Source organism: Candidatus Kuenenia sp. (assembly GCF_027493735.1).
Classification (GTDB): Bacteria; Planctomycetota; Brocadiia; order Brocadiales; family Brocadiaceae; genus Kuenenia; species Kuenenia stuttgartiensis_A.
In genome coordinates, this window is record NZ_JAOSKF010000008.1 from 1 (window position 1) to 54,604 (window position 54,604).

Below are 54,604 nucleotides of genomic sequence, written 5' to 3' on the forward strand. Positions count from 1 at the left end.
GGCTATAATGCCAGTGAAATCAAGGATATGCGGGTGTTGCGTATTGCGGTGCGCGCCGGTTGGTTTGATAAAGGTATTGAGCACACTCTTCAAAAGGGCTTTTATCCTGGCCTGCCTATCAATACCATCCACATAAGCAAGCGTGATATCATTCCGGCCAACCTTATAAAGGTCTACATTCACTACTACTGCGTATTGACCGGAAGATGCGGGACGGTGAAAGATATTCTGCCCAAGATTTTCTCCTGCACCGGAGCCTTTTCCACGTCCTTCAGGCACATATTTGGCGTGGAAGTATGATTCTGTCCGTGTATTATCAGGACATCCCACAACCCAGCCAAACTCAATGGCTGATTTGCGGGAAAGTGATTTTGTCCCGGCCCATCCTGTAAGCATTATCCCTTCGCAATCATCAATGATACATTTAAAGAGTATTTTATCTAAGATAAAAGGATCCTTTTTATTCTGTCTTTCAGCTTCCGTATATTCATTTAAAGACATGACATCTTTCTCGTACTCTGCATCAAATTTAATTCTATTTGCGTTGAAAATATCGCAGCCCTTGCATAAGGGAAGGTTATTTGATTTTGCCTCCATAAACAAATGTTCTGCCTGAATATGCTTGAACATGTCACCGGAAACGGCATTGACCGTATGATTCTTGCCTGTTGCATCCACAATTTCAACCATCCGCGTCATCATGGTGTTTCCTTCGCTGCCTTCATTGTTAAGGGCGTGCATGTTCATCGTTACAATGCCTGAAATACTTAAAGAGTGCAGTTTCATAATTATTTACCCTCCTTGTTTGTTATCGTTGGATTATCGGTTTCAATCTTTGGCGCTCTTGCGTAGCCATAGGCCAAAAGAAGCATACCGACTAGTTCACTCTGGTCTTTCCCGTTATTTTCAATAAGAGATATTACCTGATCAAGGTCTTCTTTTGAAACGGTATGATATTTACCTTCAAGCCTGTTTGTAACTTCCCAGTTATAATCCTGAACAAACTCGGCCAACACCGGGACGAATTCTTTTGCCCCACCTTTAATTTTTTGCTTCCATTTTTGGGCTAGACCGAAACGTACATCCCATTTCTTGTTGTTTTGTTGCTGTAACCACAGGGCTGTTATAGTAGCATTTCTAATAGCCCAGGCAACACTTAAGAATCCCGTATTTTCTACAATCTCTTTCATTCCATATCCCCTTTCAAAAAGTATCGTTAGATTTTCAGTAGAAAATTCTTTTACCCCTTCTTTTTTACCTCGTTTTTCCATAGTATGGACTGCAAATTTCGCCAAAAAATCAAGCAGGTCTGACACGCTACCAGTTGTAAGCCATTTTCTGTATTGCTGGAGAATGGGAACATCGCCGGAATGGGTTTCATTCAGAGAGCCAAGACATCCAGGTTTTTTCTGAGCATAGTCTCCGATATGCTCCCTAATTATTTCGATAAACGCAATTGCATCATCTTTATTTTCAATGCGAAACCAGTTTGGAATAGGCAAAAATGCATCATTCATCAAGGCTGCCGCTGTTCCCATGCTTTTGAAATATGCTTGCCGCAATCCTCTTATAACCTCAGCAGGTCTACGTCCGCGCAAACTGATCTTTCCCATAGTATCTTGTACAACATCCGAATGTATTATCAGTTCTTCAGCCAGACGCAATGTGGCCTCTATGTCAAGCCTTATTCCACCCCACAGCCTCAGATCGAGAAGTTTTCCCCTGAGCATAGACAGCGCCTTCGGCCCTATTTCGGCAGGCTCAATGACAAAGAGTTTAAAATCGTCGCCATTACGGTAAGGGAGCATTGCAGCAGAAGCCCCTCTAAATTTCATCCACTCGGCGAAAGGTTCTACGACTTCACTATTGATAGCGCTAGGTGATTTGTAAATGGTCTTGGTTGCATGCAAACCTTTTCCTGATGAAGGATTAAAAAACTGGCTGTTGCTTACTTTAGGTATTTCAACCTGTTCAAGGCGATCCAACCGATTGAGGCGTTCAAGCCATACTAGTTCAGATTGAACCCATTTAAGGACTTTTTCAGGATTTTGAATCACCCATAGATAGACGTCTTTATCGGAACTCCAGCCTTTTCGCATTGACTCAAGGATTGCCGAAGGACCGTATTCGCGATTAACGCTTTCAACTGGAGATAAGCCTTGCTCTTCAAGTGCTTTGTTTAATGCTTCTTTTTTCTTTTTACTACCCTTTTCCTTTGCTTTTACCCGGCCTTGTTCCTCCTCATAATCCAGCACCATAGTACCCTGTGGTTTTTCCTTTTCCTTGCTTTTTCGCCAAATGTAGTAAAACCCGGGAGACGGTGGTCTCCATTGTACATCAGGCACATCCGATGAATACTCAATTTTAAAATGAGTTCCCCTATCTTGGATAATTGTTCCAACCCCGGCTACTTCTTCAAGTAGGCCTGCGGTGCCTATGGCTCTTAAGGAATCGGCATAAGTCCCCGTTCCTTTTGGAATTTCCACAACCTTCATCCCTCTCCTCCTTTCTGGCTTCTTTGGTCTGCCAGCCTGAGCCTTCTTACGAGAAATACATAAAGAGGCCACAACCCGGTATCTTCGCTGTTTGGACCACTAAAAATTAAAAGATCGTCTTGAAAACTACGTTGGGTTAGTTTATCGGGGTTGTCAGTCAATGCAATGCCCTCAATAGAGGATGGCAATGTTTCACTGACCCATTTCTTTGTGTCGTTAATAAGCCTAAAGTCTTCCAGCGATGCCGTAAATGCCCCATGATGTCTTGCTATAGCTGTCCAGGTTACAACTGCATTAACACCAAAATTATCTCTCAACCACCCTGCCACTGAATATGCGCCTTCAGAAGCATGAGGCGGCTGTTTAGGAAACTTTTTCTTATTTTCAAAATCCATGTCTGGCGCGTAATCTGAATGAGCAAGGGGCTCGCCAGTCAACATCTGAGGGTTCTTGTGCTGCTGCCACTTTCTTACAGCCTCCTGCCACTTCATGGAGAGCTTTCCCACATCGTGTAGGGCGCAACAGACATCAGCCAGTGTTTCCAATTGGTTGGCTGACATTTTATATCGTTCGGCCAGTCGTGTTGCTGCATAGCTATAAAAAGGCTTCATTGCCCGGCACGCTGCAACTACTCTTTGAACATGCTCCCGGTAAGTTTCATAACTGATTTTGTACCGGGGAATAAGCGGCCTATCGAAGTATCTGATCTCTTCGTGACACCCCTTTACACCGATTTTCAAGCCAACGTCAGGGGAATAAGAAGCAAACTCCGGATTTATAACGACAAGCCATGAAGCGTTTCTGATCTGGTCTTTTGAAGTAATTCGTTCCCATCCGAAGGATGTCTCGGTTTCGTCTATAATATTGGCATTTTCAATAGGATACCACGCAACCGTTTCCCCAAAGTCACGGCATTCTTCAAAAAACGGAGAAAGCTTATAAAGGCTCGAACGGGGAACTGACAGCATCCTCGGCCATTTGTTTTTATCAAATCTCAAAACTGAAGGGTCGTTACAGATAACCACATTTATGGAAGCCACGTCCCGCACCAATTCTCTGACGGCAACTTCGTTGCGTCCGTCCATAGCCTCGTGAATCTTGGTTTTTAAAGAGTATTGATTTTGCCGGTAGGATTCCAGATGCCTTTCCTCAATGTTCGAATGCACCTTATCAAGTCTTTCAAGCTCTGAGTTAAAATCAAGGATTGCGCCATCCGACGGCAGCCGTTCCAGAACCTCTCTGGTACCTGAAATCAAGGCCTTATGGTCGTTCTCTCGATAGGGACCAAAATCAGGCAGGCCTTTTTCATTTGTTAGTAATTCATAAATCCAGACAGTTCCAATGCCACGCACACCTTCATATCTTGCACAACGCCCGGCACGCTGTATAATGCTGTTCAGAGGGGCAATTTCTGTATGCAGGTTGTCCGCAGAAATATCTATACCTGCCTCAACAACCTGCGTGGTTACCAGGATTACATTCGTTTTAGTGGCTTCTTTTCCAAACCAACCCTTGAGTTTATCTTCTACCTTTTTTCGATCTTCTGAGTAAAACCTGCTATGAAGCAAGAAAACAGTGGTGTTGCTACCTTCCAGGCGTTTCGCCATTTCTTCGTAAATATTCTGCGCCCTCGTAACGGAGTTGAGGATAATGATAGAACGGTTACCATTATGATGATCAAGGATATCGTTAATCGTGAGTGGTCTGTTTATCCAGCGGTACGCACGTTTTTTTTCTTTGTGAGATGGCAAACTCATTACTTCATCAGGAGTTAGACTGACAAACTGTCCTCCCAGTATCTCTTTTAATAAATCCAGACTCTTCGTCGTAAGTGTAGCCGTCATGATGACAAACTGGGAAAATGGTTTAAGCCTGTCCAGCATTTCTACGGCCGTTCTCATTGCTTTATCGGACTCCAAAAGGTGGAATTCATCAAATACAATCAAACTCCCAAGCAATGCTCCGGCATTGATATTCCCAACTCTCTGCGGAAGAGAGACAGGACAATTAAGGTAAGAGGAAAGGCACTGGTCAACGGTTGTAAATATTACATCGCCTTCAAAAAAGGGATCGTCCTTTTGTTCACCGGTTTGTATTGTGATTACAAGTTCGCCTTTTTCACCCCTACGGGCATTTGGATCACACACTACCCTGAAACCACTTTTGCAACACGCTACCGTTTCAGCGTAAAGGGTAGTAGCTAATGTTCGAAGCGGCAAGACATAAATTAATCTATCAACAAACGTCGTGCCTTGTTTTTTTGCCCAAAGATACGGCAAAATAGCAGCCCATGTTTTCCCGCTGCCAGTAGGAGCGCGGAGAAAAATATTTCTGCCATCAAGAAGACGTTGTGCAACTTCTTCCTGATAAGGATAGGGGGCAAGTCCTTTATTGCTCATTAATTGATCGAAAAGTATTCTCAAGAAAAAATCTTTCCCAAAGTGTTTTTTAATTCATCTAAAACCCGGTCACTATCTGGTAACTCTCTCAAATGGCTACCTAAAGATGGTTTCCAATTTTCTTTTACTTGTTCCACCCCATGAAAAAAAGAATCAATTCTCTTGAATTCAATTTCTTTGAGTTTGCATTTCTTTTCAAAAAGTAATGCAATTTCCTTAAATCTTAAACTCTCTGAACAAAAAATGGACAAATACCACAGGTCGTAATAATCGCGGGGCCATCCCCGCTGCAAAATGGTACGAAGCTTTTCCGCATATATCTCTTCGATACTATAACTTTGAATTTTTGCCGTGATATCTTTTGAATCAGAGTATAAATGGAAAATATTCTTTGAAACTGGAGGGGACAATATTGGTTCTCTTAGTGAAATATCGATCTTAATAGATGTCCTCCATCTTTCAGGAGGAACTATCTTGTCCCTATGTTTAGCTCCCCAAAAAGGGATTTTGAATTCATATCCCATTAACCGATCATTAGATTGCATATTTTTAATCTGAATAGGCCCAAATAAAATTCCTGCATTTTGGTAAATTATGTCATGTATTATCTCAAGTTCTTTTTTTATTTTTTCTCGCTCAACCTCTATTAGGCCAGAAAAATCAAGGTCTTCAGAAAATCGGAAATGTTTGAAATAAAGCTTGCGCAGGCAAGTTCCACCTTTAAAACGAAAGCACTCTTTAAAAAGACTGCGATTGTATAGCCCATTAAGATAGTGCCCAAGCACCCAGTCTTTATCTACTGTTTCTATAGGAACTCCCCATTCTACTGATTTTTTACTTAACTCCCTAAAAGGAATCATTATAAAGCAGTCCTTGCCATAGCATATATCTCTGATTCTGTATGATTAACGATCAATCGCCACTTTTTCAGATGTTTACCCTCAGCCGAAGACAGAGGGTCGAGTAACGTATACTTAGGCAATAGAACCTGCGCAGCATTTGCCCGAAAATCTTCGAACCCTTTTAATTCTAATATTTCTGATAAATAGCCTAACCGCTTGATAAGTGTATTGTTCTCCATTTTTAACGCATGGTGCCATAATTTTCCCTTATCTAATCTTTCGTGCGATATAAAGAGACCTTTGACAGCCTCTGTAAAACCCCCAGCATATTCTGGTAAATCGAAACAATCAACAATGGTCTTTTCCATATCAGTGATAAAATAAAAATCCCGACCAACCCATTCTTTTCTAATTCCAAAAAATTTATGCGGGCTTATAGTTATGAATTGGTACCGAACATTGAGTATTTCCTTATTCTGCTTTCTCTTGCTCGTTTGAATATGAACAATGTTAGAAATTTGTTCTGTTAGCCCATAATAATTCAACGCTGAAGAATATGCTATCGCCGATGGTTCTATTAGTCTTGTCCCGATTAAGAACGAATCTACATCCCTATTGGAAAGGATATACTTTCCACGCTCTACCTGAGTAATCAATCCCTTTCGTTTAAGGTTCATTAACAGAGTTGTGCAATTCTTAAATAACCTAAAGGCTTTTATTTCTTTTGTTGAGAAAATAATGTTTCCTTTTTCAGAAAGGAAATTAAACAAATTTTTTTCTTCTACTGATATCCCTTGGGTATAAACACGTCTCATAAGTTACCTTTTATGTAAACATTCCATTGACAAAAACATAATTTAAATTACACAAAAGGGTATATTTTGTCAAACCGCCCTCTTTCTTGTCAACTCTTTTTTTGCGCCATCCACCCACGGATTTCCTGTCCAATTGAATAATGGAACGATTATCTCCAATAAAAATAAACGTTCAAACAGATAAAACCGTTTAAGCAGTTCAAGCCGATTAAGCCGTTCAAGCAGAAAAAGCAGTTCAAACTGTTTAAACCGAGGAAACCGTTCAAGCCGAGTAAACCGTTCAAGCCGTTCAAGCTGAAAAAGCGGTTTAAGCCGTTTGAACGGTTTAAACTGATTAAGCGAATTAAACTGCTGAATCCTTTTTTGTATTCATTTTATTCATGATTTCATCCAGTGTCTCTTTCACACTCTTTCTCTTCGGCATCTTGTACTTGGATCCTTTGTACCTGCTGCCTTTCAGGTGATTCATGAAGTTGTTAATCATTATTGAGATACGCTTGCATTGTTCAATGAGGGGTTTTAATTCATTCTGGTCAATATAGTTCTGATCTCCTGCTAAATACAACTGGCATCGTACCTCACCACAAGAACCTTTAGCAATTGATAAAAACTGTATGAATTCCTGGTTGCCGCCCCTTTCATAGCCTTCGGCTATGTTAGACATGATGGAGACAGATGCACGCCGGATCTGGTCTCTGAGGCCGTAGTCTTTTGAGAAGGTACCGTCTTTTGTAATCCCGTAAATCTTGTTTGTTAGTTCTCTTGCTGACTTCCAAACTTCAAGGTCTTCGAAGTACATGTCTGCCTCCTTTTAGAAAATTAAGCCGGTTAAAAATGGATTAAGCAGTTTAAGCAGTTTAAACCGCTTAAACCGCTTAGACCGTTCAATCTGATTAAACAGTTTGAGTGGTTCAAGCTGTTTGAATGGTTTCCACAGTTTGAACCACTTCCACATACCCACACCCCATGCTATTATTTTGCCCAAAGCCGCATTCCAGACCGATCCTGATTAATTCTTTTGGGCCGGTTACGGTAAAGGGCTGTAATGTCCCTTTTATATGGATGGGATTCACACTGCCGTCCAATCCCTTCTTGAAGACGGTAAACTGTTTCACAGACTTCCCTTTTGTTTCAAGAAAACAAAATTTCAGAGTTTCTCCCTGATACGGTTTACCAAAGAGGGTCTCGTACTTATGCATAAGGTTTTGATTCAAGAGTTCTTCGTATCCGTTATCACCCGGGAACAAATAAATATCCTGCTGACCCGGAGGCATGGGTTTTTTAATGAAGAGGGGAGATTCTAAGGGTTTTAATGATAAACCGTTTAAGCTGTTTAAGCTGTTTAAGCTGTTTAAGCTGTTTAAACCGTTTAAACCGTTTAAGCCGTTTAAGCCGTTTAAGCGGTTTAAACGGTTTAAGCGGTTTAAGCCGTTTAAGCCGTTTGAACTGTTTCCGCTGTTTGAACCCGTTGTTGTCTCCAACGGATCCGTCAGGGTTTCTACCCGACATACGCTGAATGTTTGTTTGCCAAGCCGCACCTCCTGGCCTTCTCCGAATATACCCTCTATCAAGTGTTGAATGAATTTATCTACGGGTGATGCAATCTGAAAGGAAAGGGTGAAGGGGGAAAGATGAGAGGATTTAAAGGAGAAACCGTTTAAGCCGTTCAAGCCGAGAAAACGGTTTAAACCGTTTAAACCGTTTAAGCGGTTTGAACGGATGATTTTGATAGGACAGTAGAATGATATACCTGAAAAGACAAAGAGCTTAAACCGCTTGTCTTTTTTATAGGCGAAGCCCTGCTGATGAAGCCATTGGGCATAGTCAGGGTTTGACATGGACAGGAAACTATAGATGATGGCCTGTATCTGGTGTTGATAGTTGAAGTCGATGATGCCGGATTTATCTGCCGTGAAGGTTATTTTTATCCTCATAATTAATGACACCAAAACTTGCTCTTGGCTTGTATAGAGATTACAGGAAATAGACAGGAAAATCATTTTTCAAGGGTAGCTGGCTAAGTATAATAGCACTTTACAGGAACAAATCAATACAAAATCATGTAAACGAAAACACCTCTATATCTATTCTTAAAGGTCTTGCTATAAGGCATAATCTATCTCTTCCACAACCTTGTAGTAAGACAAAAGATCAGCCTCTATAGGTGCACTACCGATTTTTTGTAACTCTTTACACCAGACTGTCGGCAGACTGGTACTGTATTACAAGTATCCTGCTTGTGATATTTTTAGCTCAAGCTGGAAGTTTGAGTTACTATTCCCCCCTACTTGCTTTTTTACAAAAAACCGGGAATGCATCCGTTTTAACTATTGGGAACTTACGACCCCTGATTGCTCAGACCACGCTCCCTTGAACTGCCGGGATGAACAGATAATTCCCAGGACGGGACTTTTACCCGTATGAATAAACAAATGTTACTACGTACGGACACTTCCCATATTAATTTTTGAAATAAGGGAAGTGTCCTTCTATTCTCAAAAAGAGGGAAAATATTGTTGGCAACGGCTACAAGATGGTATTATGATGACGTATAGAGGGAACTTATGAATCGTCCATTTGAAATATTGACAGACAATACACCGTCGTTGCCATTATTACGTTTATAGACATCTTAAACAACATACATGAGGGTTTGTTATGGGAAAAGTTATCTCTTTTATTAATTACAAAGGCGGCGTAGGCAAAACTACCACCACCTACCATATCGGATGCGCCCTTGCAATGTACCACAACAAAAAAGTGTTGCTTATCGATGTAGATCCTCAAACCAACCTGACCTTTTTATGTGCTACGCCTGAAAGATGGGAGGTATTTAAAAACAATAAAGGAACCATCGCAAAACTCTTTGAATCGTATCTGAAGGATAGTTTTGATATCTGTCAAACTGAACATATTATATGGAAATCACCTGTTGAATTATCTGCAAAGGGCAAAATCGAAAAGGATGTGGTGAGAAATCTTGACCTGATTCCCTCTGATATTGATTTACTGGGAATCGATATTGAATTGGCCTCAAAAACATGGCGGAAGATAGAGTCTGGTTTTTATCAGGAACAACTTCAAATCTTCAGGCGAACAATCAAGGGTTTAAAAGACTTGTTTCGCATAGATACTTCTGGTGATATACGAGATGCACTTTTTTATATAGAACAGCGCCATGTACTGGAAAATGCCCTTCACAGGATAAAAAACAACTATGATTATATCCTCATTGATTGCCCCCCAAACCTCTATCTGGCAACTCAAAATGCACTTGCCGCAAGCGATTTCTATATCATTGCAACAATACCGGACCATATGTCAACCATAGGGATAAATATGCTCCTCCAGAAAATCGGGGAATTACATACTACACTGAACCGTAAATGTCTTTTGACGAACACGGAATCACATGATATAAAGCATAAAGGGGTCGTATTCACCATGGTACGTACCGCCGGACAGGGTATTGTAAGCACCCATAAGGATAAAATAAACGACTTGCGTACAACTTATGGCTCATTATGTTTTGAAAACTATGTTTCATGGGGTACCGGCTATACCGAATCCTCTGCGCTGGCGGTTCCTGTGTTTTTAATGGATGAGGAAAATGCAAGGCGAGTGGCATCACAATATAAAGGGGTTACAAAGGAATTTCTGGAGAAAGTGAGCGGCGATTAACATGGCAAAGAAGACAAAGAAAACCGATCTGGCAGATACTTTAACAAAGGTAAAAGAATGTCTGTCCTTACTCCCGGACAAGGATGAATGGCAAAGAATATTGCAAATCATCCAGGAGATAATACAAGAACTTGAGGTATTGCGGGAAAGCATTGGGCGTTTTCCCGATAAATCGGAATCTCTCCATGTGTCCAACTCCATCCATTCATTGGTATCATTTTTTGACACACTGAAAGAAAACCCCCTCCTTGCCGAAATGATCTTTCCCAGGAAGGCCAAATCCAGGAAAACCAAAAGCAGTCCCATTGATATTAACGCTTTACAACAGCATTTAGAAGGTATTCCCACGGAAAAAATCCTTGAGGAACTAACAAAATATAAAAAGGACATCCTAATTGAGTTATCAGCAAAGATGAACATAACAGCAAATAAGAAATTGACAAAAGATGCCCTAGCAGACAGGCTCTTTAAACTTGGATTTGCAAATAAGAGAGGCTATGAATTGCTGCGCAAAGCTTAAAACTAAAATGTTACGATTTGTTTGACTATAATAATTTTTACAAAGATGGATATTAATTATGCCGAGCAAGGAAATTATCCGAAGCATTCTTTCGCATGCCAGGGATGCACAGGGTTATATCGTAAAGATGAGAAGGGATTTTCACAAGTACCCTGAATTGAGTTTTAACGAAGTCCGCACTTCTGAAGTCATTGCCGCGGAATTGAGACAATTGGGGTTCAATGTACAAACAGGTATTGGAAAAACAGGCATTGTCGCTTATTTACCAGTTGATAACGCCACACGAACAGTAGCCTTTCGTGCGGATATGGATGCCCTTCCCATTGAAGAAGAAAATGATCTGGACTATAAGTCTTCGCATGAAGGAATTTTTCATGCCTGTGGGCACGATGCCAACATGGCAATGCTATTAGGGGCGGCAAGGATTATCGTATCTTTGAAAGACCTATTAAAACGACATGTAAGGTTTCTCTTTCAACCCGGTGAGGAACAGCCGCCAGGGGGGGCAATTTATTTAATCGAACAAGGCGCTTTACACGGCGTGGATGAAATTTACGGGCTGCATATTGATCCTACCCTCCCCTCTTCAGTTTTTGGATTACGTTCAGGCGCTACAATGGCGTCAACAGACCGTATTATTATAACGATTCATGGTAAAGGCGGGCATTCGGCAACCCCGCATTTGTGTGTAGACCCCATTGTTATCGCTGCAGAAATAATATTAGCGATACAGACCATTGTATCAAGAAAATTAAACCCCTTATCCCCGTGTGTTATTTCCTTATGTCAGATTTCAGGAGGTACGGCATTTAATGTTATTCCGGGTCGTGTAAAAATTCTTGGCACGGCAAGAACCCTTGATGATAACGTGAGGAATGCACTACCATCACTTTTAGAAGATACCATTAAAGGTATTACTTCGTACAATAATGCTTCCTATGAATTTGAATATCTTGGGGGGTATCCTGTTTTGTATAACCATGAGGAACAGGTCGATTTTGTGCGCGGAAGAATTAAAGAATTGTTTGGTGATGATGCGGTAAAAAATATAGATCCGATACTCGGAGGAGAGGATTTTTCTTACTATTTGGAAAAAACAAACGGCGCTTTTGTTTTTCTTGGTTCGGGGAACAGGGAGAAGGGAGCAAACCAGCCGTTGCACAGTCCTCAATTTCTGATTGATGAAGATATTCTTTACAAAGGCTCTGCCTTGCTGGCTTCCATTGCATGCAGTTCGTAATAAAAAATGGGTTAGCTAATTTATGGGGAAATGGAACAAAAAGTGTAACTTCTCAACTTATTGAAAAGTTATAAAAAAACACCATTTGTCGGCTATATGCGTTTTACAATAGTGGGTTTACTGGAAAAACGAAAGTGCCTTCCCTGGGCTTAAGTTGGCTTGGGAAAAAACCGCCGCAGATGACTGTTGTTGCTGTTAATGTAGAGACGCATTGCATGCGTCTCTTTGTTGTGTCAACATTTTCTTTACGCATAGCAGTTTCCAGACGCATGCAATGCGTCTCTATAAAAATATTGAAATTCTTAAACATAAATTTAAGCGGACGTTATTTTCCGGGAATACATTTTTTTATTATATAGGCGATAAAAAATATTGCGCCTAATAATGCCACATCTATAGGGCCAATGGGCAAATCAAAACAATAGGAAATATAAAAACCGGTAAAGGCGGCAAAAACACCAATGATTGAGGAAACAATACAAAAGGGGAAAATTCCGCGGGTAATCATCCTTGCGGTTATTGCGGGCAATAGCAAAAACCCAAAAATAACCATTGGGCCTACCGCCATAACACCAAAAGATATAACGATACCGATGATTAAAAAAAGCAAAATGTCCCATAAAATAACTTTTTTCCCCATGACAACTGCCATATCGCTATCGAATGAAATTAACATAAAGTTACGGTGATATCCGGTGAGAAAAATAAAAATAATTCCATAAATTGCGAATGTTGCCCATAGATATGCATCCGGAATTGCAACAATTTCTCCCTTTAGCAAAGAAATTAACTCCGAATGTCCGTGTGGATTCCATGAAACAAATAAAACAGATGCAGCCCCTGCAACGGCATACGTAAATCCAATGCGATTTTCTGTAAAACCCTTCCCTTTCCTTTCTAAAATGGCTAATAGAAAGATGGCAAGGATGGTAAAAAAAATGGAACCTGTAAGTGCCATAGCCTTTTCAGATTCAACATGAGGAAAAAAATGCCATCCCAAAGTATGCATAAAGAATGCAAAGGTAATCCCTGCATTTGATACCTGGGGAAGCGCAATGCCCATCAATATCATGCGACGCAATACAAAGAAAATCCCTACCTGTGGACAAACAAAGCCTATCACCAGTCCTACATAGAAAGAATTTCTCAGGAGAAAGTTCGGGTTGAGTATTTCAAAAAGGTATTCCATACATTTTGTGTATAAAAAGTAATTTCTTTAAAAATGTTTCTTCTTCTCATTTTGCATTTTCTACCACCGCCGCATTATTTTTGATGTGGATTTTTTTGTTTACCCATGCCGGTATACTGAAAGATTCATGCGTTATCATCATGACAGTAAGATGATGTTTCTCATGCAACATTGTGATAAGTTCCATAATCATTTTCACTGCATCGACGTCAATTCCTGCGACAGGTTCATCCAGTAGTAATATATTCGGATTTGTTGCCAGTGCGCGGGCAATGAGCACCCTTTGTTTTTGACCGCCGGACAATTCCGAAAACAATTTTCTTTTAGATTCCAGCATTCCAACATCCATTAAACATTGTTTTGCTAAAATACGACTTTTTGCAGGAGTGAATGAAAAGGGTTTTATTTGCCCAAATGTACCCATCAATACTATATCTAGTGCCGTAAACGGATAGATTTCGTCCAGGGACTGGCTTTGCGGTACATAACCAAACCTTTGCGGTGTATTGTTCTGGTAAATAATATTACCATGTAAAGGCGGAATAATGCGGAGGATGGTCTTGAAAAGCGTTGTCTTGCCGGAACCATTTTGTCCAAATAAAACAATAGCATCCCCTCTGTTTATGGAAAAATTTATGCCCTCCAGTATCGGCGTCCCGCGATACCCAATGGACACATTTGCCAGATTAATACAACTATTCTCATCCATATTTACCATTTTATCAATCTGATGTTAGTTCACTAATAATATTTTCCGGCTTATAAATAACCGGGCATATTACTTCGTTATCACAAAGTCTGCGCAAATACATAATCAAAAGGAAACTTATCTCCGGGACATTCTGTGGTTTTACAGTCTTTATGCATAAGAATATTTTCCGCAGGGATATTGTATTGCTTTTGCAGATATTGTACCAAAACAACAAGTGACGCCATTTGCGCCCTTGAAGGATATGATTCGTTAAAATTTCCGACCATACATATCCCTATACCATAACGGTTATATTTATTTATTCCAACGTGCGCCCCGCTTAGTTGTTTTACCCATCTGTTCCCAATTTCAATCTCGCCTTTTCCGGAGCCATTTCCATTACCCACCACAAAATGATATCCTAACCCATTTTTCCAATGTCTTGTTTCTCTGTGATATTTATCAAATTCAGCGGCATTTCCTGACTTTGTGGCGCTATGATGAATGACAATATATTTCCATTCACGTACTTTGTAGTGTTCAATTTGTCTGTTTATACCGGCCAAGCCTGCTTTAAGATGTTCTTCGGCAATAGTTGGTCTGTGTACCGGCAGTATGAGATAAACAAACAAACAGGCAATTGCAGGGAAAAACAGGTAAATATACCGGTAACGTTTACATTGAACACGCATGATGCTGTTATAAAGAAGACGATTACCGTTTTTCATAAAAACCATACGCATGTCCCTAAGCTGGCATAGCCAGAACCAAACAAGCAAGAAATAAAAAATACGAAATACGAAACAAATCCAAAACATACTTATCTGCGTGCGACCACGCACAGGCAGGCAACGATATGAAACGCGAGATACGAAAGGTGCACTTGTTTATAATTTCAAATCATTTTGTCATTAGAATTTGCTTCGGATTTCACAATTATCGGATTTCAACATTAAATATTTTGCCAAAAAGTACGCACTTACGAATGGAAGTGTGCAAAGAAATTACTGCATAAGGTACTAACTAACCGAAGAAAGATCATTTATTATTACTTTTTCAACGATGATACAATTTTATCAACATTATAATCAAAAAGAGAGAGATAGTCCTCTGTTTCTTTTTGCCCACCCGGCATAATTGGCAGTGCGATAATGGTTGCTCCTGTTTTATCCGCTACAAATTCAGACATCCTGCGTTCCCGAAATGGTTCAACAATAATAAGTTTCACTCCCTCTCTTTTCATCATGGGAATAAGTTCATTAATATGTGTGGGAGAAGGAGGAATGCCAGGTTTAGGCTCAAGTGTCCCCACCACATCAAGATTGAAACGTTTTGCAAAGTAAGGATATGTTTTATGATAAGTGATTACTTTTGTCCCCTTAAAAGGCGCTAATTTTTTTTCCCATTCAGCCAGTTTTATTTTCAGTTTTTCAATAAACGCATTATAATTGCCTTCGTAATACGAACAATTTGCCGGGTCAATATCGCATAATCGTTCACTTATTTGTCTTGCAATCGTCATTCCGTTTAAAGGATCGAGGGTAAAATGAGGATTCCCCATAGAATGAACATCCCCCATCGAACGGTCGGACATCAAAGGATCCGGTATTTCCAGAGGATTGATTCCTTTTGAGGCAAGGATATATCCGGAATGTCCCGGAAGTATATTTTTATTTCTTGCCCCTATTATGAGATTCCGCAGCCAGCCAATCTCTAATTCCATCCCCACTTCAATGAATAAATCCGCTTTGTTCAGCTTTACGATAAAGCTTGGCTTCGCATCAACAAAATGCGGATCTTCCGTGGGTTTTGCAATGCTTGTTGTTGTAACATAGTCCCCGCCGATTTCTTTCGCCAAAGATTCCAGGTCAGCGGTTGACGTTACAATCTTTATTTTATCTGCGTAAGAAAATGTTTGCAGAGACACGAGAAATAATAACCATAACCACAGATAGGGTAGAATTTTTGCTTTCATAGATTTACCTCTTTTTATCGTTGATTTTTCAATAAAATGCTAAAAAACATCTTTAACGTGGGGGTTCAGGTTGCAACCCGCCTGTGGGAAGATACGTTTTTCTTGTTTAGTAATTTAGAATTTATGCGCTCCATGCGACCCTAACAGAAATTCAAACTGGAGAATTACGGAATGTTCGGTACTGTCATTTCCCAGTATATTATCATAGTTATATTGAAGCCTTATCTTTGAAAATTCGGATGGGTAAAATGTGAGATTGGGGGAGAGTCGCCCGCGCTCAAAACCTAATGGGTCTGATGCTTCTTTTTCTCCATCCACATAATCACCGCGAAGTCCGACAACCCATCTTCTTTTAAATCCCCAGCATACCTGAGAATAGGCGCCCCAGTTATTCATTATTTCATTAGACATTCCTGCATTTACATCTTCACCCGCCTCGAAACGTCTGCCCATAATCTCCGTTTGCCACGTTACAAAGGGGAATCCCCCAGCGGCATATTTAGATTTCCACTTCCAGAACATATCAAGACCGTAAATGATTGTATCTTTATCCCTTCCTGTAGAATTTGGGCCAAATGTCGCCGAGGCGCCTAATAAAACAGTCGTTTCATCCGTTACTTCGAAAGAAGTTGTAATACGTGGCGTATACAGCATGTCTTCCATGCCGCGTACGCGGGTTTCAACTGCCTCACGCCCAAACAGTGCTTCTTCATTCCTGAAACTGTGTGCCGTTTCTCCCTGACTGTTCTGCACTGTAAAAAATAATTCCGTATAGTTGCTTGTGGGCGCCAGCCATGAAAGTCTTGCCCCTGGCCCTCTCATCCCATCAGGTCCCAGAAATCTGCCATTGACTAATGGTTGGTCTGCAAAGTCCCATGCGTGGGGATGGAATGGATTCAGCCTCCCAAATTCGGTAAAGAAGGTGCCTGCTTTTGCCTGCAGGTTAAGCGGAAGCGACATGGATGTCAAGAAAGCCTCTTCCACCTCAAGAAATGATTCACCATCATTGTCGATCTGAAATACAATGTTTGCTTGTCCCTTAAAGTACGGATCTACTGCCCCATCAAATGTAGTTTCTAAATTTTGAACCGTAAACCCACGCTGATTAGCATCGTGTCCGCCCATGTTAAGGTTTTCCAAATCTTTAGCAGTCGAGCCTGCTGCGGCAAATAGACCATCAAATGAAATATTCATATAACTCTTTCCCATGCTCCACAAATTAATCGGTTGTGCCGTAGACCATTTTCCCGGAGCCTGATCAGGAGTAAGTTGCGCAGTAGCCGTGTAATCCAGTTCCTCTTTCTCAATAGCATCATATTTTAATTCCATGTCTTTAAGCTGTTTTTCTTTATCCTGAAGTTGTTTTACAACGTCTTCAAATTCTTCTTTTTTTACGTAAACGCCTTCAAGGCCGGCAAGCTTTGCGTCAACTTCCGCAGGCAGCGATTCTTTTTCAGTTAATTGCGCCTTTTCTTTTTCTAAAGTAGCAATTTTTTCCTGCATTTTATCTAAACGGCTGTTGTAATCCCGTTTCATTTCTTCAATAAGCATCTTCATATCCTGAAATTGATTCATCATCGCATCGAAATCCTCTTTTTTCATATGAACACCATCTTCGGCAAGATTTAATTTTTCAGCTATGTGTTCCGAAGACGATTGATTTCCAAATTTTGAAAAATCTTCAGAAAATACCATGGACACACAATTCACTGCGAAAAACACAAAGAAAAAAATTAAAAATGGCATGTATTTCATAACAATCCTCTCCTGTATTCCGGGTTTATTACTCAGTAACGTATAATTTGATTGCGTTTTTTTGAGCGTATGTGGAAATATCCAGACAGGCAGTTTGCGAAAAATATGCCTCGTTATGAGGCAGCGCTGCTGCATATACATATTATTTTGCGGAGGATAAACCATCAGAAACGCGAAGGCAGTGAACGCCTTTTGTACGTATATCAGTGGTATATTTTTTCAGGTTTTTACCCGCAAATGCCTGTCTTTATGATAAAAGAAATACAGGGATATTGGGTGGAGGACGTATTGTGAGTTTATGAATGGTGGTTGAAGTGAGAACAGAATGTGTTGGGGCGGAAATGATAGAGGTGATGCCGGCAAATGTTTCGAACGTAAGAAATTGGCACGTTAGGGAGGATGTTTTTAACCATTGGCATATTTGGCATGTTTCAGGGTTGTGCTGCCCGGCATCTTCCTGATGTTTAATTTGTGCGTCTGTTGTTTCTTCTACAACATGAGCTTGGGTATGGTCACACTCGCTTACCCCAAAACTACTATTATGAAAGCCGCCTACGGTAAGCGTCAGTAAAAGATAAGGAATAAGGAACGTCAGAACTGAGGTATTGATAAATTTTTTATTTTGCAGACTATGTTGAAGAAACATGGCATGAATTCAGTGTAAAAAAAGATTTTTATTAAACACGATAGTTATGCTAGATACTTTTCTACATCAAGTCAAGCTTAAAATATGGTGTTGTTACATTATAAAATAATTGTGACAGCAAGGGGAAATCCATAGTTCCCGCCAATAAAAACATCTTTTTCTTGTAAGTTTTTGAAAGGCATGTGTTTTTAATTGATTATATGGGGCTTGCAATCCAAAATTGTATGTGATAAAGTCGGAACCTTTGTCATGCTATACCTTACTGGTTCACCAATTGTGATTTCTTAAAAGTTGCTGTTGTAGAGCAAAGAGACTCTTCGCTCTACATTTCGTGATTTGCGAACCTGTAAGATATACTTTCTTAATTTTACAAAAAAGGACTTTTGTGCATAAAGGCGAATAAATGACACTAGATTTTAAAATGTGGTATACATTATCATTGCTTATCATCATGAGCATTCTGCTTATCTTTGATATCATAGAGCTGGAAGTATTGTTTTTTTCTATATTACTGCTTTTGCTTATGGGAAAAATAATCACATTAGAGGAGGCGTTCGCGGGATTTTCAAACGTCGGCATGCTCACCATTGCCCTTTTGTTTGTCATTGCAGGCGCATTAAGCAACACCGGTATGTTAAAGCAAATTAGCCCAATTATATTGGGAAAAGAAAATACCCGTATTAGTCATACATTATTAAGACTTTTATTCCCCGTATCAATCATCTCTGCATTTATAAATAATACCCCTGTTGTGGCGATGTTTATCCCAACGATACGTGCGTGGACGGAAAAACATCATTACGCTCCCTCTAAATACCTGATTCCGCTTTCTTATGGCGCGATATTGGGTGGGATGTGTACGCTTATCGGCACAAGTACAAATCTGATAATTCATGGGTTAATGATTGATTATGGCATGGAAGGATTGGGATTTTTTGAGATTTCAAAGATAGGCATACCTGTCACCATTTTAGGTATTTTATTTATGAGTTTTTTAGGCCATCGCTTGCTTCCTAACAGAAAAGAGCCATTGATTGAATTAGGTGAACACACCAGGGAATTTGTCATAGAACTGAAAGTTACACAGGAATATGAAAACATAGGAAAGACCATAGAAAACGCCGGACTGAGAAGGTTGAAGGGACTCTTCCTTTTTCAAATTGAGAGAAATGGGCGGAGAATCGCTCCTGCAAAACCGGATGAAAAAATACTATTAGACGACAGATTGTTTTTTACCGGGATTCCAAAGACTATTTTGGAATTGCAGAAGATTCCAGGATTGCAGTTGACGAAGGATTCACACTTTAATCTCAAACAATATGATTCAGCGGAAATAAGGACATTTGAGTGCGTTGTTTCCCGAGGTTCTCCCTTAGTAGGGAAAACGGTTCGTGATAGCGATTTTCGTTCTAAGTATGAGGCGGTTATTATTGCAATACACCGGCATGGGGAACGTATTGCAAAAAAAATTGGCGATATTGGTTTGCGTCCGGGTGATACCCTGTTGCTGCTGGCAGGAAAGAATTTTTATAAAAGGTGGTACCATTCAAAGGATTTTTATCTCATTGCGGTTGCAGAGACATTGCCTTCTAAACCTCAGTGGAGGGGATATGTTTCTTTGGGCGTATTTTTTATGATGATTATTTTGACAGTGGCAAATATTCTTCCCCTCTTGTCTGCCGCAGGTTTAGGGGTTATTATTCTGGTTTTAACCAGAACGGCAAATGCCGGTGAAGCCAGAAGGACGATTGATTGGCGGGTGCTTATAATCATTGCAATGTCCCTGGGAATTGCAAATGCCGTAAAACAATCCGGCCTTGCGGATGTTTTGGCGCATATAATCGTCAGGATTGGAGATCATTTTGGCGTGCTTGGGGTATTGGCAAGCATTTATTTTTTCACAAGCATTTATACATTAGTCATTACGAATAATGCGGCGGCTGCAATGTTGTTTCCGATAGCTGTTTCTGCCGCTTCCGCTATCAATGTAGACCAGCGCGGATTTGCCATCGCCATCATGATCGCCGCCTCTGCCAGCTTTGCAACTCCCATTAGTTATCAGACAAATTTGATGGTATATAGTCCTGGTGGTTACAGATTCAGGGATTATCTGATGATAGGGGCGCCTTTGCAGCTTGGGATTGGGGCAATAGCGATAGCCTTGATCTATTGTTTTTATTTTTAAATGAACCCGCGATACTGTTCGATGGCCAATTGTTTTTTTGCCGGCATGCCAAAAACAATTTTATTACATCATTACTTTGTTAAAATAATATGCAAAACAACCTTAATTCCCTCTATTTAAAAGGATTTATGCTTTGAAAAATCCTTGATTAATACCATACAATAAGTAGGATGCCGAACGCAAAGGCATACAAAATATATCACTTTATGAACGGTTTCAGTGGTTTTTAACAAAGTAATGTTACATTATCAATATTTTTTTGTTTTTTTGGCAAAATATTTAATTATGAACTCCGATAATTGTAAAACACGAAACAAATTCTAATGACAAAATGATTTGAAATTCGAAAGGAATCTGTGTGTATAAGTTGCCAAATGCCTGTTTGTTTTTTCCTATTGTATTTTAACTACCATAAATTATAATGAAACCGCTGTGGCTTGCTAGTCACAAAACTAGCGTGGAATCTGTACTAGTATCCATCAACTTCTTGTTTTTAATGCTAGTTTTTCAAAATGCATAATCGTAAGACATTGATTAGATGAGGTTTCCGTAAAGTTTGTAGCGTTGGTTTTTTTGTCATTTGAATTTGTTTCGTATTTCGTGATTGTTTGGTTCTGGTTATGCCAGCTTAGCTTGTAATGCCCGGCAAAGCAGGGAATTTTCAGTGTCACTCTTCTGCCGGAACAACAATTACAGTTGATAACCTACGGGATTGCCTCTTTTTTTCTATCATTTATCGTATGTCTTTTCCTGTCTTGAAAGATACCATTAAAAATATTCTCTCCGTTTTTATAGTTATTTGCCTGACAACATTTTTTTCCGCTATAGAACTGTATGCGGAGTTGCCTTCATTTCTCATTCCTCCAAAAGAGTTTTCAGCCTTTGACACACCAAACGACGCCGGAGAGACGGTGTCACTCACATGGGAAGCTTCTCCCAGCGACTGTGCAGATGTTTTTTATGTAATTTATGCGGATAAAGAAAAAAATGGTTCCTTTGAAAGGGAAGCGTTGCATATTCAATCAAATACTTGTTATCGAAAAGGTGTACCTGAAATTTATGGCTACAAGGAAGACAACGGGAATTATCACTATGTGCAGATAAATCCGCGAAAGGTTTTTAACGAGGAGACCTTGGGAAAAAGGCAGCATTTTTATTTTAAACTTGCTGTAATTTCAGGGGAGGAAAAGGTTTTTTCAGAAAGCATTGCTTTCGCCACGCCACGCGGAAACTGGCTGGACATGAAAAAGATCAATAATTTTGCTATTATGATTGTTTTTTCCGCCATTGTCCTCTATTTCATCCTGCATGCCAGACGGAATCCCGACATGTTTTTGAGGAAGATAGGAGGGCTTGATGCGGTTGATGAAGCCCTGGGACGCGCCACGGAAATGGGTAAACCGGTGCTTTTTGTGCATGGCTTGACGCCAATGGGTACAATATCAACGATTGCGTCCACCAATATTCTGGGCAGGATTGCCCGCAAAATTGCTGACTACGATGCTACCCTCAAAGTGGTGAATAGTGACCCGATCGTCATGTCCGTTAGTCAGGAAGTGGTAAAGGAATCTTATCTTGAAGCAGGAAGGCCTGATGCTTACAATCAGGATAACGTATTCCTCGTTGCCGCTGAACAATTTCCTTATGTGGCAGCAGTGAGCGGTATCATGACGCGCGAAAGGCCTGCAGCCAATTTTTTTATGGGATACTTCTACGCAGAGGCTTTGCTTTTAGCCGAAACAGGCGCATCCACAGGGGCAATACAAATTGCCGGCACTGACGCATATACGCAGTTGCCGTTTTTTATCACTACGTGTGACTATACATTGATAGGAGAAGAACTTTACGCTGCAAGCGCTTATTTATCAAGGGAACCAATGCTTATGGGTACGCTCAGGGCGCAGGATGTAGGGAAAGGGCTTCTCATTATTATATTACTCATAGGTACTGCGCTTGCCAGTTTCGGGCTTACGTTTATTACGCATTTGTTTGAGGCTTTTTGATCAGGATTGCTTGATCAAAAACAATTATATAAATTTTAGTAACACTTTAGTCTTTTGAAAAATTCCCGTTATAGAAAAAATACCATGTAGCCCCGTCAGGGGCGGTCTGTTTGTAGCGCAATAAAATTCAATAAGGTAAATAGCTCCGTAGGAGCGGCCTGTCCGTATTCAGGCAGACCTGTTTAATATGGATTTACAAGAGACAGGTCGCTCCTAATTGCAGAGACAGGTTTCAAAACCTGTCTCTACGATCTTTTATAATATTCTATTTTGCTACAAACAGGCTGCTCCTACGGAGCTTATATGTAATACATTTTTCAAAAAACTAAAGTGCTACAAATTTCATAATATTTTGGTTTTTTGAAAAATTCCAATAATAGCAGTGTTTGCCGCATAGTGTGTAGAGATGAAGCATTTGCATGTTTGAGCATAAACGCATGTATGCACGTTCTCGCAAATGCTTCGCCCCTACGGTTTCATAGAACTAAAGTATTGTAACACTTTCGTTCTATGAAAAAAAACGCTCGTTCCCAAGCTCCGGCTTGGAAACGGGATTGTTTTGAGAAGCTCCAGCTTCGAATGGAAAAGATAATGGGCCCATGTCAGCTTGTACTTTTCAGTATGTTATCAAGATATTTGGAGTCCTATTTTGAGCCGAATAATTCTTGCTAAATGGAAGCGAGAGCTTCCAATACCATTGCGTTCCCAAGCCGGAGCTTGGGAACGAGCATTTTTGTTTACGTTTTTTTTCATTGGGATTTTGTATTTTGGAATTTGTTTCGTATTTCGTGCTTCGTGCTTTGTATTTTGTATTTTTTATCTCGTGCTTGTTTGGTTTTGGCTATGCCAGTCTGGGTTTTATAAAGGATGTTTTATTATGATTACCGACACTGAAATACGGATAAAGGGAATAAAGGCACTTACAGAATCTCTTGGTGATGTTGAAGCGGATCGTTTTATTTCTCTTATTCAAAGAAAACTATTTGATTATACAAAATGGCGTCAAGGCATGGATGAAGAATCATCAATAGAGGAAATCAGCAAAAGGGCAATGGCTGTTAGTAATAAAAATACCAGGCAATAGAACCTATTTGTTACAAATAAACGTAATTTTTTAGAACGGCTTTTGTTTTAGCAGGCAATTATTTATGAATCTTTTAAAACGAACAATTCCACTTATCATTGCCTTTGTTATGGGCGTACTTATGGCAATACAATATTACGTCCCCCACAAACTCTCGCAAAATCTGCTTGAAGTTGTAACACGATGGGACAGGATTATCGCCGGTTTTGCCGTGTTTATTGGCGCATACAGCTTATTCCATCTGCATTGGGCAAGGATCAGGAGAAAAGTCGAAGGGTGGGGATACAGTGTCTTTGTCTTTTTTGGGGCAGCAATTACTATTACATTCGGACTCCTGAATGGAGGAAAATTTTTCTGGCATAATAAACAGGATGGGACGATGCTGGATTGGATATACTATTATGTGCAGGTGCCTGCCGGGGCGACAATTTTTTCCATTCTGGCATTTTTTATTGCTTCTGCTGCATACAGAACCTTTCGTGCGCGTACAAGAGAGTCTGCTGTGCTGCTCATTGCAGCAATTGTTGTTATGCTGGGGCGTGTTCCCATCGGAAATTATATTTCTCATTACATACCGGCAGTCGCCGATTGGATCATGGCAGTTCCAAACCTTGCCGCAAAAAGAGGTATTCTGCTGGGGGTAAGCTTTGGGGCTATTGCTACTTCAATAAAGATAATTTTTGGCATCGAGCGGTCTTATCTTGGCGGAGGGGATTAGTGGAAAGATTATTGCATATCGACCGCCGTATCATTTTTGCAATTATTACGGTTGCAGTCATTGTCTCTCTTATTTTACGATTTGAACTGCCAATACCCGCCTCAATACCGGTTCAGGGAGTATACAACAAGGTGGAATCCCTTCCTGAAGGGTCGCATGTTCTTATATCATTTGATTATGACCCTTCTTCAAAGGAAGAACTGCAACCAATGGCAATTGCCTTTCTCCATCACTGTTTTCAAAGGAATTTAAAGGTTATAGGGATGACACATTATCCTGGGTCTCCGGGTCTGGCAGAGCGGGCAATTGTATCCGTAGCGGAGCAGTATCAGAAAGTAAACGGTAAAGATTATGTATTTCTCGGCTTTAAACCCGGTTCTGCATCACTTATTATAAATATGGGAGAGAATTTATATTCCGCCTTTCCAAAGGACTATTATGGGAATGATACTTCTACTTTACCGATATTGCAGGAAGTTGAGTCGTTGAGGGATATTGAATTATTGTTTGACCTTGCTGCCGGCACAACAATAGAACTTTGGATTGTTTACGGAAAGGAAAAATATAAATTTGAACTCGGCGCCGGCTGTACGGCCGTAATGGGACCTGATATGTATCCTTTTCTCCAGTCAAAGCAGTTGGTAGGATTGCTCGGGGGGTTAAAAGGTGCGGCAGAATATGAAGCGTTGGTAGGAAAAGAGGCAAACGCGGTGAGCGGAATGAGGCCGCAAAGTGTTGTGCACGTAATAATCATTTTATTTGTCATATTTGGAAATGTTATTTATTTTGCCTCCGGAAAGGCACGGCATGCGTAAAGATTCTAATTATTATATCCTTGTAGGCTCTATTATCCTGTTTATCATTGTAAATATTGTATTAATGACATCGGGAAAGCTGCCTTTCTCTTCAGATGGATTTGGTATTATTTTAGGGGCGGGGATAACCCTGGCAATATACAGCTTCCTTTATCGGGACAATCCTGCGTTTAAGATTACCGAAAATCTTTATGTTGGCGTCTCATTGGGTTATACCATAATCATAACGTGGTATAATTTTTTAAAACCCGATTTATATGACCCGCTTATTGTGCCGTTGTTTTCTGCCGCAGCGGAAAAGGCTCCGCAGTATTCATTAATCATTCCATCTATGCTGGGAGTCTTTATGCTCCTGAGATTTTCAAGGCGATTATCATGGTTAAGCCGTTGGACATTTGCATTTGTGGTTGGACTCGGTGCGGGCGTAAGTATCCCAAGGGTGATTTCCGCCTTCATCCTTGAACAAATAAAACCTTCCCTACACCCGGTATTTTCCGGAGGAGAAACCGTATTCTCCAGCATTAACACATTACTCATCCTGCTTGGGGTTATTTCTGTTCTTATTTATTTTATCTTTTCAGTAGAACATAAGGGTTCGATTGGGACAATCTCCAAAATAGGGATATGGTTTCTTATGATTTCTTTCGGCGCATCTTTTGGATACACTGTTATGGGGAGGTTATCGCTGCTTATCGGAAGGATTCAATTTTTACTAAAAGACTGGCTTGGCGTTTTGCAGTAAAAAATATGCGGCACTGGCGCGTAACAATGCCCCGTACTTGTAGTAGCGCATTTTATAACAGGGGAAAACTATGGGGTTCAAATCATTGCTGGGTATCAAGAAACACCAGTGGAAAAAAACAGTTAATAAATATATTGTTAAAACAAAAACAGCGTTTCCCCGGTATCCCTGGGATGACTTTTACCGGATAACGGAATATTTCTAGGGACTGGGACTGTCTTCACTGCCCGAACGCACCTTCTTGTTTCGTCTGTGGCACTATCTCCAGGCAAATGCAAAAATTGTTGAGATTGGCAGTTGGATTGGTGAGTCGTCCTGTCTCCTGGCGTCGGGGCTAAAAGGTGAGGATGCAAAATTATATGCCATTGACAACTTCAAAGGGCAGGCAAGCGACCCTGCAGCCAGAATGAGGTATCAAGAGAGAATGTCCCGGTTGAAAATAAACAACACGAAGGAAATATTTGACAAAAATATTGCCCATTTTAAGCTATTATCGAAGGTCGAATCGATTGCTGCCGATTCTCTGGAGGCTGTAAAGTCGTTTCGGGAACCACTCCATTCAATAGACCTTTTGTTTATTGACGGCGACCATTCGGAAGATGCAACAAGAAAAGACATTACGACGTGGATGCCGTTTCTGAAACATGGAGGAACTGTTGTTTTTCATGATTTTTCTTCTAACCACGGCGTTCCGCAGGCCATCTGGTGGGCGATACAACAATCATATTTTTCCGGACTCGTGGGCATCTACGGGACGATGATCGCCTTTAGATCCAGCGAAAGCCTTGAGAAATGAGTCTGAGAACCAGCCCTCTCGTGAGGCAAAAGCTTCGGGACTGATAAGAAGAGATTGAAACGATGGATTTCACAGGTGCTTGCTTTTGTTGAGTATACTGCATCGAGCTTGAGTTGTTTAAGTTTTGTGAACGGAAAAAAATTATACTACTTAGCGGCAATTCTTTTTAATCCCTACCTCAAACCATTTGGGCTAATTTTGGAGACACCATACTTAATTCTGCAGATTCTCTCGTTCCCATGCTCCAGATTGGGAATGTGCCTGTGCCATGTGGTAAATGCATGGACACATCCCTTATTTTCTCACCAAATCAAGCAAGTAATATGGGGTGTGTCCCTAATTCTCTCTAATTCTCTGAGGCAATGTTGGATTTCCATTTTGACGGACCGTTCCCTTTGTTAAATGATACAATTAAAACTACTATACAAATATGTTTTGTTTATACATTATTTGTAATAGTATATTTCGGTTGCAATAAAGCATATGCAATGGAACATAGACCTAATATTCTGCTTTTTACCATTGACGCCTGCCGGCCTGATCATCTTGGATGTTACGGATATTCTAAAAACCTGACTCCGAATATTGATTCCCTTGCAAAAGAAGGGGCGCTGTTTATCAATGCATTTAGCCAGTCGGCATGGACTACGCCCGGGATGATTTCGATATTCACTTCCTTATATCCGTTTACCCATAAGGTGGAAGCCCGGGGAGATTCGCTGGATACAAAGGTAGTGACATTGCCTGAAATTCTCAGGGAAAACGGATATGCCGTGCCCGTGCTGCCAAGGTTTGTTGATATCCCCAATTACCGGAACCTGGGTTTTGATGCGGTGGAAAAAGGGCAATTCGAGGGAAAAGAAGTCGGGGATTTGTTGAAATTATTACATGCCTACAAAGATCAACCGTTTTTTATATGGTATCATTATCACGGACTGCATTTGCCCTATAATCCCCCGGATTCTTATCGCAAGGAAATTGCTGAAGCTAATGGTATGAAACCTGAGCACGAATCCGAAGGGGTTTCACTGATAAAAACGAAGTCGGTTATCAAGCATGATGCCGTTGTTTTTACCGATGAGGAGAAAAGCCTTGCGGTTGCTTTGTATGATAGCCAGTTACCGCCATTGGACGATTCTATAGGGATACTGGCCGCGAAACTGAAGGAATGGGAATTGTACGAAAATACAATAATTATCATCACTTCCGACCATGGGGAAGAGTTGTTTGAACATGGGTTTGTTGGCCATGCATCGACTTCGTTAAACGCAAAGCTGTACGATGAAATAATACGAATACCGCTCATCATTTTGTGGCCGAAAAAAATAACATACAAACGCATCGGCGCAAACGTGCAACAGATTGATATTATGCCCACAATTCTTGATATGCTTGGTATTGCAAGCACAAATGCATCAGAGGGACGTTCACTGTTGCCGTTAATGGAAAAGGATCAAGGCGGGGAATCATCGATAGTCTATTGTGAAACCATTATGGGCGGATATCAAAGCACCGAAGTATTGCGAAATATCAGATTGCGCTGCATAAGGACGGAGAGATGGAAGTTGATTGCCAAAAATGGCAATAATGTGGATACATATGAGCTGTATGACCTGAAAAACGACCCTGGAGAAAAAAATAACGTTGCCAAAAAATACCCGGATATTGCACTTGATTTGAAAGAAAAACTCTTTTCAAAAACCGGCAATAACAAATAGTAACGGCGATGCATTTGTATGTTTTGGCGTGAACGCATGTATAGTCAAAGAAATCCGATTTGGGAAATTCCTGGTAACCCGGCCGCTTAAAACACACCCCGCCTGCCTGTGCGTTACACGCAGATAGGTCAGCTACGCTGCCATCCCTCTTTTTAGAGGGAAAAATGAGAAGTCCCATCTATCAAGAGGGGATTTAGAGGTGTGTTTATTATTATAAAACCAGTCATCATGTTTCATTTGCAACACCCAGAAACGATGAAAATGGTTTTATAACCATATCGTGTTGTAGTATCTGTACTTAAGTACCTGCCCATAAATAACTCCTACAAGTTTTGATTGCAAAGTAATTTGCCGTGCGCTATTTTCCAGTGCATTCGGATAAGAAGAATCCACAGTTATATGATTTATTTATGGACAATTCCTAAGCTATTTTTTGTAGTCTTACTTTCGAGTTGGAAACATCTGGCATTTCTGTTTCTGTACCGGTTCAAATGTATAGGGCCATCCAAAAGGTATCAGCTTGTCATTGCTAGGGTATCGGCTTGTCATTGCGAGGGTCTCCACTTGTCATTGCGAGGGTCTTTTCCGAAGCAATCAGTATACTACGAGATATTTCGTGACGTAAGAAACGCCATATCACGGGAGAAGCAAATTAAGGGTGGCTCAAGGGCTAAAAAAATAGCATTAATTAATGGAATGAATGCAGGATGGAAGGATCTCTATGACGGTCTATGAGATTGCTTCGGAAAAAGCCCTCGCAATGACAAGCTGATACCCTTGTAATGACAAGCATGTGGTTTTGGTATGATGGATAGAGCCTCGGATTTCTAATCCGCTTCCGCTTGTAATGACAAAATAAGTCATCAGTCATCATGTTTCATTTGCAACACCCAGAAACGATGAAAATGGTTTTATAGCCATATCATATTGCGGTACCTGTGCTTAAACTATCTTTTGTAGTCTTATTTTCGAGCCAAACGCCTTTGATTATACAAAAAAGAAAATAATTATTGCAGGCATGAAAAAACATCATATCAGGTACGACGGGAGGAAACTCCAGCCACCACGAATAAAGCATTCCTTACGGTTATTAGCAGTGTATTGCGGTTTCTTTCTGCTTATTTTAGCCCTTAATGGCGTTGCCTCTGTACAAACCAACTGGGCAGATAATTATCATCGCCCTGAAAATATTTTTGAAAAAGGGTGTAACGAGACACCTGCGCTGTTTACCGGGATAAATAAGTACCTATTGGCTAACAATGCACCTCACGATTTAGTCGCTATGCAATGGTTCTTAGACGGCAACGTCATGGCAAAACAGGCGGACATATTTACCGTTGAAGCGGCGAGTTTTGCAGAAGTGGAAGATGCAAAACAACATACCATGCGTGTTTCACGCATGGTACCCTTTCCTGTGTGGTTAGAACAGCGGGATCATATCTACGTTATTTGCGCAGGGTACTCCACCAGACAGGATGATTTATTGCCCTATGTGGAGTCGATTAAAAAAAACGGCTACCCAAAGGCGTCTTTGGGCATTGTCTCCTTAAAGGACAGAAAGGTTATTCTGGAGGCATCTCCTTCGCTTGAAATAAAGAGGAAGGGTGATGAACAATCTTTGGAGATTATGAGGAAGAAGCAGGTTGGTACGGGAAGGGTGGATCTTTCTGATGTGGAAGAGAAATTGCTCGAAAGCGATGAAGCATCTGAGGAATTCTTTCAGACGTACGAAGGAGACTATTATATTGGCAAGGCATGGAGAAGTTACCACGCGGGCAATTTTGACATGGCAATTGAATTTTTCCAATTTGCCGCTTCATTTACTGAAACCGCCAACGAAGCATATCTTGGCACTGCATATTGCTATATCGAACAGGACAGGAAAGACGAGGCGCTCTCTATTTTTGATAAATTAGTGGCAGAAAGATTTAAGTTAAAAGAGATTGCAGGCGTTCTGGCAAAAATAGAATATTTTGACAAAGCCCTCGAAGTGTGCAATAAGGTGCTGTACACCGACCCGTTTAATGCTGATTTCCTGATGTTGAAACTAAATATTCTTCTGCAAAGAAAGAATTATGACGAGATGAGGACCATTCTGGCTGGAGTGCCAAATGATAAAAATACCCTCGAATTATTATTGCTCGGTGCAGATATAGAGGCGTGGTCGAAAAACTATGAGAAGGCAATAGAAAAATATCAGCAATTAACAGAACAGTTTCCGGAAGAAGGCAAGGCCTGGCTGGGATACCTGAAGACGGTAACATGGTCAAAAAACTGGTTATTATTGTCGGACATTTTACCGCAAGGTATCGAAAAGATTGAAATGACGGATGATGACCGCCCCTTTTTTGTGGATGCCTTTCTTGCATTGGGGAATATTGAAAAAGCGCTGGCGGTGTGGGATGAAATGGATGCAAATGCAAAGGACTGGAGCAAGTCTTTGTCAGCAATAGTTGATAAATATATGTCATTGGGGAAACTGGAGGAAGCGACACATTTACTGGAAAAAGTATTGGCGACCAGGAAGAAAGATATTCACCTGGCGGAACAGTTGGCGTTAAACTATTTTTACTCGGAAATGCCGGAAAAGGGGTTTGAAGTAATCGGACAGTTTCAAACCGATCCGGAGGCGCAACTAAATATTGAACTCACAAGGGCGGAAATCTTCGCCCTGTTAAAAAATTATGAAGCGTCTTTGTCCATCCTGCAAACAATTGACGTATCAAAAGAAGAAGGAAATCGGGCAGAAACGGTGGAATTAGAGAGTTATTACGGATTGGAAAAAGATGAACAGCTTTTGGAAAAAGCGGCGCTCTATTTAGAAAAACCGCCGGAAGAGGACATAATTGACAGGGCAAAAATACTGACCCTTTCTATTCTCTCCCGGATAAGAATCGGGCAGTACAAAGATGCGGAAAAAGAGATTGAACTATTATCCACTATGCTGCCGGAAGATTACGGCGCGGCGATTCTCAGGGTCTTGCTCAAAAATGCAAGTAAACAGTTAACTGATCGCGATGAATCGATACTGGCACTGGGCAAACAACTATCAGAGTATTCAAAAGACGTCGCTATGGTACGACCACAGCTCCTCGGTGATGAAACGCTGTATGACCAGACAAAGATTTTGTCAATGCATATTCTTGAAGCATGGAGAATCGCCGGTGAATTGTCAAACTATAAAAACAAAGACGTCCTGCAGCAATTGGCAAGGGCGGAATATAAAGCGGGCAATTACCAGCAATCTTTCGACATTTATACAGGACTCTATGAAGAAGAGAACAATGAGCGGTATAAAATGGGGATGGTGGAATGTATGCTGGACTATGGCAATATAAAAAAGGCAACCGAATTATTTGATGAAATTCAAATGCTGCGTTTGCCGCCGAAAGACGTCCCCCGTTATTTCGAGAGTATGATTCGATTGCAAAAGGATGAAGTATTATTTTTTAATACAAAGCTGTCGCAGCTCCCTGAAGATAGCGCCGCTACGGTCACAATGAAAACATTGGTTATTATTGAGCGATTAATGAATGGCGATGAAGTTTTTGCTGATAATGAAATAAAGCGCTATCTTACAGAACGTCAGGAGGAGGTTTCCATCTTCCGCCTGACTTTGTCAAGAATGGGATATTTTGAAAAAGGGTTAATGGGGAAGTGTTATGCATTTGTAAAGAATCAGTACCTTAAAGCAATAGAACAGTATCCTGAGGATACGGGCATTCGCTATGAATATGCAAAACATCTTGCTTCGCATCGTGAATACGCACCGGCAATAGAACAGCATTTGGCGCTGTATGAGCTTGACCCAAACGATTACCGGACGGTGAAATGGCTGGCGCGATTGTATAGCTGGACGAAGCAGTTTGTAGAAGGATTGCAGTGGTATGAAAAATATGGAGAAATACGTCAGGGAGACCTTGCGGTGCGTCATGAGATTGCGAGGGTTTACGGCTGGGCGCTGATGCTTGAAGAGGCAAACGAGGCATATGAAAAACTCTGCGAAGATTTTCCCGATAATCATGAACTCTATTGGGAATGGCAGGCAAAGAAAAATAACTGGTTAAGGCGAAAGCGAACGGCGGTTTCTTATTATGAAAAATTAGTGGAGCGTCACCCGGAAGATGCGGAGCTGGTATTTGATCTGGGGCAATTATATTCGCAGCTCAATTTGAGCCGGAAATCGGAAGATACGTACAGAAAACTGCTTGTTTATGAACCGGGACATAACCGGGCGCTATTTGCAGCGGATTCAGAGAAATGGCGCAGAAAACAATCAGCCGGATTAAAAATTACGTACATCCATCAGGATGGAACAGGCGATACGTTCGGGAATTTTGAAATAACACGGTTCAGAACAGATGCGAATTACAAGCCGGCACGGATAATGGAGGCAACAGACGTTTCGTTGGGTCTTGGACATACCACATTCAATTTTTTGGACCATACCGGATCTACGGCAGATCATCTTTGGCTTAAGGGGAACAAAGATTTCCGGAATGGCGTTATGATATATTTAAACGGTGAATTGTCCACCTATACGGAAAACAATAAAGAAACGGTTCAATTTGAAACAGGCATACATTATCAAATAGCCGAATTGTTTGATGCTACCGTGTTTACAGGGAGAGAGGATGTCCTTGAGAATTTTATCACATTAAGCAATCACAGGGCACGCTACTATACCGGCGGGCGGATTATGTGGGATATTGATAAACGTGTTGACGTATATGCGCAGGGGAAACAGTACTGGTATAATGACTGGAACGATGGCTTTGAGTATGACGTGTCTGTTGGGTATAAATTTTTTGTATATCCGAGGATTTTAAAATTATCCGTGGGAATATTTGGCTTTGATGTGGATGACCACGTAAGCGAGTACTGGTCGCCAAACGCATATAAAAAGTATTCTGCGGCCCTAAGCTGGCGCCATTATCTGGGAAAAGAACACTACACCGGCGCTCCGGAGTTTTTTTATGAAATGGTAATGAAGCAAGGCATTGACAGCGACAGTGTTGATTTTGCAGAGCCGTCACTTGCTTTCGGATGGGACAATAAACGGCGTATGAATGCCGGGCTTGAAATAAAGCCCATGAGATCGGTTGTTTATGATGAAGAACGGATATTTTTCTATTTTAATGTACGTCTTTAAGTTCAAACGGAAGCATTCCCGGTTTTTTGTAACCGTTTATGTGGTCGGGGTAAAACAACCCTGACAGGGTTGGCACTAATGTACGTTTCATTAAAGCATGGCAAAATTCACAAAAAACCGGGAATGCATCAGGATCAAACCCACAAGGGCATGAAAGCTGCAAGAGACATGGCAAGCCTGTCCCCCGCTGGCGGGGGATTAAGGGGGTGGAAATTGTCTGTGTAGGAAATCCTGGAGGCTTATAACATGAATAGCCATAAATTTTTTTTCTTATTCCTACGTTCCCGGTGGAAATGCCTGTTACGAAATAGGATTAAATTGTCCATTTAACCCAGTCTGTGGAGTTTGGGAACGAGATCGATAAAACACTTTATTGGAGGTGAAATAATTATTTTTTTAAAACAAGGGGAGTGCCGTTCGTGAAATACGTAAAGGATGATTCCGTCGTAGTCGTTCTTTCCGCTATCTGTGGAAATTTACTTCTTACCATCGCCAAATTTTCGGGATGGCTCATTAGCAGAAGCCCTTCAATGCTGGCGGAGGCGATTCACTCATTCGCCGACACGGCAAATCAGATATTGCTCTATGTAGGCATACAACATAGCCGTAGCGGTCCGAGCCGTGAATTTCCATGGGGACAAGGTTCTTCACGCTACCTATGGAACTTAATTTCAGCAGTAGGTATATTTTTTGTAGGATTTGGCGTAACCACCTATCACGGCATCAGTTCGCTTTTCAAACCTCATGAGGCTTTTCGCTCAGAATTATATTGGTTGTCCATTACAATCCTTGCGCTGTCCTTTTTTGTTGAAGGATATGTATTGACTATTGCATATAAAAAATTGAAAAAGAAACAGGACAGACGTTCACTGAGGAATATTGTTTTGTCCGGAGATGACTCCACTATCACCGCTGTCTTGCTCGAAGATTCCATTGCCGTACTTGGCGTTGTTACTGCCCTTACAGGACTATGGCTGTCTCATATATATCAGAGTCACCTGCCTGACGCCGTTGCCTCTATTATAATTGGTATATTTCTTGGAATCATGGCGGTATTACTTGCTTTTGTGAATGGACGTTTACTCATTGGCATGGCAGTAAGTGAGAAAAAGGAGAAGGATATACGGCAATTTATCGGGATATACCCATCGGTGGAAAAGGTAATCAGCCTCAAAACCCAAATCCTTGGCCCAAACATGGTAAAACTTACTGCAGAAATAGAATTTCATGGAGGAATCATGTTTGACAGAAAACAAGTCGAGGCCGATGCGGAACTCATCCGGCAAGGAGAAGAACCTTTGCCCATACTTGTTGACACCATAGAGAGAACCGTAAGGGTCGTCGGCAATGAAATCAATAAACTGGAAAGGGCCATCCGTGAACGATTCCCTGAAATATCCTCTATCTCACTTGAGGTGTATTAATAAAAAAGGCTGTCGGCAATCGGCAAACTGTAATATGCCACTACTTAACCCAACTTCGACAAGCAGAAATCGTATCTCTTTTATTGCCAATGTGATACGACTTTAGTCCTTCATTTTTCGGCACTACATCTTTGAGTTTTCATGGGTGATTTTATATTTTTTCTGCCTAATGGTGTATGTTTAATTTGTACCTAAATCCTGCAAACAAGGCAAAGCCTTGTTGCAGGAATAGGATTGAAATGGTAGGATTTCCAAGGTATTCGGCGGTATATTGATAACAAAAAACACCTGAAAGGAGATTCACCATTTCGATGAAGAATATAGCAAAAAAATACAGCAAAAGACAACCGAAAATCAAGGCAGAGATGAGCGGGAAAGGCTTAACGGTACATGCAGGGCTTTTACCGGTATTGAATTTTATGGGTAAGCTGATGTTCCGGGAGAGAGTCCATGAAGCGGTCCATAAGGATCGTGGAGCAAATGCCCGGTATCAGTTTGTCGATGCGGTACAAATGGTAGTGATAGGGTTGATAGCAGGGGCGACATCGATGGTAGAGGTGATGAAGGTGTGTACAGATGAGGTATTGAAGAAGATGTCCGGGTGGAAAGAGGTACCTGTAGATACTACGATAGGACGTATTATGAAGCTGGCGAGTCAGGGAGATATAGTGGAACTGACGGGGGTGATCCACCGGTTTAGGGGAAAGATATGGAAGCGTGCGGTGAGATCAGGCCATAAACTCAGGAGTGCTCTTTGCGAAGTATGGATAGATGTTGATTCTACCGTAGATGGTGTATATGGGAAACAGGAGGGTGCAGAGGTAGGATATAATCCGCACAAGAAGGGGCAGAAGGCGTATCATCCCTTAATGGCATTTATTGCAGAAACAAAGGAGGTATTACATAGTTGGTTCCGCTGTGGAAGCGCCTACACGAGTAACGGAGTAGTAGAGTTCATGAAGGAATGTATGGCGTACATGAATAAGGGGGTAAGGGTGGTATTTCGGGGAGACAGCGGTTTTTTTACCGGAGAATTACTTGAATACCTTGAGTCAATATTGGCGGGATATCTGATTAAGGTAAAGCTGAAGAATCTGGAAGGATTGCTTGAAGGGCAGAAATGGAATGAGGTGAAAGGGGAGCCAGGATGGGAACAGGCTGAATTTTGGTATCGATGTGCAGGGTGGGATCGTGCGAGACGTTTTGTGGCAGTGCGGCAATTGGTCAAAAGAGAAAAGAAATTAGTAGAAGTGTCCGTGTATGAGTATTTTTGTTACGTTACAACGGAGCGGTTAAGTCCGATGGAAGCGCATCGTTGTTATGGAAAGAGGGCTACCTGCGAGACTTTGATAGAAGAGAGTAAAGGACAGATGAATGCGGGGCACATACGTACGGGTGAATTTTTGGCCAATGCTGCGCTATTTCAGTGTGCGGTGTTAGCGTATAATCTTTTGAAGTGGATGGGATTGCTCAGTGGTGGAGTGATACAAAAGTGGGAAGTAAAGACGATGAGACTGTGGTTAATCCGTGTGGCAGGGAAACTGGTGGAGAGAAGCCGGCAGATGACATTAAAATTGCCGGAGAAATTTCTCCATCAGGAGGAATGGGAAAAGTGGGAACGCATGTCACTGGATGTAGTTTTTCAGTAGAAAACCGACGTTGTATTTCGTTTTTTTAGTCTTTTGAGAGTGGTAAGTATACCGCAGATGGAGACAGTACATCCCTATCTTGATTTTCATTGCATCAGAGAGCACGTTTCCGACAATTTCCCATGTCTTTTTGTTTAAAGTAGTACAATAGCGCTACCACAATTGCTAAAAAACGGATATCTGTTATCGCTTTTTGCCAATCTTGGTAGTGGAAAATACTGATTTTCGCATTGCGAAAATCGTTTGCAGGATTTAGGTTGTAGTTTATTGTAAATCGTGTGCTGCTTTTCCGTGGGCGCTGTGCAGGTTCTGACGTCAATAACGCAGCCGTCCTTTGTGTTCATGGTCGTTGTTACCCTTATATGGGTGGCAAGGATATTACGAATCGTATTCCAATTATAATGAACCCCTGCGGTTCTTAGCTTTTTTAATATCCCGGCAAGTATGTGATAGGCCAATACAGTGACATGCACGTGGGCAATGGTTGGGGTATCTGTGTGGTGAAAGTTTGGCCGTAAACCAAGGTTGCCTTTCATTGTTTTAAAACTTTCCTCAACAGTACTCAACGACCTATGGAGCTTTGATATCTCTTCCCCGCTAAGATCAAGTCGGTTTGTCCGTAATACATACGTGCCTATGGCTTCTTCCTTTGCTTGCGCCTGAGCATTTTTCTTAAATTTGATATCGGTCGCTTTGCCATCCGTCTGTTCCACTTTGATCGTATATAAATTGCCCACCTTGTAGCGTTCTTTTAACCGGCCTATCCTCTCTATGATCGTATCATATTTTTTTCTGTCTTTTTGGCTTCTCTAATCCTTCTTTTATTGCCGAGAGCGCCTCTTCAAACCTTTGTTCTTTCAGGGAAAGGATGGACTTCTCTTTTGTCTCTTTTGCCTCTTTTGCCTCGCTGTGGCATAAAAGGAATGCCTCTTCTTCAGTACGGACTAATTTCATGCCCAACGTTGTTTTCCCGTCTGATAACATAATCTTCTCTTCGTCCGTTTCAGGCCAAAAAGTATCTTCAAAAGATTTCTTGCGCGAGACGACCACATATTTATAGCCGTTCTTCCTGATAAGCGCAATGTTCTCTTCCGTTGCTATCCCCGCGTCCATAACAATCGTTCTATCATTTGAAAACATACCGTCTTCTTTTTTTAATCCATCCAAAATATCTTTTAGGGTACCAGGCTCCGACACATTGCCCTCAAAAACCTTGCTCTGCTTGGGAAATCCCTCTTCATCAACGGTAAGGGATAGCGTAATTAACGGACAATCATTACGGCTCTCTTTTGATTTGTAGCGCCGGGCCACCTTACTCCCTCTTTTGCTACCCTCAAAATAGGTATTTGTTAAATCATATAAAATCACCGTCTCTTTAAGGGAAAATATCTCTCGCGCCCGCTTTGACAACTCTTGCTCTATGGCGGCATGATTCTCCCAAAGCAAGACTGCCGCGCGATGCAGCGCTTTATCATACAGTTTAACCCCGGAGTCCAACAGCTCTCCCGCCCCGCTTGTTTCAGAAAGCCATCGCACGGTATCACGCTCGCTGCCGGGATGAACCATTCTCCCCACAATGAGCATCTTGGAATAGGCAATCTGGTCATCTGTAAAATCAAGCCCTTGCAATATCTTATCAAACCCGTATTCATTCATTTGGCTTATGGCCACGTGTTCGGCGCCTACGGTCTTTGCATCATTTGTTATCAGGGAATTAATATTCACGTGCTCGTATTGAGCAGGTTCTTCCCCTGCTGATTCACCGCCGGTAATACGTTCTTGCGCCCTGTCCAACCGCTCCTGTCTTATCTGGCTGGCATAATGCCTTGCTTTCGCCTCTATTTCAGGATCTTGAGGAAACAACGTTTTTTGATTTGCTAAAAATCCTTCAATGCAATTGGCAAGGGTCTTCCACTTCTCCTCGGGCAGACTAAGCTGCCCAAGGTTTAAGACTATTTGCTGTCTTGGCCCTGAAGGGGTGCGAATGGATTCGATGAGTTGGTGTTGTATGTAGCTCTTCCCGCCATTCACTTTTTTGATCTTTTCACGGATAAACACACCGGTATTTTACCATGTAAGCAATGGCGCCGCAAGCATAAACAATAATATTCAGGCACTACATTAAACGCCGAAAGCAACATTCAACCATACCAATAGGTTACGACTATTATACGCTCAATTTCTTGCCTTTTTCAGGGTAAATTTGTCGAAGTTGGGTTAACAATTCGAAGTTCCTTGTTCGATATTCGTAATTCATTCGGAGGTCGGAAGTTTACTAAAAACACGGACTTCTGACCTCCGACCTCACCTTACACGGTTAAATTAATCCGTAATTAACTTAGCGCTTATGCGGACGTGACCCCTGCTTCATACCATATTTCCCCCCCATGCAATTATTGCACTTAAAAAACCGGTTAATAAGCCGCATTTTGTTCATCTTCCCGCTTTATTTTGAAAAATACTCTTTATGTTGCAATATGTTAAGACACTTCCTCCCTTTTTTGCAATTCTTGCGCAGACACTATGACGAAAGACACAGTTTCAGGCATTGCCCACCAATTTAAAAAAAAATTTCCCCTGTAAAATATAACTATTAAAACAACCTATATCCTTTTATTCATCATAAACAACATTTGGCATAATAATTGTTAATTGTATAGTTGTCATTCGTACACGTTTGGTTGTTTGAAAAATAATAGTTACAAATTGTTACGTTTATTGCCTGATTTTGTTTGCTAAGAGCGGTAGTGTTTTTAAAAGTATCTCTACTTACAGGGTAATCTCATAAACCTTTTAAATCTGAATAAGCCTATGGAAACAAAAAAAGTAAAACAAATTGATTTAACAAGCGGCATGGTAATGAATATATTTTCTTCTGTCACAGAGGCATCAAAACTTACAGGGGTAAGCAAGGCAACTATAAGTTATTGTATAAACAGAAAAAAGGACTCTGGCAGGGGCTTTATATGGGAATCATTGCAAGACGAAGAAGGTATAACGAATCGCTCGTTAATTATTATGAATGAAGAATGGGAAAATAAGCTGCTTAGCAGAAAATATCATAGAATCAAAAATATGTATAAGAACGCGAAGATTCGCCACTGCCTTCTCTGCAACGCAAAATTTATTAGTATTGATACCTATAACCGAAGATGTGATAAATGCAACAGTAATGTTGAACATTCAAAAGATTCACACTTTGTTTACAAACATGAACCTCTGATTTCTTAAGCATATACCCGATTCCTCAAAATACCATTATAGTCTTGCAGGCATCTCCAGGGGAGGATTCAGGTTTGCAAACCTGAACCCGCCTGAAGTCAAACAAATCGTAACACTTTAGTTTTTTGAAAAATTCCCAGGATAGAAAAAATACCATGTAGCCCTGTTAGGGGCGGTCTGTTTGTAGCGCAATAAAATTCAATAAGGTAAATAGCTCCGTAGGAGCGGCCTGTCCGTATTCAGGTAGACCTGTTTATATGGATTTACAAGAGACAGGTCGCTCCTAATTGCAGAGACAGGTTTCAAACCTGTCTCTACGATCTGTTATAATATCCTATTTTGCTACAAACAGGCCGCTCCTACGGAGCTTATAGGTAGTACATTTTTCAAAAAACTAAAGTGTTACAACAAATCTGATTTTAGAAAATTAGGTTAGGTTTTTAAAAGACAAACGCCCAACGGCACTCATTTTTACCCACCACCTACCCCTCCCAAAAGGGGAATTTGATAAGTCCCCTCTTGGGAGGGGATTGAGGGGTGGGTTATTCATTGCTTAACTAAAAAGATTGAAATGTCTAAACATAGATTTATTTGGACTATATCATTATTCATCTTCCAACGGGAGTGTTATTCTAAAGGCAGTTCCTTTCCCAACTATGCTTTCCACCTCAATTGTACCGTTATGCATCTGTACTATTTTATTCGCCAGGCTCAGTCCCGTACCTGGCCCGCTTTTATTTTTAAATTTGCTGAAAAAAGGATCAAATATCTTTGGGAGAAAGTCTTTCTCAATACCTGACCCTGAATCTTTTATAAGAATTTCCACCACCTTTTTTTCTTCAAGAAAACCGGTTTCTATCGTAATTGTCCCCGCCCTTTGAAGTTCCGGAGTGGCGGACATCCCGTGTAATTCTTCTATAGCCATGAACGCATTGTTAATTATGTTTGTTATTACTAATTCAATTTGTTTCGCGTCAATTAGCATAGTGGGAACGGCAGGATTCCCGGCATAGAATATATCGATTTTCTTCTTGTTTGCCTGATACTCGTAAAGATCTATTACCCCTTTTATCAGATCATTCATTTTGTGTCTTGTTTTTACCGGTTCTCTCTGACTTACGAAAGCTACCAGGCTTTTAATGAGGTTCTTACACTGCATGGACACATTCGTTGTGTCTTCCAGATATTCCACTATACTCATTCCTTTTTTGCTTACGTCATCAATCGTTTTCCGTAATTCTTCAAAGCTGGCGCACAATTCGGCGATAGTACCATTCAGCCTGTCATTTATTCTTTTATCACCGGAAAGGCAATTCTCATTTATCATTTGTCGCAGTCTTTGCAATGTGTCACTCATAGCAGAAAACTTTGCTTCGGTAACAATGCTTATTCTTAAAAATTGAGGGAAAAGCCTTTTCACTTCCTTTACACAAATAAAAACAACCCCAAATGAGTTGTTAATTTTATGGACAAAATTTACGAGCGTCTTTTTTAAATAATTTACAGTATACACAGTTTTTTTTGTTGTTTCGTTAATAGCATCAAATATCACAAGGCTACCGGTAATTTTTTCATTCTGATATATTAGATACGCCGTGTATTCAAAGGCAATGTGGCTGCCATCCGCACGCAAAAATAAATCATTCGCTCCATGTATCTCCCGTCCTTGTTTTTGCGCCTGATATATCCGGCATTTTTCAACAGGAATATCGTTGCCCTCTTCATCGGTGAAATGAATTAAGTCATACATCTTCTTTCCCAACATTTGTCCATTCTCTTCATAACAAAGGGCTTTGAGACAGGCAGCATTCACAAAATCACAAACACCCTCATTGTTTACGCTAAACATTGGTTTGCCAATGGCATTAACCATTGCAAAAAAACGATTCTCCTCTTCTTTCGCCTGCCTCGTATTTTGCACTGCATCGGGTTCTTTTTTCAAAGGTAGCACTCCGTTCTTTATTTCTTCTCCTGATCTTTTTTAGTACTATTTCAGATGGACGCTTAATTTTAGTTACACCATATTATCAATGCAATACATTTATAGCTAAAAACATTTATTTTTCGTAAAATTGTAAGACTTTAGTTCTATGAAAACAAATGCTAGTTCCCAAGCCGGAGCCTGACAACAAGCGTTAATGCTTCACCCCTGTTTAATAACTTCACAACTTCATAATCCGGAATTCCTTGTTCAACATTCGTTATTCATTCTGATGTCGGATGTCCTGGGAAAACAGGAACTTCTGACATTGCACAATCAAATTAATCCGTAATTTTAACTTAGCGTTTATGTGCTCTATACACCCTTTAGTATCAGTCCATTTTGGGGTATTTACACAGAGGCAAATATTATTGTATATTATTAAGAGTGAATATTATTTCATAACCACCTCTTAATCATATCCTTCGTAAGAAGGAGAAAAGAGAGTAAATTCAATCACAACCGTTTAACGAACTACTTAAAAAGGAGAAACGTTTAAGGGAAATGGGGCTTTTATTATAAAAGAACATTACCTGTTATAAAATTCCTTTACAATAAGGAAAGGAATCCTACTATAGAAAGGAATATAGCATGAGACTAAAACGAAGCGATATCGAAACATCACAAAACAAGTTTGCGCATATCATAAATAAAAACCCAAACCCTGTTTTACAAATAACAAAAGAGGGTGTCATAACCTATGCCAATAAAGCAGGATTATGGTTTTTAAATTTCTGGAACAGACAGATAAATGAATATGTTCCTGCGCAATTTAACAAGGTGATTATGGATGTTTTCAATACCAATTCATACAAAGTAATAGAATCAGAATATGGCACAAACGTATTCTCATTGACTTTTGTGCCAATCACAAAGGAAGGACTCATAAACATATATATAACAAACATTAACGCGCAGAAACAACTGCAGGAAAAAACAACACAGTTGGAAAAACTAAATATTTTAAGCATGATGTCCTCAGAAATAGCGCATGAAATCAACACGCCAATAGGCGCATTCAGCCTATGCGCCCAGGAAAGCATGAAATATTTTGATAAGATTGCTATTACACTAAATCATTTGGAAATGCAGATTGATTCCATTTCCAGGACTATGAATGAATTACGAACGTTTACAGTCTCAAATAGCGGAGATATGACGCATAGTCAGATGCATGACAAATTTACACAAAGTATGAATAATTTGGAAGGCTGCGAAAAAGAATTTAAAAGAGAACTGCAAGCTATGAAAAGCAGTGAATCTCATTTGCGCGAATACCTAGAAAATTCTATAAAAGAGTCTCTTCATTGCAAAGAAGCGGTTAATAATTTACTTAATTTTGCGAATCAGGTAGCGCTGTACAAAAAAAAATACTGTATAAATGCTTTAATAACGGACGTAACAGTCTCTCTCTACCGAATGTTTAATGAAAGTAAAATCGATATCGTTTTTAATCTCTCAGATAATCTTCCTAATGTCTTAATAGATATCTGCAAAATGGAGTTGGTTTTCGCTAATATTTTTTACAATGCCATTTATGCTATAAAAGCGTTAACGGAAGAACCTGTGCACATTAGTAATCATGTTAAAGGCACAATAACCATAGAAACACGTATGAGTACAAATAAAGACGAAATAGAAATCTCCATAAGCGACACCGGAGTGTATATTCATAAAAATAATCTGAAAAAAATATTTACACCCTTTTTTACACAAAAAGCGGAAACTGAAAGACCAATTATTGGCTTAGGCATCGCAGGCAAAATAATCAGGATGCATAATGGTGTTATTGCGGCGGAAAGTGAACAAGAAACGGGGACAACATTCAAGATATTTTTGCCGTTAAAAGAAAAGATATCTAAACAATATATATAATACCGAGGAGGTTAGACTGACAAACAAAAGCGGTGATTATGTTTTCATCAATACAAAGAGGTGTATTTGTAATACGCCCCTACAAAATTACCACATTAGCGCAGACTATTTGGCATTAATCTTGCGGTAGAGTATGATTCGTATTTATTCCTAATCTATTCTTTGAATGGTTTATCGTTTTAAACAGGGAAAAAATATCTATGGATAAAGCACGCGTTTTGATTGTTGAAGATGAGGACATTTACCGAAAAATACTCTGCAATACTTTGAGGGAACATGGTATCGAGGTACAGGCAACCGACTCTGGAGAAGAGGCGTGGGAGCTTATCAAACAGCAAAGATTCCCGGTTATCATATCAGATATCAGGCTTTCCGGGAATATCAGCGGGATGGACCTGCTGAGAGATGCAAAGGAATTATATGACCCTTCGATATTAATGATCACTGCTTTTGGTGAAATAGAGATGGCCGTTGAGGCAATGAGACTGGGCGCTTTCAGCTATATCACAAAACCTTTCGAAGTAGAAGATATATTGGCAAATCTAGACCGCATGATGCTACAGCAAAGAAGCATTTCCGACCATCTCCTGCCTTCCAACGTTGAGGAATTAAGCCAGCGTACAGGCATAATCGGCAATTCAAAAAAGATGTGCGATCTGGTGAATATAGCGTTAAAAGCGGCGCGCAGCGACGCCACCATATTAATAACAGGTGAAAGCGGCACAGGGAAAGAACTTATCGCCAAGGCGATTTATATGAACAGTAGCCGAAAAAACAAGGAATTTGTTGCGATAAATTGCGCAACACTCACCGATGAATTTCTGGAGAGCGCCTTGTTCGGGCATGTGAAAGGTTCATATACCGGCGCTATGAAAGACAAGATAGGGTTATTTGAAAAGGCGGACGGCGGGACGCTCTTTATGGATGAAGTGGGCGATACCTCAAAATCGATTCAGGCAAAAATATTGCGTGTGTTGCAGGAAGGTGAATTTATCCCACTGGGAAGCACCGACACAAAAAAGGCAAACGTGCGTATCATTGCAGCCACAAACAAGGACTTGTTGCAATCTGTAGAAAAAAACGAATTCCGCGAAGACTTGTATTATCGCCTGAATGTAATAAATATAGCGATGCCGCCGTTACGGGAGAGAAAATCGGATATACCCCTCCTGATAAACCACTTTATCAAAAAGAACAACGTCAAATTAAATAAAAAAGTTATACGGATTGCCCCGGAAATAGAGGAGATTTTGATGGATTACGACTGGCCGGGGAATGTACGTGAACTGGAAAATGTGATTGAAAGGACAATGGTTTTATGTTCCGGCAATAAGCTAGCGAAAAAACATCTGCCCGGATGCGTTTTACCGCAAAAAGGGGATATCCCCCCTATCACCATCGCCCCGGGCACGTCCTGGAAGGAGGCGGAAAAGGAACTTATCATGAAAACCCTTCAGTTAACCCGTGGCAACAAACAGGAAGCCGCAAAGATGCTGGGAATATCCCTCAGAAAGATTGAGTACCGGGTGAAAGAATGGGGGATTGCCTGTGCTTCAAAGACAAATGGCACTTAAGTTCTCTTTACAAAACATTTCTGTTGTAAGCATCAACCAATAGTATTTTCCGCCATCCCACAAAACCGCAATAAATGCGGTAACAATGTATTCTCTCAACCTTCTTCGGTATTAATCCTTTGCTTCATTAATATGCAATACATTGTTTTAACGATTCATTTCGAACAAATCAGTAATCATGCAAATTTTGCGTCAAAATTAATGAATGTAATTTGTTGCATCTCAAATTGTTGCATTATAAAACTTAACGAACCATATCATGCCCGTTTAGGTATCGTGCAGATTAAATAATTTGTAACACTTCCGTATTTTAAAACTGGAAATTGTCCTTTGTAGTGCGACGAGGTTCGTTTCGCTACATGAATTTTGTAGGTTTAAAATCAAGTGAGGAACTAACAGCAACCGTTTATAGCAAATGCTTCGTCCCCTACATTATGCGGCAAGCAGTGATACAAGAAATATCCCTCACTTCACGGGATTGCACACAATCGCGCAAATTTTGCAGAAGAATGCTTTTCTGGAATCATATATCTTAAGCATTCATCTATCGTCCGTCGTCCGTCGTCCGTCGTCTATACAACCCTGACAGGGTTCCAAACCCTGTCAGGGTTAGCACTACTGTAACGTTTCATTAAAACATGACGGAAGTCACAAAAAATCTGGAGTGCACCAATAATATTTCCCGGAATGGAATTAGAATATCCGATACAGGCTCTTTGGTCTTTGTTTTGCTATCAATAAAACATCATGCGACTGCGCAAGACAATTGTGATTATGAATTACCTTGTACGTTAATAAGGACAACAAATAGAAAAAGGGGATGGTATGAAAATACTTGTAACAGGCGGTGCGGGCTTTATTGGATCTAATCTGGTAGACCAGTTAATTGAAGAGGGACATCGCGTAGCTGTTGTAGACGATCTTTCTACAGGAAAAGAAGAAAACATACATAAGAAAGCAGAGTTTTATAATATTGATATTTGTGACGCAAAAAGCCTGGAAGAAGTTTTTAAACAAATAAAACCGGAAATAGTAAATCATCATGCCGCGCATGCGAACGTGCGGAAGTCGGTAGAAACGCCTGTTTATGACGCGAATATCAATATACTTGGTTCATTGAACCTGTGCCAGTTATCAAATAAATATCGGGTTAAGAAATTTATCTACGCATCTACCGGAGGCGCTGTTTACGGAGAGCCGAAACAATTGCCTGCAAATGAAGCCACTCCGCCGGAACCTTTATCGCACTATGGGGTAAGCAAGCATACCGTTGAACATTATTTGCATGTTTTCCATAAATTATACGACCTGAACGTTACCATTTTAAGATATCCAAATGTATACGGACCACGGCAGTCTCCGCATGGAGAGGCGGGCGTTGTCGCAATCTTTAGCGAACTAATGCTCCAAAATAAACAACCCACAATTTTTGGCGATGGTTCAAAGACAAGAGATTACGTTTATGTGGATGACATTGTAAAAGCGAACATTGCGGTTTTAGGGGATATCGGAAACGGAGAAATTTATAATCTTGGATGGGGCAAGGAAATCTCTGATATGGAAGTATTCCTTGCGGTGAGAAGGGCATTACGCAAAGACATAGAACCCATACTAGGACAAAAACGTCACGGAGAAGTTGATCATATTAGCCTTGACCATTCAAAGGCGCGGAGAGAAATAAAATGGTCGCCGGAAGTCACCTTTGAAGAAGGCGTTAAAAAAGCAACCCAATATTATGCGAAACTTGCAAAAGCAGAAGAATTGTGCGGCGCGGCTAAGATTTAAAAGGCGGGAAGTAAAGAGGGATAGTGATAAAATAATGCTTCTTCCACGTAGTAGAAAGAAGCGATTGCTTCGTTTCGGGCAAAGTGACACTTCACCCTAAATTTCAACCAAAGAACTTCAGGTGGGCTCAGGTTGCAAAACCTCCCTGAAAATCTGTGCAATCTGTGGTTCCACCTTTCGTATTTCGTATTTCGTGCTTGTTTGGTTCCGGTATCTTCTGATACGTACGGTGGGATAACAAAATAAAAATATTTGATATAAGAATATGCTAGCTGAAGACAAACTTCTTTTCATTTGTACGAGACAAAACTTTTTGGATACACACAAGAAAAATGTTCTTGATTTGTGCAATAGGGAAAAGATCGACTGGGAAAGAGTGTATACTACGGCAAGACTCCATAGCGTTGCTCCCTTGATCTATTTAAACTTGCAAAAATGCTCTGAAAACGGCAGTATCATTCCACATAATGATGATGTAGCAAATAAGTTTAAGCTCTATCTCTATACCAGGAAAGTTTTAGAAAATAAATGGGAAGAAACATTGAAAGATGAATTAGCTTTTTTTCATCAAAGATTCATTGATGTCATGCTCATAAAGGGGGTAGCATTAAATGCGCTTATATACACGCATCCGTGGCTCGTCAATAAGAATGATCTTGATATAATAATACGACCGGGAAAAGAGACATTAACAACTAACGAAGAAAATGAAATAAGAAAGTACATTCATAGTATTAGATTAAAGGGGATTGAGTGTGGTTATTTCAGCCACCATGATATTCATTGCGCAGAAACACTGCCCATAGATTTTGTGGATATTTGGAGTAATGCAAAAAGATTCATTTTATGGGATATAGCGTATATGTTATGTCCCCGGAAGACATGCTCATCGTCGCATGTATTAATTCCAAGCGCAAAAGGTTTTTCCGGCTTAAATCACTATTTGATATTGCAGAAATAATTAATTTTTACCCTGATTTGAATTGGGAAGTTTTTAAAGGGGGGAAAAAAAAACTTTTTTTTTTTTTTTTTTTTTTTGTCTTTTTTTTTTAAAAAAAAAAAGGGGGGGGTTTCCTTTTTCTTTTTTTTTTTGGGGGGGGGGGGGTTTTTTTTTTTTTAATATTAAATTTATTTTTTTTTTTTTTTTTTTTTTTTTTCTTTCTTTTTTTTTTTTTTTTTTTTTTTAAATTAAAATAAAAAAAAAAAAAAAAAAAAAAATTTTTTGTTTTTTTTTTTTGTTTTTGTGTCGTGTCTTTTCCGGGGCTCGGGGGGGGGGGGGGGTTTGGGGTGGGGGGGGGGGGGGTTTAAAAAAAAAAAAAAAAAAAAAAATTCAACATAATATATTTAAACTACCAAAACACGATCTACTGATTTTATTTTGAGAAACCGGCGTTTCCCTAACCTGCGTGTTCCCAAACGCCAGTTTGGGAACACGCAGGTGTTTGATGGTAGTGTTTACACTGAATAGTTATGTAAAAGATACCCCTCCTTTGAAGTTTTTCATCATTTTTTCTTCTTTGCATCCTTTGCACCTTTGAGGTAAAGAGAGAACTTGATATTTCCTGCGAATCTCACCAACATCAATTTCAATTTACACCATTCGTATATAAATTTTGTATTTCCTGGTCGCTTAAGGCTCTGTTGTATATACCGGTTTCGTCGATTAGACCAATAAAATCGTAGGGGGTATCACCATTGCCATGCCTCCCAATAAACAGGTTGTTCCCTTTTGTATAGGTAATTGTACCCGTACTTGAGCTGCTTGCCTTAGACACCCCATCCACATATACCTGCAAGGCTGTACTGGTTTTTTGTACCACGATATGATGCCACGTTCCATTCAATACATTGACACCTATAGTCTTGGTGCTTATCCACTTGAAACCGTTGTAATAGAAAAACTTTATGTTCCCATCTTCCTCAACCCTCAGGGCATAGCTATCTCCCATGGACACCACCTCCGCTCCATTTGTGTCTGTAGCGCTAGTTTTGATCCACGCCGCTATTGCAACCTCTGTTGAAGGCTTTAGTCCTGAAGAGGGGTTCGTTTTGACAACATAGGCATTCCCGTTAAAACTCAACGCTCCCCCGCTCTTCCCAGTCGTCCATGCAGCACCACTTATATCACCATCGTTGTTATTGCCGGAGGAATCGCTTGCAACCATCCCGCTCCCTTCATCAAATCTGTAGAAGGCTTGTGAATTGCTGGTAGTGTTTTGCGTAGTAAATACATTATATAAGTCCTGCACTTCCTGATCACTTAAGGCTCGGTTATAGATGCCGGCTTCGTCGATCAGACCTATAAAATCGTAGACGGTATCACCATTGTTGGCATTGCCATTTGCGGTCTTTCCATGGCGCCACTTCTGGCACAAGATATTATTGGGGCCTACTAAGTTTTGTGTGGGTAAAATTTCAAAAATCATGTAAAAAAGGGTTACTATTTTACGCCTAAGATACACGAGGCTTTCATGCCATTGACGTTCAATCATTTTTACAAATTGGTTACATGGTTTAAGCATTGACCATAGAAGCCGGGATTTTCCGTTGATAAAGAATCGTTCGGCGCTGCTGGTACTTTTGGAATCCAAGGACTTCGCAGATGATACTTTCAAGAGTTAAGCCACTTTAGCATAGCATGTCTATTTCACCAGGCGAATAAAAAACGACTATTGCCCTTCGGCAATAGTCGTTTCCTTAAAAAGGGCTGCGAGACACGTTTCGTCTCTATTACGACGCACAATGCTTACCCTATGTGAAATTAATTGCCGTTATATACGTTCAGCATCTCCTGATCACTCAATGCCCGATTGTAAACCCGAACCTCATCGACTTTCCCATCCATATTGCCATAATTAAAAGTTAATGCCCCTATAGCCATATATGATGCATATGTATACGGCACTATGGTATTCCCCGCAGGATGTGTTTGTGTATCAACGAGTTGCCCATCTACATATAATTTCTGTTCACCCGTGGTTTTGTTGTAAGTGCCGGCAACGTGATACCACTTGCCAGTCGAAGTGACCAAATCCTTGGTAGCGTTCTTTTGCGTTTTCGTACCTCCGGATGTTTTACTGGTTACTATAAATCGTATGGTATCTCTCGAACCACTATACTGATTGAAATACAATCCATATCCTTCTACTTTATCCCAGGACCAACCGCCCAAAATGGTATCCGGCTCTGCCGTATCTACTGAATTTCTATAAAACCACGCAGAAACCGATATCTCGTCATGGTTTAAAGGAGGAATCGATACATAATTACTTGTACCGTTAAAACTCAAGGCCCCACCATTTTTTCCTGTTGTCCATGCAGCTCCGGTAATTGTCCCATTCTTGTTATTTCCTGAGGTATCAGTAGCAATCGTTCCGCTTCCATCATCAAATGCATAAAAAGCCTGCAATCCGCTGGATGTACTTGTTGATGGCGTGCCGCTTGATGTTGTAAAGGACATTTTACTCCCATATGTCGTACCAGCACTGTTCTGCGCCGCTATCCTGTAATAATAAGTCTTTCCTGCCGGCAATCCACTTATACCAATGCTTACCGTTGTACCTTTCGACCCACTCGCACTCTGCGTTGATGATTTACTACCATAAGATCCGCTGGTCTCACCATACTCGAACCATGACGTTGTGGATAACCCTCCGGCGTTCACCGTTCCATTCAATGTGGCTGAATTCGTTGTTACATCGGTTGCTGACCCCGTCGTTACCGTAGGGGTGGTATTGGCAGTAGAGGTTGATGACGGCGGCGGCAATTTCCACGTGCCTGCAAAGGAGCTTATATAAACATAGCTATTGTCAGGTCTTACCGTTATGTTTGAGATACCAAACATTGTCCCAAAAGTATTTTGGGTTATATTTGTCCATGTCTCTCCACCGTCTAAGGACCGGAACAAGCCATTTGCCATACCCTTCCAGTTTGCCCTTGTGCCTGTATAAACAACATTTGCGTTATTGGGGTCTGTTGCTACTGTCAGCACATTTAGTTCCCCAAACTGGTCTGATTCAATACCATTCGCGTTATTTTTTAACACTACCGTTCCACCATTGGCATAAGTGTCGTTTATTATATAAATCCCTTTTCCCCCTACTGCTGCATAAATTCGGTTTTCATCTGTAGGGCTTACGGAGATCTGACTTATATAATATCCAGACGGAAGGTTTAATGAAGGATAATACGATGCCGATAACCATGAGGCTCCTCCATTGGTAGATTTATAGATAGTACTTCCGCTATATGAATAAACTATGTTTCCATCCCCCCTAAATACACTAGCAACTGTCTTGCTAAGCGTCGTATAATTGTTATTTGTTTGTATATTGGTAAATTTATACTTTCCTGCATATACAATGTTGTTGTTCTGTGGATGAAAAGAAATGAGTTTAAAAGTAGCGGTTGTGCTTTCAATTTTAGTCCAATTTGTTCCTGAGTTCCTTGATATAGCTATCACTTGTTCATTAGTGCTATCGTCATTTGTAGCGCCAACTGCTTCAATAATAATATTCCCATACATTGCTACCGCAGCAGTTGCGTACCGATTATTATGGCTAACAGTGGCTTTTAATGCGAAGGTATCTTCGTTATCCTCCGTAAGCGTACTCCCCCAATCACCTTGGGAGAAAACCGCTCGATTATAGTTGGTCGAATCCCAACCAATAGGCGTGGAACATTCCTGGTCACCCACCGCTGACCCTGTATAACCTGTATTAGAATATTTCCATGTAACACCGCCATCAGTAGTTTTCTTAACCTGATTACCCCATCCAATTGTCAATGCGATATTTTGATTTGTTGGATGAAAACTGATAGGCGAGTAGTCATTATCAACACCTGAGAGATTAGAAGTCCAGCCAAATACGGAGCCGGCCACCCATCCGTCTGCGTTTGATTCATCCATATTGGTTGTCTTTGTCCAGTTTGCCCCTCCATCGCTGGTGTGATACACATAATTGCCAAATAAACCCCTAAAAGTAATTATTAGCTTGCTGGAATTAACCGGACTCATTGCTATGTATCTGGCTTGTCCGCCAGAACCAAGGGGTGTTGATAAACCGTTGTTTCTTGCGCTGAAATTAAGCCCGCCATCGGTAGAGCGATATACGCCTTTTGAATTAGCAGCAACATACATTGTGCTTGGCGTAGTAGAATCAATCACCAGTTGATATACTGCGCCTGAAGGTAGTCCTGTTCCTATCTTGGAGACAGTCGCAGAGCCACCACTATCCACAATCTTATACAATCCATTAGAAGCAGATACATATAAAATGGTGTTATCCGTAGGATGAGCTGCTATATTATTAAGATTCAAGGTATCAAGAATCTTCCCGCCGCCAGATGTAGTTAAGAAATTCCACGTAGTTCCACCATTCGTTGATTTTAAAATACCGGTTTTCATTGGCGCTGCATATATATTGTTTCCGGCAAAAGCTATATGAACACCATCTGAACGGGTAATTCTGTTGAAATTTGCACTCTTTACCAATTTCCAGTTATTTCCACCATCTGCGGTTCTGAATATACCCTGTACAACATCGGCAAATGGCGTCCAACTGCCCGCGTTTCCATTCATGCCGGTGATATAGGCAATATCTGCATTTTTTGGGTCAAAAACTACAGAAGTACCACCGGTTGCCCCGAATCCATTCGCTTTTCTCTGCCAACTTGTACCCCCATCAGTACTCTTCCAAACCTGACTGGTATCGGTAACAAAATATGCCATGTTCGGATTAGAGGGGGCATAGGCAATCCCCAATATCATCTGCTGCCCCTCACCCCCAGCAAGCCCCGCAGTCTTCTGGGCTTGCGTTCTTTTTGCTACCTGCTGCCATGTCTGTGTGCTACTGCTCGATTGTTTAGAGGTTATGGCTTTTGTCCTCTTTTTTGACGATACACTGTTGCGGGACCCACTGGCAGGATAGTACTCAACCAACGTCGTATGCGTCAACTCACTGCCGTTTACTGTTTCATCCGAAGCCTCCAAACCCGATGTCCCGTCTGTATCTGTACCTGACCCGGTCTCTACTGGTGGCCAGGTACCTTCTGCCGATACGGTAAAGATGTATCCTTTCCCTATGTTATCTTTACTCTTTAAACTTATCTCGTTACCAACAATGCCGACATCGGCACTCCCATCCCCTGACTCAATAAAATAACCGTCAGTGCGCTGCACCGAGGTTGCCGTCTCACCTGCATTAAGCGTTATAACCCCAGACAGCGTTAAAAACACTGCAAATAATTTCCCTGTTTTTGGATGACGTGAATACATGACATCACTACCCGCATAACTATTTGTACTCTGATAAACGCTGCCATCCCATGACCGTTCACTGAGCGGCACATTATTAAGATTATCCCAGTTGGGTAAACACCGTATGAGTTTAAGTCGGGGAGAAACCTCGGTAATACTCTTAAAACCCGATATATCTCCTGTGTCGCCAAACCGCCCAAACCAATTATACCAGGCGCCGTTAATGCCCGCCTTGGCAGCAAAAAGACGATTCCTATATTCATCTGCTTCGCTTGTTTGGGAGTTGCCTACCTTGTCTTTTGTAATATTTACCCCGGCATTAAAATTATTGGCATCATCTACATAATTTGTATTTTGTGAGCTTTTCTGGCTTAGCATGTCCGGCGTTAGCTCATCTTTGTCTGCACGGACTTTTATCTGATTTATCCATTCATCATTGTCCGCCTCACTATAGAGTAACGTTGGCTGAGCAATCCATTTCGGATGCGTAAATTCCTGAGAAAGCCTTACCCTTAATTCCTTGTAAAATGCCGCCATTCCCTCTGAATACGTTGCATACTCATGGGTAATGGCGTCATGCACCAAACCCAAATCCGCCCCTGTCCAATAAGACAAACCTACAGATATGTTATTCCCCGTTTCGTCTAATCTGTAGAATTCACCCGCAAGCTTCGGCTCATCAATTATATATCCATCAAAGGTGAATGGCAAACCTGTATCCTCATAACTCTTTGCCAGGCTAATAATATTTTCAACTACCTCATCAATAACCGCCTGTTGCTGAAAATCCCACATTACGTAAAATTGCTCTGAAGACCCGCCAGAGTGATAACCTGTCGCCAGATTGTAAGGAAACGGCTCATGGCTTTTCCATACCATACGCTGATTATAAAATTCCTTTGCTTCCTCTGAAACAGGTTTCGTAATGTCTATCGCCCTGCTATACCCGGATAAAATCTGTGGATACCACTGTGGGTTGATTAGATAATAATTAAGGCCTGTGCAATTGGGATTATTGTGATAGTCTTTCACTTCTGATGATGGGTTTATAGCAATAGAATCATACCCCATCTGCCTTGCATAGCTGATGTCCTCAGATGGTTTATCATTCCAAACAGTGCCATAAATATTCTGATATGCTTTTTCTTCCGCAAAATTCTCTTCGCTGAAAAGAAATACATGCGCAAATATTAAAAAGAAAATACTTACTCTGCTGAATCTTAAAGCTTCATTGCTATTGCTCCTAATAAAAGATTAACTAACAAACATGGCGACCTGGCGAGCTTCGGTATTTCCGAAGCCCCATGGCTTTGCGCCCCAACCTCACGATTGGTTTGCCTTTTTCACATCTGCTATCTCTTACCAGGAGTTAGC

General features: G+C 40.7%; 40 protein-coding genes and 1 riboswitch. Of the genes, 22 read left to right on the plus strand and 18 right to left on the minus strand.

Features of this window, described 5'->3' with window-relative positions; translation table 11 throughout:
- The 7 genes from M5U24_RS06045 to M5U24_RS06075 form a co-directional block, all read right to left on the minus strand.
- Positions 1–786, minus strand: a 786-nt coding sequence (locus tag M5U24_RS06045; protein ID WP_298201846.1) for a DevR family CRISPR-associated autoregulator, incomplete at its 3' end; no start/stop codon positions are given.
- 2 nt (positions 787–788) lie between these two features.
- Positions 789–2,495, minus strand: a complete 1,707-nt coding sequence (locus M5U24_RS06050; RefSeq protein ID WP_099323895.1) for a hypothetical protein — start codon at positions 2,493–2,495, stop codon at positions 789–791.
- Entirely contained in the window at positions 2,492–4,918 is a 2,427-nt protein-coding gene (gene cas3 / locus M5U24_RS06055) for a CRISPR-associated helicase Cas3' (protein WP_157820325.1), read from the minus strand. Before cas3 ends, M5U24_RS06050 begins: the two co-directional genes overlap by 4 nt.
- A complete protein-coding gene (locus tag M5U24_RS06060; protein WP_099323897.1) occupies positions 4,915–5,754 on the minus strand; it encodes a nucleotidyl transferase AbiEii/AbiGii toxin family protein in 840 nt (279 codons plus the stop codon). Before M5U24_RS06060 ends, cas3 begins: the two co-directional genes overlap by 4 nt.
- On the minus strand, positions 5,754–6,413 hold the full coding sequence (locus M5U24_RS06065; RefSeq protein WP_157820326.1) for a hypothetical protein: 660 nt from the start codon (positions 6,411–6,413) through the stop codon (positions 5,754–5,756). The genes M5U24_RS06060 and M5U24_RS06065 overlap by 1 nt, the downstream gene beginning before the upstream one ends.
- Before the next feature lie 481 nt (positions 6,414–6,894).
- Positions 6,895–7,350, minus strand: a complete 456-nt coding sequence (locus M5U24_RS06070; protein WP_298201847.1) for a four helix bundle protein — start codon at positions 7,348–7,350, stop codon at positions 6,895–6,897.
- Between the two features lie 112 nt (positions 7,351–7,462).
- On the minus strand, positions 7,463–8,485 hold the full coding sequence (locus M5U24_RS06075; protein ID WP_298201849.1) for a CRISPR-associated endoribonuclease Cas6: 1,023 nt from the start codon (positions 8,483–8,485) through the stop codon (positions 7,463–7,465).
- 724 nt (positions 8,486–9,209) lie between these two features.
- Between M5U24_RS06075 and M5U24_RS06080 the strand changes: the two genes are divergently transcribed.
- From M5U24_RS06080 to M5U24_RS06090, 3 genes are read left to right on the plus strand one after another with little or no spacing between them, the layout of a single operon-like run.
- A complete protein-coding gene (locus tag M5U24_RS06080) occupies positions 9,210–10,232 on the plus strand; it encodes an AAA family ATPase (RefSeq protein ID WP_099323902.1) in 1,023 nt (340 codons plus the stop codon).
- A gap of 1 nt (position 10,233) precedes the next feature.
- Entirely contained in the window at positions 10,234–10,752 is a 519-nt protein-coding gene (locus M5U24_RS06085; RefSeq protein ID WP_164995186.1) for a hypothetical protein, read from the plus strand.
- Between the two features lie 58 nt (positions 10,753–10,810).
- Complete coding sequence (locus M5U24_RS06090) at positions 10,811–11,992, plus strand: M20 family metallopeptidase (protein WP_099323904.1); 1,182 nt, start codon at positions 10,811–10,813, stop codon at positions 11,990–11,992.
- 325 nt (positions 11,993–12,317) lie between these two features.
- Here M5U24_RS06090 and M5U24_RS06095 read toward each other — a convergent pair whose 3' ends face one another.
- The 6 genes from M5U24_RS06095 to M5U24_RS06120 all read right to left on the minus strand — a co-directional run bounded on the left by M5U24_RS06095 (position 12,318) and on the right by M5U24_RS06120 (position 18,248).
- A complete protein-coding gene (locus tag M5U24_RS06095) occupies positions 12,318–13,181 on the minus strand; it encodes a metal ABC transporter permease (RefSeq protein ID WP_099323906.1) in 864 nt (287 codons plus the stop codon).
- Positions 13,182–13,227: 46 nt separating this feature from the next.
- A complete protein-coding gene (locus M5U24_RS06100) occupies positions 13,228–13,899 on the minus strand; it encodes a metal ABC transporter ATP-binding protein (RefSeq protein ID WP_099323907.1) in 672 nt (223 codons plus the stop codon).
- A gap of 71 nt (positions 13,900–13,970) precedes the next feature.
- Entirely contained in the window at positions 13,971–14,600 is a 630-nt protein-coding gene (locus M5U24_RS06105; RefSeq protein ID WP_157820327.1) for a peptidoglycan recognition family protein, read from the minus strand.
- 320 nt (positions 14,601–14,920) lie between these two features.
- Positions 14,921–15,847, minus strand: coding sequence for a metal ABC transporter substrate-binding protein (locus M5U24_RS06110; RefSeq protein WP_099323909.1), 927 nt, complete (start codon positions 15,845–15,847; stop codon positions 14,921–14,923).
- A 114-nt stretch (positions 15,848–15,961) separates the two neighbouring features.
- Entirely contained in the window at positions 15,962–17,602 is a 1,641-nt protein-coding gene (locus M5U24_RS06115) for a hypothetical protein (RefSeq protein WP_099323910.1), read from the minus strand.
- Between the two features lie 247 nt (positions 17,603–17,849).
- Entirely contained in the window at positions 17,850–18,248 is a 399-nt protein-coding gene (locus M5U24_RS06120) for a hypothetical protein (RefSeq protein WP_157820328.1), read from the minus strand.
- Between the two features lie 403 nt (positions 18,249–18,651).
- On the opposite strand from M5U24_RS06120, the gene M5U24_RS06125 reads away from it, so the two are divergent.
- The 14 genes from M5U24_RS06125 (at position 18,652) to M5U24_RS06190 (ending at position 36,534) form a co-directional block, all read left to right on the plus strand.
- Positions 18,652–20,433, plus strand: a complete 1,782-nt coding sequence (locus tag M5U24_RS06125) for an SLC13 family permease (protein ID WP_099323912.1) — start codon at positions 18,652–18,654, stop codon at positions 20,431–20,433.
- A 638-nt stretch (positions 20,434–21,071) separates the two neighbouring features.
- On the plus strand, positions 21,072–22,436 hold the full coding sequence (locus tag M5U24_RS06130) for a DUF6754 domain-containing protein (protein ID WP_099323913.1): 1,365 nt from the start codon (positions 21,072–21,074) through the stop codon (positions 22,434–22,436).
- A gap of 877 nt (positions 22,437–23,313) precedes the next feature.
- A complete protein-coding gene (locus tag M5U24_RS06135; RefSeq protein WP_099323914.1) occupies positions 23,314–23,520 on the plus strand; it encodes a hypothetical protein in 207 nt (68 codons plus the stop codon).
- A gap of 64 nt (positions 23,521–23,584) precedes the next feature.
- On the plus strand, positions 23,585–24,238 hold the full coding sequence (locus M5U24_RS06140; protein ID WP_099323915.1) for a hypothetical protein: 654 nt from the start codon (positions 23,585–23,587) through the stop codon (positions 24,236–24,238).
- Positions 24,238–25,053 carry a hypothetical protein gene (locus tag M5U24_RS06145; RefSeq protein WP_099323916.1) on the plus strand — a complete coding sequence of 272 codons (816 nt, stop codon included), beginning with the start codon at positions 24,238–24,240 and terminating at the stop codon, positions 25,051–25,053. The genes M5U24_RS06140 and M5U24_RS06145 overlap by 1 nt, the downstream gene beginning before the upstream one ends.
- The gene (locus M5U24_RS06150; protein ID WP_099323917.1) at positions 25,046–25,795 is read left to right on the plus strand and encodes a hypothetical protein; all 750 of its coding nucleotides are present in this window, start codon (positions 25,046–25,048) and stop codon (positions 25,793–25,795) included. The genes M5U24_RS06145 and M5U24_RS06150 overlap by 8 nt, the downstream gene beginning before the upstream one ends.
- Before the next feature lie 70 nt (positions 25,796–25,865).
- A complete protein-coding gene (locus M5U24_RS06155; RefSeq protein WP_261341077.1) occupies positions 25,866–26,000 on the plus strand; it encodes a hypothetical protein in 135 nt (44 codons plus the stop codon).
- 36 nt (positions 26,001–26,036) lie between these two features.
- The gene (locus M5U24_RS06160; RefSeq protein ID WP_157820329.1) at positions 26,037–26,591 is read left to right on the plus strand and encodes a class I SAM-dependent methyltransferase; all 555 of its coding nucleotides are present in this window, start codon (positions 26,037–26,039) and stop codon (positions 26,589–26,591) included.
- A 488-nt stretch (positions 26,592–27,079) separates the two neighbouring features.
- Positions 27,080–28,309 carry a sulfatase gene (locus M5U24_RS06165; RefSeq protein ID WP_169702846.1) on the plus strand — a complete coding sequence of 410 codons (1,230 nt, stop codon included), beginning with the start codon at positions 27,080–27,082 and terminating at the stop codon, positions 28,307–28,309.
- Positions 28,310–28,873: 564 nt separating this feature from the next.
- Entirely contained in the window at positions 28,874–29,044 is a 171-nt protein-coding gene (locus M5U24_RS06170; RefSeq protein WP_169702845.1) for a hypothetical protein, read from the plus strand.
- A 283-nt stretch (positions 29,045–29,327) separates the two neighbouring features.
- Positions 29,328–33,461: a tetratricopeptide repeat protein gene (locus tag M5U24_RS06175; protein WP_164995192.1), complete on the plus strand. Its 4,134-nt coding sequence runs from the start codon at positions 29,328–29,330 to the stop codon at positions 33,459–33,461.
- A 78-nt stretch (positions 33,462–33,539) separates the two neighbouring features.
- Positions 33,540–33,686, plus strand: coding sequence for a hypothetical protein (locus M5U24_RS06180; RefSeq protein ID WP_164995193.1), 147 nt, complete (start codon positions 33,540–33,542; stop codon positions 33,684–33,686).
- A gap of 194 nt (positions 33,687–33,880) precedes the next feature.
- Positions 33,881–34,885 (plus strand): cation diffusion facilitator family transporter, encoded by a 1,005-nt coding sequence (locus M5U24_RS06185; RefSeq protein WP_164995194.1) that lies wholly within the window; start codon positions 33,881–33,883, stop codon positions 34,883–34,885.
- 311 nt (positions 34,886–35,196) lie between these two features.
- The gene (locus tag M5U24_RS06190; RefSeq protein WP_099323988.1) at positions 35,197–36,534 is read left to right on the plus strand and encodes an IS1380-like element ISCku8 family transposase; all 1,338 of its coding nucleotides are present in this window, start codon (positions 35,197–35,199) and stop codon (positions 36,532–36,534) included.
- Between the two features lie 134 nt (positions 36,535–36,668).
- Here the strand turns inward: M5U24_RS06190 and M5U24_RS06195 are convergent, their stop codons facing one another.
- Positions 36,669–37,271 carry a transposase gene (locus M5U24_RS06195; protein WP_298201857.1) on the minus strand — a complete coding sequence of 201 codons (603 nt, stop codon included), beginning with the start codon at positions 37,269–37,271 and terminating at the stop codon, positions 36,669–36,671.
- A gap of 43 nt (positions 37,272–37,314) precedes the next feature.
- A complete protein-coding gene (locus tag M5U24_RS06200) occupies positions 37,315–38,592 on the minus strand; it encodes an IS1634 family transposase (protein ID WP_298201859.1) in 1,278 nt (425 codons plus the stop codon).
- A gap of 753 nt (positions 38,593–39,345) precedes the next feature.
- On the opposite strand from M5U24_RS06200, the gene M5U24_RS06205 reads away from it, so the two are divergent.
- Complete coding sequence (locus tag M5U24_RS06205; RefSeq protein ID WP_298201861.1) at positions 39,346–39,765, plus strand: NUMOD1 domain-containing DNA-binding protein; 420 nt, start codon at positions 39,346–39,348, stop codon at positions 39,763–39,765.
- A gap of 595 nt (positions 39,766–40,360) precedes the next feature.
- On the opposite strand, the gene M5U24_RS06210 is transcribed toward M5U24_RS06205, so the two are convergent.
- A complete protein-coding gene (locus M5U24_RS06210) occupies positions 40,361–41,698 on the minus strand; it encodes an ATP-binding protein (protein ID WP_298201863.1) in 1,338 nt (445 codons plus the stop codon).
- A gap of 630 nt (positions 41,699–42,328) precedes the next feature.
- Between M5U24_RS06210 and M5U24_RS06215 the strand changes: the two genes are divergently transcribed.
- From M5U24_RS06215 to M5U24_RS06230, 4 genes are all read left to right on the plus strand, one after another.
- Positions 42,329–43,612, plus strand: coding sequence for an ATP-binding protein (locus M5U24_RS06215; protein WP_164995198.1), 1,284 nt, complete (start codon positions 42,329–42,331; stop codon positions 43,610–43,612).
- A 200-nt stretch (positions 43,613–43,812) separates the two neighbouring features.
- Positions 43,813–45,186, plus strand: coding sequence for a sigma-54 dependent transcriptional regulator (locus M5U24_RS06220; protein ID WP_164995199.1), 1,374 nt, complete (start codon positions 43,813–43,815; stop codon positions 45,184–45,186).
- 825 nt (positions 45,187–46,011) lie between these two features.
- Positions 46,012–46,971 (plus strand): SDR family NAD(P)-dependent oxidoreductase, encoded by a 960-nt coding sequence (locus M5U24_RS06225; protein ID WP_298201866.1) that lies wholly within the window; start codon positions 46,012–46,014, stop codon positions 46,969–46,971.
- A 313-nt stretch (positions 46,972–47,284) separates the two neighbouring features.
- Complete coding sequence (locus tag M5U24_RS06230) at positions 47,285–47,932, plus strand: nucleotidyltransferase family protein (protein ID WP_298201868.1); 648 nt, start codon at positions 47,285–47,287, stop codon at positions 47,930–47,932.
- A 625-nt stretch (positions 47,933–48,557) separates the two neighbouring features.
- Here the strand turns inward: M5U24_RS06230 and M5U24_RS06235 are convergent.
- Together M5U24_RS06235 and M5U24_RS06240 are read right to left on the minus strand one after the other, a co-directional pair.
- Positions 48,558–49,562, minus strand: a complete 1,005-nt coding sequence (locus M5U24_RS06235; protein WP_298201871.1) for a LamG domain-containing protein — start codon at positions 49,560–49,562, stop codon at positions 48,558–48,560.
- Between the two features lie 170 nt (positions 49,563–49,732).
- Positions 49,733–54,301, minus strand: a complete 4,569-nt coding sequence (locus M5U24_RS06240) for a LamG-like jellyroll fold domain-containing protein (RefSeq protein ID WP_298201873.1) — start codon at positions 54,299–54,301, stop codon at positions 49,733–49,735.
- A 195-nt stretch (positions 54,302–54,496) separates the two neighbouring features.
- A riboswitch (cyclic di-GMP riboswitch) is annotated at positions 54,497–54,579 on the minus strand.
- Between the last annotated feature and the right edge of the window lie 25 nt (positions 54,580–54,604).

Coding starts and splice junctions, on each gene's coding strand:
- M5U24_RS06050 (WP_099323895.1), bottom strand. CDS start 2,495: ATGAAGGTTGTGGAAATTCCAAAAGGAACGGGGACTTATGCCGATTCC.
- M5U24_RS06060 (WP_099323897.1), bottom strand. CDS start 5,754: ATGATTCCTTTTAGGGAGTTAAGTAAAAAATCAGTAGAATGGGGAGTT.
- M5U24_RS06065 (WP_157820326.1), bottom strand. CDS start 6,413: ATGAACCTTAAACGAAAGGGATTGATTACTCAGGTAGAGCGTGGAAAG.
- M5U24_RS06070 (WP_298201847.1), bottom strand. CDS start 7,350: ATGTACTTCGAAGACCTTGAAGTTTGGAAGTCAGCAAGAGAACTAACA.
- M5U24_RS06075 (WP_298201849.1), bottom strand. CDS start 8,485: ATGAGGATAAAAATAACCTTCACGGCAGATAAATCCGGCATCATCGAC.
- M5U24_RS06080 (WP_099323902.1), top strand. CDS start 9,210: ATGGGAAAAGTTATCTCTTTTATTAATTACAAAGGCGGCGTAGGCAAA.
- M5U24_RS06085 (WP_164995186.1), top strand. CDS start 10,234: ATGGCAAAGAAGACAAAGAAAACCGATCTGGCAGATACTTTAACAAAG.
- M5U24_RS06090 (WP_099323904.1), top strand. CDS start 10,811: ATGCCGAGCAAGGAAATTATCCGAAGCATTCTTTCGCATGCCAGGGAT.
- M5U24_RS06095 (WP_099323906.1), bottom strand. CDS start 13,181: ATGGAATACCTTTTTGAAATACTCAACCCGAACTTTCTCCTGAGAAAT.
- M5U24_RS06100 (WP_099323907.1), bottom strand. CDS start 13,899: ATGGTAAATATGGATGAGAATAGTTGTATTAATCTGGCAAATGTGTCC.
- M5U24_RS06105 (WP_157820327.1), bottom strand. CDS start 14,600: ATGAAAAACGGTAATCGTCTTCTTTATAACAGCATCATGCGTGTTCAA.
- M5U24_RS06110 (WP_099323909.1), bottom strand. CDS start 15,847: ATGAAAGCAAAAATTCTACCCTATCTGTGGTTATGGTTATTATTTCTC.
- M5U24_RS06115 (WP_099323910.1), bottom strand. CDS start 17,602: ATGAAATACATGCCATTTTTAATTTTTTTCTTTGTGTTTTTCGCAGTG.
- M5U24_RS06120 (WP_157820328.1), bottom strand. CDS start 18,248: ATGTTTCTTCAACATAGTCTGCAAAATAAAAAATTTATCAATACCTCA.
- M5U24_RS06125 (WP_099323912.1), top strand. CDS start 18,652: ATGACACTAGATTTTAAAATGTGGTATACATTATCATTGCTTATCATC.
- M5U24_RS06130 (WP_099323913.1), top strand. CDS start 21,072: ATGCCCGGCAAAGCAGGGAATTTTCAGTGTCACTCTTCTGCCGGAACA.
- M5U24_RS06135 (WP_099323914.1), top strand. CDS start 23,314: ATGATTACCGACACTGAAATACGGATAAAGGGAATAAAGGCACTTACA.
- M5U24_RS06140 (WP_099323915.1), top strand. CDS start 23,585: ATGAATCTTTTAAAACGAACAATTCCACTTATCATTGCCTTTGTTATG.
- M5U24_RS06150 (WP_099323917.1), top strand. CDS start 25,046: ATGCGTAAAGATTCTAATTATTATATCCTTGTAGGCTCTATTATCCTG.
- M5U24_RS06155 (WP_261341077.1), top strand. CDS start 25,866: ATGGGGTTCAAATCATTGCTGGGTATCAAGAAACACCAGTGGAAAAAA.
- M5U24_RS06165 (WP_169702846.1), top strand. CDS start 27,080: ATGGAACATAGACCTAATATTCTGCTTTTTACCATTGACGCCTGCCGG.
- M5U24_RS06175 (WP_164995192.1), top strand. CDS start 29,328: ATGAAAAAACATCATATCAGGTACGACGGGAGGAAACTCCAGCCACCA.
- M5U24_RS06180 (WP_164995193.1), top strand. CDS start 33,540: ATGTACGTTTCATTAAAGCATGGCAAAATTCACAAAAAACCGGGAATG.
- M5U24_RS06190 (WP_099323988.1), top strand. CDS start 35,197: ATGAAGAATATAGCAAAAAAATACAGCAAAAGACAACCGAAAATCAAG.
- M5U24_RS06205 (WP_298201861.1), top strand. CDS start 39,346: ATGGAAACAAAAAAAGTAAAACAAATTGATTTAACAAGCGGCATGGTA.
- M5U24_RS06215 (WP_164995198.1), top strand. CDS start 42,329: ATGAGACTAAAACGAAGCGATATCGAAACATCACAAAACAAGTTTGCG.
- M5U24_RS06220 (WP_164995199.1), top strand. CDS start 43,813: ATGGATAAAGCACGCGTTTTGATTGTTGAAGATGAGGACATTTACCGA.
- M5U24_RS06225 (WP_298201866.1), top strand. CDS start 46,012: ATGAAAATACTTGTAACAGGCGGTGCGGGCTTTATTGGATCTAATCTG.
- M5U24_RS06240 (WP_298201873.1), bottom strand. CDS start 54,301: ATGGGGTATGATTCTATTGCTATAAACCCATCATCAGAAGTGAAAGAC.